The following is a 57,671-nucleotide window of genomic DNA, read 5'->3' as shown; positions in this document are numbered from 1 at the left end:
CTTTTGTAAATCAAGCATCGCCTCGACATGCTTTTTTATGGATTTCCGTGATAACGCTAAATAGTCATCAGGATTTGACTCTCTTAACTCCTCCCCTTCTTCTAAAGAGTAACCTGCCGGCAAGTAACCATTTAACGCATCATGTGCAGATGTTTGGTCCGTAACTAAATCTGGTGTCACTCCTCGTTTAACTAACTCGGGTAAAACATCAGCAGCATTGCCTAAAAGCCCAATTGAAAGAGGTTCACCTTTTGCCTGTGCATCCTTCGCCATCTCTAACGCTTCGTCTAACGAATCTGTCATCTTGTGTAAATAGCGATGATCAATCCGGCGCTTAATCCGCTTTTCATCAACTTCAATCGCAATCACAACACCGTCATTCATCGTGACAGCTAATGGTTGCGCACCACCCATACCACCTAAACCGGCTGTTACCGTTAACGTTCCTTTTAAAGTACTATCAAAATGTTGACGACCCGCTTCAGCAAATGTTTCATAAGTCCCTTGCAGGATGCCTTGCGTGCCAATATAAATCCAGCTACCTGCCGTCATTTGTCCATACATCATAAGACCTTTTCTCTCTAATTCGCGGAAATGTTCCCAATTAGCCCAAGCCGGAACTAAATTTGAATTCGCTAACAACACACGTGGTGCATCCTTGTGCGATTTGAAGACTGCAACTGGTTTTCCAGATTGAACGAGCAACGTTTCATCCTCATCTAACTCTTTCAACGTCTTGACAATCGCTTCATAACTCTCCCAATTACGTGCTGCCTTTCCAATACCGCCGTAGACGACTAGTTCATCTGGATTTTCCGCTACTTCAGGGTCCAAGTTATTCATTAACATCCTAAGTGCCGCTTCTTGTACCCACCCTTTCGTATTCAATTCACTTCCGCGTGGCGCGCGAATTTTTTTAACACCTTCTACCATAATTAGCTCCTCCTCTTATTCTATTTAAGCGAGTATAAATGCAATTGGTGTCGCAATAATAATCGTTAAAATGACTCTTTCAATATAGATGATTACTAATCTTGAAATTCTTACTGGAATCTCAGTCGATAAGATACAAGGGATCGATGCTGAGAAAAATAAAATCGAAGAAATTGACGTCACACCCACCACAAACTTTGTAACAAAAGAAGCTTCAGCGACTAATAATGCTGGTAAAAACATTTCTGCTATACCGATTGCTGCTGCCTTAGCTGCTAACAACGGTTCAGGAATTTGAAGTAAAGCTGTAAATGGATAGAAGATATACCCCAGTACATCAAACGTCGGCGTTAGTTCAGCCAATAGTAAACCAATTAAACCGACTGATAATATTGAAGGTAATATGCTCATCACCATAACAAGCCCATCTTTTAAATTCACCCATACATTTTTCCCTAATGATGGTGCTTGCTCGGCCACTTTAATCCCCTCAGCCCATGCTTCTTTAAAAATATTACCTTTTTTCTTCTCCTCTTGAACTGGTTCAGCACCTTGGTAATACGTGTCTTCCTCACTACGTAATGGCCAAATTCTGACTGAAATAGCTGTTACGATAAACGTTATGAGTAAAGACGTCCAAAAAAACGTATTCCATATATCCATAAACCCTAGAGTAGTCGCAACAACAATCATGAACGTTGCTGACACAGTCGAAAAGCCGGTTGCAATAATCATGGCTTCTTTTGCTGTATATTTACCTTCTTTATAGACACGATTTGTGATCAGTAATGCAATCGAGTAACTTCCTGCAAATGATGCAAAAGCGTCTATAGCTGATCGGCCTGGCGTCTTAAAGATCGGCCTCATAATAGGCCTTAATAAAACACCGATAAACTCTAGTAATCCATAGCCAACAATAAATGCTAGGAATATTGCACCAATCGGCACTAAAATACCAACAGGAATAACTAAACTTTCAAGTAAAAATGGCCCAATATTAGGGTCGAACAATACATTAGGGCCAATTTCGGCAATTAACATAATTGCTACAATCAAACCTAATACTTTTAACAGCGAAAATACTGTCGTTACAGTATCTTTGTTCCATTCTTTTTTATAAAATGGATAAATTGCACCAGCCAAAATGACAATAAGCGCATAATATGGCACTATATCTGGAAACGTTGTACGAATCCAAGTGACGATATGATCTAACGGTATCGTTGATTGATCACCAATCGTGATCGGAATAAAAAACATAAACAAACCAATACTGCTGAACAAAATTAACTTCACAAACGTCATAGCATTTACGTTTTGATTCATAAAGATCCCCTCCTAAATAAACATATGCTTATCCAAGGGACCTTCATGTTTGGTTAATCAATTTTGTGAAACAGGCTTTTCTGAACTATCTTGCAACCAATGCGTCAATGCTTCAATGTCATTTGAAAAGGCACGGTCTTGGGTAATACTTGGTACGACTTCACGTGCTTTTTCGTAAAGTTGTTGTGTTGCTAAGGCCATTTTATGAATGCCTCTTACTTCTACAGCTTCTGTAGCACAAATTAGTTCAATAGCTACAACGCGCCTTACATTTTGTACGATTTGATTCGCATGTCTTGCCCCAATTGTTCCCATGCTGACGTGATCTTCTTGATTAGCCGATGAGGGAATAGAGTCAACACTTGCTGGGTGGGCTAATGTTTTATTTTCAGAAACGAGAGAGGCTGCTGTGTATTGCATAATCATAGCGCCTGATTGTAAGCCAGGTTCTGGACTTAAGAATGGGGGTAAGTCATTAAGTTGTGGGTTCACCAACCTTTCAATTCGTCTTTCTGAAATATTGGCAACTTCCGCCATACCAATCTTCAATAAATCCATTGCAATTGCAATCGGTTGACCATGGAAATTCCCACCTGATAGCACTTCTCCTTCATCCGTAAAAATAAGCGGATTATCTGTTGCTGCATTGATCTCGATTTCTAGTTTTTCTTTAACGTAGTCTAACGTTTGCCAAGATGCACCGAGCACTTGCGGAATACAGCGAATCGAATAAGCATCTTGCACGCGCCTTTCTCCTTGTCTTGTTATTAGTTGACTCCCTTTCAAATAACCCTGCATCCTTAAAGCAACTTGTATTTGCTCTTGATGCCCACGTGCTTGATGAATTTTAGAATCAAAGGCCGAGATGATGCTTTCTAGTCCCTCCATTGTCATCGCAGCTATTTGTTCAGATTGTAAAAGGGTTTCTTCTGCCTCTAAATAAGTCAAAACGCCGACTGCTGTCATCGCCTGTGTACCATTAATTAAAGCTAGCCCTTCTTTTGCTTTTAGTGTTATAGGTTCAAAACCTTTTAAAGGCAAGACCTCACTTGCCTTCTTCCTTTCACCTGCTTCATTAAACACTTCTCCTCGACCAAGTAAGACGAGTGCTAAGTGTGCTAATGGTGCGAGGTCTCCACTTGCCCCTAGTGAGCCTTGAGAAGGAATTACAGGAGTAAGCCCTTTGTTTAAAAGCTCGACTAATTTCTCAATGACAACTAATCGAACACCTGAATAGCCCTTAAGTAAGGCATTAGCACGTAATAGCACCATCGCGCGGCTTACACTTTTAGAAAATGGCTCTCCTACACCACATGCATGCGAGTAAATTAGATTCATTTGTAATTGATCTAAATCTTCTTCATCAATCTCAACATCACTAAATTTACCAAAACCTGTATTAATCCCGTAAATGACATCATGCTTATCTACTGCTGTTTCAACCATCTCTCTACTTTCCATCACACTTTGAATCGCTTCATCTGAAATGGTAACGGTTTCAAAATGATGTACAACGCGCTTAATTTCTTCCAAAGTCAAATGATGTCCATTAAGCTCCAAACAACCACCTCCATTAGACATAAAAAAGGGACTTATCCTTGAAAAAGCATTCAAGAATAAGCCCCCTATTATCTCATCACTCATGGGCATAAATTATATATGATTAATACCTAACCCTGCTGTCTCATGTTCAAGGCCTCGAATAGGTGCGCCTATTGTGCCGTATAAAGCAACGGCAACCCATTCACCTTCATCCTCATTAGCATATGGCTTCCCTCGAACGACAGCAAATCGTAAACCAACTGTACGCATCACATCACCTAATTGAACTTGACCTCGCGTAACACCTTGCACCGCTTCTAAAATAGCATGATAAAGTGCATGCATTTCCCGGTAAAGCTTTTCCTTAATAATGTGATTGCGTTTAGCTGCTGTTTCAATGGCTGAAACAACCTTTTGTAAATCCATTGATCCTGTTTTACCTAAACAATACTGATAAGTTAACTGCTCCATATCGGATTTCAACTCTTCTAACTCATCGCTACTAGCTAAAACTAATTGAAGAGCTTGCTTTCCGATCCCTTTGTTCTGTTGTTCAACCATATTAACACCATCATTTCTCAATCACTTATCAAAATTGTAAAACAATTCTGGCAATGTGTCAATATAGCTCACTCTATAATATGCCTGTACTTAACTTTTATGCCTTAGGGTTATGAGTTGGGTCCCAAGGGAAATCAGCGCCGAACTTCTCTGCTAATGTTTTAGACTGTTCACGACGTTTCTTACGATATTGCGCACGTTCTTCAGCGCCTTCGTTCAACCATTTCTCCTCTTCTGACTCCGGATAGACTGATGGTACTTTAGTCGGCTTACCATCATCGCCAACCGCCACCATCGTTAAAAAGGCAGTCGTACAAACATGACGCTCTCCTGTTAATAAATTTTCCGTTATTGCTTTAACGAACACTTCCATCGATGTATTGCGCGTCCAAGTGACGAACGCTTCTAAACAAATCGTACTGCCTTCATGCACGGGTGCTAAGAAGTCTACTGAATCAGTAGATGCGGTAACGACTGGCATACGTGCATGACGTGTTGCCGCAATCGCTGCCACATCGTCCATATATGCCATCAATTTACCACCGAACAATGTTCCATGACTGTTCGTATCTGGAGGTAGTACATGTGAGTTTTTTACAGTCAATGAATGAATACATGGCTTTGCTTCCATTGTGTCACCTTACTTTCATAATTATTCTGGTTGTTTTAACCTTTGTTGAATTTGACAATAGTATACCATCTCGCGTGTCTCTTTTCACTTCTCATGCGTGTGGGGTGAAGGTACAGACGTCAAATGGAAAAAGAGTCACTGCAAAATAAAACCAGTCGAAATTGTTATCAAACTCCGACTGGCTTTAATCGTGATTTATTGAGCAACCCTTAATTAATCATCCTTCTTTTTGATCCCTTGTTCTTCTGCTAATTTTTTAGCGACTTTAACTGAATCCCAAACAGGTGGTAATAGTAGGATGGATACAGGTACTGCTGAGACCACAATAAAGTTCTGTAACATACCAATACTATCGCCACTACCATCTCCAATTGCGATTAGTGCGACTGCAATTGCACCAAACATAATTGCCCAGAATACACGGACATATTTGCTCGGTTCATCATTACCTGTTACTGAAACGGCTGATGCATAAGACATTGAGTCTGCAGTTGTAGCAACGAAGATAACAGTTACGATTAAGAAACCGAATGCAATTAATGTTCCAAGTGGTAGTTGGTTTAAAATCGCAGCCACAGCCGCTTCTTGCCCGACTTCAGCTAGCGGAACTGAAACGCTCTCAGGGTTTTGGATTTCAAACCATACACCCGAACCACCAATCGTTGCAAACCAGAAATTACTCACAATTGGTGCCATAAGCGCTACAGCTACTACGAGTTCACGAATCGTACGACCGCGTGAGATTCTGCTGATGAAGATCGCCATCATTGGGCCAAATCCGATAAACCAACCCCAGAAGAAGATGGTCCACCAGCTTAACCACTCTTCATCACCGCGCGTTAAGCTCATCATTAAGTAATTCTGTAATTGGAAAGCTTCTGCAGCAACGAAGGCATCTAGGATGAACATCGTCGGACCAACAATTAAAATAATAACCATTAATACTACTGCGAAACTTACGTTAAATCGGCTAAGTAATTGAATTCCTTTATCGACACCTGTAATCGCTGAAATCGTTGCGATCGTTACTAGAACGACGATAAATGAGATTTGTGTAAATAAGGTGCTAGGTATACCAAATAGGTCTTCAAATGCATAAGCAGCTTGTAACCCTAAGAAACCAATAGCTCCTATTGTACCTGCTGCGACTGCAATAATCGACGTAACATCTGCTAGAACTCCCCATATATTAAAGCGTTTGAACACTTTGTCACCCAATAATGGATAAAGCATTGTTCTTGGTTTTAAAGGCATTCCTTTATGATAGTGTGAATACATGATGACAATGGTTGCTACTGTACCTAAAATTGCCCAAGCAGAGAATCCCCAGTGAAAGAATGCTTGTGACATACCTGGTACAACACGATCCCATTCACTCATACCATCAGTTGCGAATAATGGCGGGGTATCGATATAGTGTGATATAGGTTCACTAGCCGCCCAAAACACACCACCAGAAGCTAGTAACGTTGTTAAGATCATCGCTACCCAACGGAAATTACCATACTGTGGTTCTTCTTTATTACCTAAACGAACACGTCCATAACGTGAAAACATCAAAATCAAGCTGACAATCAATGTGGCTAACATTAACAGTTGCCAAAATAAACCGAAATACTTAGCTGAAAAATCAAATGAAGCCTCTACCGTCTCGGATGCGAAATCTGGTGTAAAAAATGCTAATACTAAAAATAAAAGCAAGAATCCTCCACTAATTGCAAACGGACCCCATTGTGTTCCTGTTCCTAAGTACTCATCGGTATAATACTTTTTCTTCATTCTTTTCCTCCCATAAACTGTTATATAATTGTCCGAATGAGTTTTTAAACCTTATTAATCATCTATTATAAGGTTTACGCACAATTAGTTTTAAATTGTAGTTCAAACAGACATAATTCGTCAAAATTTTTCTATGGCCACAATCTGCTAAAATTAAACGAATTTTAAAGGCATTATACCCTCACATCATAATTCTAAACTTATTTAGCCCTTAATCATGTTATTTGCAACTTTTTAAAATTTATTATAATTGATATGAACCCATTCATTTGAAAGACATTTTGTTTCAGATTAGACTTAAAGTGGATATTGAGTAAAGGAGTTTTGACATTGGACCAACTACAAGAAGCAATCCGTTTAAAAAATGAAGGAAATTTGAAAGAAGCACAACCTCTCTTAGCTGAGTTAGCAAATGAACATAAAGAGGATCAGAAAGTTTTATTAGTAGCAGCAGAAGTACACGAAAAGCTTGAGCTCTTCCCACAAGCGATTACATTTTACCAACAAGCATTAGAATTTGATTTAAACGAAGAATATCGAAAGAAAGCACTTTTACACCTTGGCATTTCTTATCGTGCAGTTGGGCTTTATGAACAAGCACGTGAGACGTTAGAAGTTGGAATGAGTGAATTTCCAAGTTCAAATCCATTCTATATTTATTTTGCGATGACTTTATATAACTTAGGTGATTCTGATTTAGCAATGGAGATTATGGCACAAAAACTGATCGAGACAACGAAGGATAGTGAATTAATCAATCACCGAGGCTTAATTGAATTTTACGCAAGCTGCCTTGATGAGACTTTTAATTAAAAGCACTGTAAAAGTGGTGGGCGATTTCTGATGATTAGGGTCCGTCATCTTATTAATTTGGTTTTCGCTCTATTATCGGAGGGGTTCGCTCAAATATTAAGATTCCCGCTCATTTATCATGAATTTCACTCGATAAATAAATTAACGCCCGGCATAAAAATTTAAAAACCGGGCGTTTATTTTACACTTCTAATTTAGCTTTCAATTTATTTAACATATCTTCTGTCATTCGGTTGATATCGTAATCAACGTTAAAGCCCCACTCTTCTTTTGCTTTAGCTGCATCTATTGAGTTTGGCCAGCTATCAGCAATCGTCTGTCTAACTGGGTCTACTTCATAGTCTAAAGTAAATTCAGGAATATGCTTTTGAATAGCATCTTCAAAATGTTCAGGTGCTGCACTCATTGCTGTCACATTGTATGCATTTCGGTTCACAAGCTTAGATGGATCAGCTTCCATTAAGTCAATGATTGCTTTAACAGCATCTGGCATGTACATCATATCCATATGAGTCCCTTTAGAAATATAAGATGTATATTGCTTATTCTTAAGAGCTTCATAATAAACTTCAACAGCATAATCTGTTGTACCTCCACCAGGCTCTGTCACATAAGAGATTAAACCTGGGAAACGTACACCACGAGTATCAACACCGTAACGCTTAAAGTAATAATCACATAATAATTCACCAGCTACTTTGTTGACACCATACATCGTATTGGGACGTTGAATCGTCAGTTGTGGCGTTAAATCCTTTGGTGTTGTTGGCCCAAATGCACCAATTGAACTTGGTGTGAAGAGTTTTGCGTCTAATTCACGAGCAACTTCTAACGCATTCATTAAACCATTCATATTTAAATTCCAAGCTAATTGTGGATTACTCTCTGCTTTAGCTGATAATAATGCTGCTAAATGAATAACCGTATCGACTTGGTGTTTATTAGCGAGATCGTGAATTTCTTGAGCTTGCATGACATCTAGTGTCTCAAACGGACCTTCTGTTACAACTGGGCTATCTACCTCACGAATATCTGTTGCAATAATATTATCTGTACCATATTGTTCACGCAAAGCCATCGTAAGTTCTGAACCAATTTGGCCTAACGAACCTGTCACTAATACTTTTTTCATTGTAATAGTTCCTCCTGTTCCCCTCTTAAGCTCTTAGATAACGCCCATTTCTTTACCGACTTTTTCATAAATCTTAATCGCGTCATCTAACATTTCCTTTGTATGAGCTGCTGTTGGCATATTTCTTACGCGTCCTGTACCTCTTGGAACTGTTGGGAACACGATCGCTTTTGCATAAACACCTTCTTCATTTAGACGTTTACTAAATTGCTGTGACGTCTTCTCATCACCAATGATACATGGCGTTATTGGCGTTTCACTATCCCCAATATCAAAGCCTAAACCTTTTAAACCTTCTTTTAAGTAGTTGCCATTTTCCCACATCTTGTCATAAAGCTCTGTTGATTCCATGAGTAGATCAATAGCTTTAGTTGATGCTGTTACATCTGCAGGTGATAAAGATGTAGAGAACAAGAATGGTCTTGAGCGAACTTTAAGCCAGTCGACTAATTCTTGTTTACCAGCAACGTATCCACCTACAACACCAATTGCTTTAGATAGCGTACCCATTTGGAAATCAATTTGATCTTGAAGTCCGAAATGTTTAACCGTACCTGCACCTTTACCTAAAACACCTGAGCCGTGAGCATCATCTACATAAGTGATCAAGTCAAATTCTCGAGCAACCTCTACGATTTCAGGTAATTTAGCGATGTCGCCGTCCATTGAGAAGACACCATCGGTAATAACCATCACTTTATTGTATTGACCAGATTCTGTGGCTTCTTTCGCCTTTTGACGAAGGTCTTCCATATCATTGTGGCCATAAGGAATGATTTTTGCTTTTGATAAACGGCAACCATCAATGATTGAAGCATGGTTTAAAGCATCAGATAAAATCGCATCATTCTTGTCCATAACAGCGGAAATAGCTGCCATATTACAGTTGAACCCTGATTGATAAGCAATCGCGCTCTCTGTACCTTTGAATTCCGCAATTTTCTCTTCTAACTTAACGTGTAAGTCTAATGTACCGTTAATCGTACGAACAGCACCAGCACCTACTCCGTGAGAATCTACTGCTTTACTCGCCACTTCCTTAAGCCGTTCGTCAGTGGCTAAACCGAGATAGTTATTAGATGAAAGGTTAATTAGTTTTTGGCCATTGATTGTAATAACAGGGCCATTAGCACCTTCTACTGGGTCAATTTCATTATAAAGTCCTTGGTCTTTTAATTCTTGTAAATTTTCATTTAAAAAACGATCTAAAGTTTCGCTAGGCATAATATTACCTCCTAATATGATATAGTCATCTAGTTTTCCCCATTAGTATCATAACATGTTTTGACATAATTCGTAACGTTATATTCAAGGTGTCATGATTTTCTTAATTATTTTATAAAATTGATACATCTATGACTATTCACTGTCTAAAATGGTGAATTTAAAAGTGATGAGTTCTTCATTATTTTACAACTAAGAAAAGCAATAGGAGCGGTTCATGATGCGGCTTAATTTTCCCTACTTATTAAAATGGTTCACTTTAATAGCAGTGATCACATTTACACTTCATGCTTGTTCAGCTGAAAAGGACGAACAAATTAATAACTTAACATCTCAAGTTGAGGAGTTAGAGGAGCAATTAGAGATTGCTGAAGAAGAAAAAAGTGAATTAAAACAGCAGTTGAGCGAATATGATGTGAACATTGAAGAGATGAATGACGAATTAGAAGAAAAGGAAGAAGAATTAAAAGACCAAGAATCTAAAATAGACGAATTGACTAAACAGTTAGAAGAGGCTAAACAGAGTGCTTCACGCTCAGGATCAAAACAAGTGTTTTTAACATTTGATGATGGTCCCTCTAAAGTCACACCAAAAATATTAGATATTTTAAAAGAACATAATATACCCGCTACTTTCTTTGCAATCGGACAATCAGTAGAGGAATACCCGCATTACACCAGGCGTGCTCAAGAAGAAGGACATAAAGTATTGCCACACTCACATTCACACGATTATTCTATTTATTCAGATTTAGACTCCTTTTACGATGATTTTTATCAAGCTAAAAATCAGATTGAAGAAGTATTGGATCAAGAAATACCACCATACTTTCGGTTTCCAGGTGGTGCTACCAATCAAGTGTCTACTGATTACGGTGGAGATCAAATTATGGCTAAAATAACTGAAGATGTTAAGGAAAGAGGTTATTATTATTTTGATTGGAATGTTTCTTCTAATGATGCCAATCATGAAGAAGTAGATGCTTTAGACATTTATAATAATGTCGTAGCTACAACAGGTGAACAAGATTTCGCTGTTGTATTATTCCATGATTCTCCAACTAGCCATAGTACAGCAGAGGCCTTGCCTAGAATCATTGATTATTATGAAAGTGAAGGATATGAGTTTCGGACGTTTCAAGATCTAACAGAAAAAGATTTAAATAAGATGAAGGAACTAAATATAGCTAACAAAACTATATATTAAACCATATTAAACGTTGTACTTATGCCCTTTGGGTGCAAGCATCCACCGTAAGCGGATCACCTGACGCCAACGGCCGCTATCATAACCACATCCTAAATTGTGTCTCTACCCCAACAAATATTTTAGAGCCATAATATTAAACATAATAACCCCCAATTAGTGACGATTGATTTAGTCCACTAACTAGGGGTTATTAGAATTATTTATACGTTTCTTACTTTAGAAGTTTCTCTTGTCGGCTGATGTTCACCTGACTCAATTGCCTTAATGTAATGGCAAGCTGCTTGGTGTCCACCTGTCATATATTCTTCATTACGTAACTCCGGTATCTCCTCAGCACACTTTTCTGTCGCGAATGGACATCTTGTGTGGAAACGGCAACCACTTGGTGGGTCGATTGGTGAAGGTACATCACCTTGTAAGAAGATACGCTCTGTCTTCTTCTCCGGGTCCGGTACTGGAATTGCCGATAACAACGCCTTTGTATAAGGATGTTGTGGGTTTTCGAAGATTGATTTCGTATCACCCATTTCAACAATTTTACCAAGGTACATCACAATAATACGATCTGAGATGTGACGTACAACACCTAAGTCGTGCGCAATGAATAAATAAGTTAGGTTCCAATCCTTTTGGAATTTCTTTAATAAGTTTAACACCTGTGCTTGAATCGATACGTCTAAAGCTGATACTGCTTCGTCACATACGATTAGCTTCGGATCAACCGAAAGTGCACGGGCAATACCAACACGTTGACGTTGACCACCTGAGAATTCATGTGGATAACGATCAGCTTGGTGTGGTTGTAAACCAACTGTCTCCATTAATTCTGCAATACGATCATTACGTTCATTTTTAGGCACTACATTCTGGATTTCCATCGCTTCATTTAATGTCTGACGTACAGTCATACGCGGATTTAAAGATGCGTATGGGTCTTGGAAAATAATTTGTAAATCTTTTCGCATTTTACGCATATTTTTCTTACTTAATGACAGTAAATCCGTTCCATCAAACTCAATGGTACCATCAGTCGGGTCGTCTAAACGTAAAATCGCACGGCCTGTTGTTGACTTACCACAACCAGACTCACCAACAACACTCACCGTTTCACCTTCATAAATAGTAAATGAAACATCATCAACTGCTTTTACGTTATTCACTGTTCGACCGAAGACTCCACCTTTGATTGGGAAATACTGTTTTAGGTTATTAATCTTCAGAAGTTCTTTTTTCTGGCTCATGCACTTTCACCTCCGGATCGCCATCCCATTCATCTGTATAGATCCAACAACGAACTTGCTCACCCTTACCTAAATCATCAAGGTTTGGTAATTCGCTGTGGCATAAGTCTGTTGCAAATGGGCAACGTGGCGCAAATCGACAACCATCTGGCATTTCATGTGGTGCTGGAACTGTCCCTTTAATAGGAATTAATTCCTCTTGGTCGACGTCACTACGTGGTAATGAATTCAATAGACCTACCGTATATGGGTGTCTAGGGTTCTTGAATAAAGTGTTGACATCAGCATATTCAACAACCTTACCACAGTACATAACTGCAACATAATCACATGTTTCAGCCACAACACCTAAGTCGTGCGTAATCATAACCACTGACATATCCAACTCTTCTTGAAGTTCTTTAATAAGCTCTAAAATTTGTGCTTGGATCGTAACATCTAGAGCTGTTGTAGGCTCGTCTGCGATTAATAGCTCTGGATTACACGCTAGAGCCATTGCAATCATAACACGTTGACGCATTCCCCCTGAAAGTTCAAAAGGGTACTGTGTTACACGTTGTCTTGGAGACGGAATCCCTACAAGTTCTAATAATTCTACCGCTTTTTCAGTTCCGTCTTTCTTATCAAGACCACGGTGAATTTTCAGTGCTTCACGAATTTGTTGACCAATTGTATAAACTGGGTTCAATGAAGTCATTGGCTCCTGGAAAATCATTGAGATTTGGTTACCACGAATTTTACGCATATCAGCTGCGCTATAATCTAATAGGTTTTCACCTTTGAATTTAATTTCACCGTCGACGATTTCACCTGGTGAATCAATTAATTGAAGGATTGATAAAGCACTAATACTTTTACCTGAACCTGACTCACCAACAATGCCTAACGTTTTACCTTTAGGAACATCGAAAGTTACACCGTCAACTGCTTTTACTTCATTACCTCCTACGAAGAAGGATGTTCTTAAACCTTTTACTTGTAAAATTGATTCTTGACTCATTTCTCTACACCCCACTTTCTTCTATTAATCGTTAAGGTCTATTCTCTTGTTAAGGAATTTGTATGAAATATCGACTAATAAATTAACGACAACGAATACTACTGAAATAATTAAGATACAAGCCTGCACCACTGGGAAGTCACGGTTATTGATGGAGTCTACAAGTAAACGACCTAAACCGTTAATCGCGAATACTTCCTCTGTCAATACCGCACCTGCTAGTAATGCACCGAATTGTAAACCAATTACAGTTACTACTGGAATCAGTGCGTTTTTAAGTGCGTGCTTATATACGATAATTCTTTCTTTAACACCTTTTGCACGGGCTGTTCTAATATAGTCTTGAGAAATAACTTCAAGCATACTTGAGCGTGTCATACGTGCAATTATGGCTGCTCCGGCTGTACCTAGGGTAATTACTGGTAATATGACTTGCCCAGGTGAACCCCAACCTGTTGGTGGAAACCAACCTAAGTTTACTGCAAAATATTGCATTAACATTAATCCTAACCAAAAGTTAGGCATGGATAAACCAAATAATGCAATAATCATAATCGATACGTCTGCAACAGAGTATTGTCTAACAGCAGAAATAATACCTGCAATTAATCCAAGGAAAATACTTAAAATTGTCGCATAGACCGCTAATTCTATTGTTACCAAAAACCTTGGTGCTACTTCATCAATTACTGGCGTGTTATAACGCATAGAGGTGCCAAGGTCACCTTGGATGACACCTGTTACATAATCAAAATATTGTACAGGCAATGGATCATTAAGACCTAACCTTTCTTCAATAAGTTCAACTGTTTCAGGTGGTGCATTTTCACCGGCCATTAGTTGCGCGGGGTTTCCAGGTGTTGCGTGCATCATTAAGAATACTAAGATTGTAACACCTATTAACACCGGAATCAGTTGAAATAAACGACGGATAATAAAAACTGTCATCTCCTTTGCACCCCTTTTCTATTTTTTCATCTTTGGATCTAACGCATCGCGTAGTCCGTCACCAAAAATGTTAAATGCTAATACTACAATTACAATAAATAAACCTGGGAAGAATGTAATATGAACTGCATCATTCATATAACCTCTACCATCATTCAACATCGCTCCCCACTCAGGATCTGGCGGCTGTACACCCATTCCTAAGAAGGATAAACCAGCAGCTGTTAAGATAGCCGTTGCGATGTACAACGTCGCATTTACAATAACTGGTGATAATACATTTGGCATAATGTGCTTAAAGATAATTCGTCTATCACCAGCACCTAAGGCCCTAATCGCATCGACATACTCTAGTTTTTTAGCAGCTAAAGTTGATCCGCGTATAATACGTGCAAAACCAGGTACAGCATAAATTGCTACTGCAATCGTTACGTTAATTAAACTTCCACCTAAAATACTTACAATAGCTAAAGCTAGTAAAATACCTGGGAAAGCTAGTAAGATATCAATGAAACGCATAATAATACTATCAACACGTCCACCGTAATAACCTGACACAATTCCAATAGGTATACCTACTAATGCTCCTAATATAACAGAAGCAAAACCTACAAATAATGTCATTGACATACCATGAATAATCCTACTAAATATATCTCTACCCATATGGTCGGTCCCAAACCAATACTCTGCTGAAGGACCTTGGAATCGATCTGGTAGATTAGTAGAAGTTGGATCATATGGTGTGAAGTATGGCCCAATAATTGAGACGACAATCATTAAGATAATGGTGTAAAAACCAATTAGCGCTGCTTTATTCTTTTTAAGACGGCGGTAGAAATCTTTTATACTTTTAACTTTAGGGTTTTCTACCTTTTCCTCCGTTTGATTACTTTCTACTTGATTATTTGTCACTGTTATACCCCCTTTTTGAAAACATAGAAGTTTTTGAAAATTTAAGTTAACTCTGACTTTAGATATTTTACCACAAATGGAAGCGCTTTTTTATTGTTGTTTTTTGGCAAAAATCTAAATCGAGTCTACTTTCTCAACTATCATAAACGGATAAATTCAACATTACAACAATTTACTCCAAATTAAGTCTTTTCTGAATTGCTTAACAATATTGAATTCTAAAATTATAACAACTATTTCTACCATTATATATATTATTATTTATTAGAGGAGCTTATGATTTTTGACAAAATAAAACCTTGCTAATAGTTTGAAAATGATTTATATTATTTTTGAGGGCCTACCTAAAAAATCGGGTGCTCGAAACATAAATTACCAAGGGGGTAAAACAAGCATGAAATCAAATAAGACACTTTGGCTATTAGCCGTGTTGCTAGTTTTTTCATTGTTTTTAGCTGCTTGTGCTGGTGATGGTACTGGTGATGATGATACTGGTACTGATGAGGATCCAGATGCAGGTGAAGAAGCTGGTGATGGTGAAGGCGACGCAGATGAAGATTTAGATGCTGACGTTGATGCAGATGGAGACCATATTGTTCTTGCAGTCTCTTCAGACGCTGTTTCATTAGATCCACATGGCGATAACGATGTTCCTTCAAGTAACGTACGTAGTAACATTTTTGAAACTTTAGTTAAGCAAGATGATGATATGGAAATTGTTGAAGGTCTTGCAACCGATTGGGAGCAAATAGACGATACTACCTGGGCATTCACACTACAAGAAGGTGTAGAGTTCCACGATGGCAGTGAATTCACTGCATCTTCAGTTAAGGCGAACTTAGAACGTGTGAAGGACCCTGCACTAGCATCTCCTCGTGATTTCTTGTATGAGATGATCGAAGAAATTTCAGTTGAAGGTGATCATGAAGTTCATATTACAACTGAATACCCATTCGCACCTTTACTATCTCACTTAGCGCATGATGCAGGTGGTATGATTAGTGAAGAAGCGATTAACAGTGACTATGAGCAGGCTTTAGAAGAAGCTGATGTTGACTTATCAGTTGAAGAGTATTATGACTTACGCACTGAAGGCGGAGAAGAGTATGAAGAGGTTTATGGTGAAATCTCTGAGTATGTTGGTACTCATGTAGCAAGTAATCCATATGGTACTGGGTTCTTTGAATTAGAAGAACGTATCACTGGTGAAGAAACAACATTAGTACGCTTTGAAGACTACTGGGGTGAAAATGCACTTCCAGGAGCAGTAACTTTCAAAGAAGTTCCTGAAATTGGTGCACGTCTAGCAGAGCTAGAAACTGGATATGCTCATATCGCAGATCCAATTCAGCCCACTGACTATGAGCGTGTTGACGAAGATGAAGAAACATTCGTAAACGAACAAGAATCAGTTAGTTTATCTTACGTTTCATTCAACGTTGAAAGAGAACCATTTGATGATCCAAAAGTACGTGAAGCGATTAACTTAGCAATTGACCAAGAAGCGATTATCGAAGGTATCTATGAAGGCATTGGTACACCAGCCTTAGGACCACTAGCTCCAGACGTTTTTGGTTATGACGAGAACGTTAGTGGTCTAGGCTATGACCCTGAACGTGCTCAAGAATTACTTGATGAAGCTGGATATGGTGATGGTTTCGAAACAACTATATGGACAAATGACGATGAGCAACGTGTTGAAATTGCAACTTATGTTCAAGATGCTCTATCTGAATTTGACATTGACGTAGAAATTAATCAGCTAGAATGGGGTACTTACCTAGATCGTACAGCTGACGGTGAACACGATATGTTCATTCTAGGTTGGTCAACAGTAACAGCTGATGCTGACTATGGTCTATACGCTTTATTCCACTCTAGCGCACACGGCTCTACTGGTAACCGTTCATTCATTGCTGATGATGAGCTAGATGAGCTATTAGATCAAGGTCGTCGTGAAGCAGATCCAGATGCACGTCAAGAGATCTATACTGAAGCTCAAGAGCTATTAACTGATCTAGCTCCTATGCTTTACGTTCACCACCAAAACTATATCACTGGTGTAAGAAGCGAAGTAGAAGGATTCTCAGTTGACGCATTAGGTATCTATCAGCTTAAAGATATCACTCTTAACGAGTAATCTTTAACTATTAAAAAGGCTGGCATTGCGCCAGCCTTTTTTATGTTTGATTTGAGCCTCTCGCTTTGATTTTTGAGCCTCTCGCTTTGATTTTTGAGCCTCTCGCTTTGATTTTTGAGCCTCTCGCTTTGATTTTTGAGCCTCTCGCTTTGATTTTTGAGCCTCTCGCTTTGATCAAAAAAGAGCTATGAGGCTGATCAGCCTCATAGCTCTTTTTTGTATTATGAATACTTCGCTTTTTTCTGTTGGCGTTCGCGTTCACTCTTATTTAAGATCTTCTTACGTAAACGGATCGACTCAGGTGTTACTTCACAATACTCATCGTCATCTAAATACTCGATTGCCTCTTCTAGCGTTAATTTACGAGTACCTTTTAAAGTGACGGTATTATCTTTTGTCGCTGAACGAACGTTTGTTAAAGCTTTTTCTTTCGTAATGTTAACTGTTAGGTCATTCTCACGATTATGTTCACCAACAATCATACCTTCGTAAACCTCTGTTCCAGGTTCAATGAAGATCACGCCACGGTCTTCAAGGGCCATAATACTATATGGTGTTGCTTTTCCTTTTTCTTGAGCAACTAATACACCTTGACGACGCCCGCCAACTGAACCTTGTGCAACCGGCTCATAAGCATCAAATGAGTGGTTAATAATCCCATAACCACGTGTTTGTGACATGAATTCTGTCGCGTAACCGATTAAACCACGAGAAGGGACTTTGAACTCTAATCTTACTTGACCGTTTCCATGGTTAATCATATCAAGCATTTCACCTTTACGAGCTCCTAATGATTCCATAACTGGACCTGTATAATCTTCTGGAACATCGACTTGGACACGCTCATACGGCTCACACTTCACACCATCAATTTCTTGAATAATAACTTGCGGTTTAGATATTTGTAGCTCATAACCTTCACGACGCATGTTTTCAATTAAAATTGATAAATGAAGTTCACCGCGTCCTGATACAATCCACGCATCAGGTGTTTCTGTTTCTTCTACACGTAAACTAACGTCTGTTTCAAGCTGTGTTAATAGGCGTTCTTCTATTTTTCTTGCTGTTATATAGTCCCCTTCTTTACCAGCAAATGGACTGTTATTAACAACAAACCTCATTTGTAAAGTCGGTTCATCGATTCTTGGTATTGGAAGTGGGTCAGGATCATTCACATCACAAACTGTCTCCCCTACGTTTAAGTCCTCCATACCAGAAACCGCTACAATATCACCAGCTTCAGCTTCATTAATTTCAACACGTTTTAAGCCGATAAATCCAAACAGCTTCGTAATACGATGATTTTTAACTGAGCCGTCTTTTTTCATTAAAGCGACTTGGTCACCGACTTTCATCTTACCTCGGTATACACGACCAACACCAATACGCCCAACGTAATCATTATAGTCTAGTAGCGTGACTTGGAATTGCAGTGGTTCATCTTTAAGCTTATCTGGTTGCGGAATATGCTTTAAGATCGTTTCAAAAATCGGATCCATCGTTTCATTTTGCTCTTCTGCTTCATACCCTGAAGTTCCTTGTAATGCTGAAGCATAAGCAACTGGGAACTCTAACTGCTCATCATCAGCACCAAGCTCGATAAATAAATCTAACACTTCATCAACGACTTCCTCAGGACGGGCATTCGGACGGTCAATTTTATTCAAAACAACCATTGGCTTTAAGTTTTGCTCTAAAGCTTTCTTCAAAACAAAACGCGTCTGTGGCATACAACCTTCATACGCGTCTACGACTAATAAGACACCATCTACCATTTTCATAATACGCTCAACTTCACCACCAAAGTCGGCGTGTCCTGGAGTATCTAAAATGTTAATACGGGCATCTCCGTAATTTATAGCTGTATTTTTCGCGAGGATCGTAATCCCGCGTTCCTTCTCTAAATCATCCGTATCCATCACACGTTCATCAACGTTTTCATTATCGCGAAACGTACCAGAGTAGTGTAACATTTGGTCAACTAATGTCGTTTTACCGTGGTCAACGTGCGCAATAATGGCGATGTTACGAATATCTTTGTGCTCTTGCATAGAAACGCTCCATTCTCTAACTAAAATTTTCTGCCTTTGTTATTATATATTAGTTCAGCCTTAGTGTATAGTTTTAATCAAAAGTATCTTAATTAATCAATTTGTCTAATGGATTTTGTGAAAATGACCACAATTAAACCGACCATTAACAAACAGCATGAAGCAACAAATATTATTTCTTCAATCGCAAACCCTAGTGAAATAAACATTGAAGTTAATAAAAACGAAACAGGCAATAAGCCCATCGATGAAAACGAAATTAAGCTCATCATTCTCCCTAGATACTCCTCATCAGTATGGGCTTGAATAGCAGAAATTAATGGTACATCAATGATTGCCATAGTTAATCCAACTAAACCTATAAACAATAAGCTAAGCCAAAGTTCTCCAGTTAAGCTAAAGCTTACCATAAACACCCCTAATGCCATAATGCCCCCTAACGAGACAAGCCCTCTTCTTCTTTTTATATTTATTATTCCAACTATGATTGCCCCAATTAGCATACCTACTCCTAATAAACCACTCAATAAGCTATAAGTGAACTCATCTCCATCTAGAACATTACGAGCGAAAATCGGTAAACCCACTTGCATCGGTCCACTTAAAAATAAGTTTAGCGAAACAGATGTTAGCATTAACGTTAGGAGAAATGATGATTGTTTAACATACCGAATACCGTCTGTAATAGCACCCCATATAGACGCCTGCTCTAATTCGATATCTTTATTTACATTTCTTCTTAAAAACATGTCTATCACTGCAGCAATCAGTAACATTAGGCTAACTATTCCAAACATTAACTCATAACTTCCAAACCCAATAACTAAACCTGCTAATAATGGCCCTACGATAATAGAAGAACGTTGTGTTGTTTGGACAATTGCGTTTGCTCTTGTTAGTTGTTCTCTATCTACTATACTTGGGAATAATGATGAACTAGCAGGCCAAAAGAACGCATCCAGCAAACCAAACAAAAACGCTAAGCCGACTAATACCCATATCGATAGTAAATCAAAAACTAGCAGGCCGATTACAGCTAATAACAAAACTGCTTTCGTAAAATCAGATACCAACATGACAGTCGCTTTGTTGACACGATCAGCAATTGCACCACCAATTAACATAAACAATAGCCTAGGAATCGAAGTTGCGAAAAAAACAATTCCTAACATCACTTCTAACCTTAAATAATCGACAACATACCAATTTACTGTAAACAAAAAGAAAGCAACACTCAAACTTGATGCGAAAAAGGTTAAAAAGAATAAAATGAACGATCGATTTCGAAATAATGGTGCATGACTTTCCCCACTAACTTCTGCCAAATTCCCCATCCCCTCACATTAAGAATAAATTTTCTAACTCTCGAATCACAGATTTCACCTCGCCTTGATTAATCGAATAATAGACTTTGTTTTCATCCCTACTTGACTGAACAAATCCATGATTAAGCAAAATAGCTAAATGGTGAGATACAGTTGAGTTTGATATCCCTAATGATTGTGCAATCTCATATCCATAGTGCGCCCGCCTTTTTAGAAGTCTTAGCATATTAAAACGACGTTCATCAGTTAAAATCTTTAAAAGCTCTAGTACCTCTTTATCATCTCGCATTTTACGAATTACATTAAATCTTTTTAAACCAACAATTAATAAATTAAAATCCGCTTCGTCATGACTAATAAAACCAACATTAAGAGAATAAGAGGGTACAACAATTAACCGCTTTCTATCGTTCCAGGTAGTATGTTGTGACGCTAATTCATGTATAAACGATTGATATTCATTTTGTTTGAGTACGTCTATGCTTTGTTCTAATTCCTGTAATACTTGCTTTTCATCATTCATATAATTGCGCTCATACATTTGCTTTAATAATAGACTTAACCTCTGTTTAACTTCATTTGGGTGATGAGCAAAATAAATCATTTTCCACTTTTCTTCTTCTGGAATAGTTAAATGTTTTATTCTCTCCATAACAGGTAAACTTTTAATCGAATCGTCTTCATAGCTTGTTTTGATTATTTCTCTAACGAGTTGTTGTTCATCCATGCCTAGGATTGTTCCTTGTAATTTCTCAATTGATGTTAAAGCATCACGACTATACAAATAAGGCAGTAATGAAACCGCAATATGACTATCCTTTTGAAAGAAGACCTGTAGCTCCTTTTTCTCTTCATTTGATATTGAGTCATAAACGTTCTCGACCCAATTTTCAACATCACTTCCTTTAACTAAGGATTGGTATTTATCCTCTTCTTCACCCTTTCCGACATTCGCTACTCGGAATAAAAAGGCGAGAAAGTCTGCTAGCTTTTGTAGTTTGACCTCATATTTCATATTCATTGAATCAACCTTTCGATATATATTGTATGTACTTGTTAATCAAAGTTTACATCTTATTTTAATATAAGTCAAAATACATATTCGATCATAATGAAAAGATCAACCAAAATAAATAACACTCCCTACAAGGAAGTGCTACTCAACCATTTCATCTAATATTGGATATACCGCTTCAACTCCATCTTCTGCAATCATACATGCAATGCCAATAGGCGTTTGCCAAAAGTGATCGGGAATTGTTGGGTTTTTAATTCCTGCTGCTTTAAACAATGAGTTGTAAATGCGATCTAAATGGCTTCTGGTCGTTTGTCGATCGACTTCTTTTTCACCACGTGCTAGTAAGAACAAATAACGCATGGATTGAAAGATATTATCTCCAGGCATAAATGTAAAATCCTTAAACAATTTTAGCTGCTTTTCAACTTGATCAGACAAAGCGTTATTAATTGCTAAATCATCTAAACGTTCATATAATTGGCGGTTTAATTGCTTAAAGACACGGCGCTTTTCTTGTTGCATGACATCATCTGTATACACGGTTTTTAAGAAATCAAATGCTTCCTCTCGCGTCCATCCCATATCGACATCCCCTCTTTACTCTACTGGTTGATCTGAATATTCAACTTCTCCATCTTTAAGGCCAATATATAAGTCTTTCTCACCAAAAAACCAAACATCTTTCTCATCAACTTGAAAGGCAATTCCTTTTTTCTCTGTTTCAACTTCTGGCTCTTCAGTACTTCCAATCGCCATACCGATTGAGAATCCTTTTTGAAATGAACAAGTCCCACCATATTTAGGGAAAAATCGAACAGCATCTCCTTGTTCAAGGTCCATCTCATCCATAAACCAATCTACTGCTTGATCAGTTACATGTATATTCATAATGTCTCGGCCTCCTTATTTCTCTTAAATTTAGTGTATCGAAAGTGTTAATACACAACAACTAATAATACTTTTATAATAATATTGAAAAATTCCTTCCATTGTCGTAAAATTTTTAAAATACTATAAATTCTTTAGAAGAGTAAAGGGGGAAACTAGTTGAACAACGAAAGAATTGGAACGCTTTATGCGACTTTCGCCTATTTGCTTTGGGGATTTTTACCCCTTTACTGGAAGGTGTTAGAGTTCGTACCTTCATGGGAGATTTTAGCTCACCGGATTTTATGGTCCTTTGTATTTATGATGGCTTTTATATTAATTATTAGGCGCTGGCATTTGTTTATGGCAGAGTGCCGTATGATCTTCACAGATTGGAAAACTGCCTTAGGTATTTCTGCCGCCTCAATTGTCATTAGCATTAATTGGGTCACATACATATGGGCAGTTAACTCAGAGCGCGTGTTAGATGCTAGTTTAGGTTATTATATAAACCCGTTAATAAGTGTTTTATTTGGATTTATTTTTTTACAAGAAAGGTTCACAAAACTGCAATGGATTGCGATTACACTGGCATTGACGGGTGTCGGATACATGACATACAACTTTGGCGATGTTCCTTGGGCTGCATTACTTCTTGCTGTATCATTTGCGATCTACGGGTTATTGAAAAAAATAGTTAAACTGGATGCAATATTCGGCTTAGCAATCGAAACGCTAATTGTATTACCCGTTGCGTTCATCTACATTGCCCATCTTGAATGGGTTAATAATGGAGCAATGAGTGTCTCTTTAGTTGGCTTATTATTAATTGGTACTGGGTTGGCTACTGCCATTCCGCTTTTATTGTTCGCACAAGGCGTAAAGCGAATTCCATTGTCGCTGATTGGATTTTTACAATATATAGCACCAACCATCATGCTTTTACTTGGGGTTTTCCTATTCAACGAACCCTTTACATCAGTCCATGCTATTACCTTTACCCTTATTTGGGTGGGATTAATCTTATATACTTATGAACGCGTTAAGCAGTTAAAATCACACGTTCATTAGAATTAGTCTATAGCTAAAGTAGTAGAACATATCTACTTTAGCTATTTTTAAATTTTTTCTTCATTTTAGAAAGCGCTTTCATATATTATGTTACAATAAGGAAAAAGGGGTAAGAGGAGGGCATCTAATGTCAAAAAAATTTGAAACAGATGTAATTCATCATGGTTATGATTCAAAGGAGCACTTCGATAGTTTATCAACACCAATCTATCAAACTTCAACTTACACATTCGCAAACGCTGAACAAGGGGAAAAACGCTTTCTGGGTGAAGACAGTGGGTTTGTTTATTCTCGATTAGGAAACCCAACTGTTCGTCATTTAGAAGAGCGCATAGCTTCCTTAGAAAACGCTGAAGCTGGCCTCGCATTCTCATCTGGAATGGCAGCTGTATCTGCTACATTAATCGCTTTAACAAAAGCTAATGATCACATTTTATGTTCTCAAGGTCTATATGGCTGTACGTTTGGTTTACTAGAAATTATGAGGGATAAATATAATATTCAGTCTGACTTTAGCTTAATGGAGTCAGAAGATGCATTACGTGAGTCGATTCAAGATCATACAGCCCTTATTTATGTGGAAACACCGATTAATCCAACGATGAAAATTATTGATTTAGAAATGGTCGCTCGAGTGGCAAAAGAGTACAACATTCCAGTCGTTGTAGACAATACTTTTTCATCACCCTACTTACAACGCCCAATTGATTTAGGGTGTGATATTGTTCTTCATAGTGCAACTAAGTATATTAGTGGTCATGGAGATGTCGTAGCTGGGTTATTAGTAGGTAAAGAAGAGTTTATTTCCGAAGTTGCTATGACAACACAAAAAGATATCGGCGGGATTCTGTCACCTTTTGATGCTTGGCTATTATTAAGAGGTTTAAAAACATTACCTATTCGAATGGACCGCCACTCTTACAATGCAGAAAAAGTGGTAGAACAATTGAAAACGCATCCTAAAATCAAGAGCGTTCACTATCCATTTGACCAAAACAATCCAGACTATGAAATTGCTAAGAAACAGATGAAATTAGGTGCGGGTGTTATTGCTTTTGAAATTGAAGGTGGTAAGGAAGAAGCACAAGCCTTTTTAAACCGACTTTCATTTATTAAATTAGCCGTTAGTTTAGGTGATGCCGAATCGATCATTCAACACCCTCAGACAATGACACATGCTGTTGTCCCAGAAGAAAGCCGCCTTAAAATGGGTATTACTGATTCGTTAATTCGCATGTCTTGTGGATTAGAAGCATGGGAAGACATTTGGAACGATTTAAAACAAAGCTTAGATCATATGTAATATTGCTTGACTGGGCAAATTAAAAAGGGGCTATCCAATCATTCCTCATGAATTGGATAGCCCTTTTATCTATTATCCTAAAATCCGTCTTACATAATTTTGTGTTTCTTCAAATGGAGGAACGCCTCCGTAATAATCGACATTCCCAGGTCCAGCATTGTATGCAGCTAGGGCTTTTTCTAAATCACCGTCATAGCGGTTTAGCATATCACTTAAGTATCGTGCGCCACCTTCGATATTCTCTTCGGGGTCAAAGGCGTTTCTTACCCCTAGTGATTCAGCTGTAGCTGGCATCAATTGCATCAAACCTTGGGCGCCAGCATGACTTACAGCTTGTGGATTAAAGTTTGATTCGGTTTGAATCACTTCACGTATTAAGTCAGCATCAAGGTTATATTTTTCTGCTACCGTATCAATAATCTCATCATAATCTGACTTAGAAACAGTCGAATTAAAGTTGATCGGATTCATTTGTGTATTGGCAACAGGACCAAGCTGGGATTGATCAAGCATTAACGAATTTGATGGTGTTGTCGACTGTTGGTTAATGCCTAACTGGTTCATAAATAGATTTTGAAACGAAACCTCTTGTGTTCCTGATTGCTGCCTCTGTTTATTTAACAATGGGCTTTCACTTACTGATCTTTGATAATTCATCAAAACTTCAAACATACGTGAATCAAACATAAGTCTCCACTCCCAAGTTTCAAAAACTGACAAATCTTAAGTTCTATTATAGCATACTTTTAATAGATTTTAAGATTTCAATTGTTCTGTTAATATCTTGCTCATTGATATCAAAGTGCGTCACAAAACGAACGAGTGTTGGGCCAAACTGAACAGCTTTAACCCCAGACTCTCCTAATTTCTCAACCATTTGCGCCCCATCAAAGGGTGTGTTGGCAACATCCATAATGACAATATTCGTCTCAACTGGATACGCTAATTCAAATCCTGCTTCCTTTATACCTTGTTCTAACTTTTTCGCATTTCCATGATCTTCATGAAGGCGCTTAGACATTTCAGTTAAAGCAATCATAGCAGGAGCTGCAATTACTCCCACTTGCCTTAATCCCCCACCTAAACGTTTACGCCATTTCCTTGCCTGAGTAATAAATTCTTTAGAACCAGCAATAATCGAACCAATCGGTGCACCTAAACCTTTGGACAAACAAATTTGCACTGTATCGGTATAGCTTGCATACTCTTTTGCTGAAATCCCTGACGTTGAAACAGCGTTAAAGAGACGCGCACCATCTAAGTGAACTGGAATATGGTTACGTTGTGCTAAATCATAAGTTGCGCTCATTGTTTCTAAAGGAATTACTGCGCCACCAGCACGATTGTGAGTATTTTCTAATACTATTAACCCCGTTTCTGGTAAATGAACATCCTCAGGTCGAATAGCCGCTTCTACATCAGCTGGATGCATGGCACCGCGATTACCTTTAACTGTTCGCGGCTGAACACCAGCAAACGCTGAAATCGCAGCCCCTTCGTAGTAAAATAAATGTGATTCTTCTTCTAAAATAATTTCATTACCAGGACGCGTATGTGCTAATACCGCAATTTGATTGCCTTGAACACCACTTGTCACAAACAATGCCGCTTCTTTCCCTAACATCTCAGCCGCTTTCTCTTCTAGTAGTTGAACGGTCGGGTCTTCAACATACACATCATCGCCAACTTCAGCATGGAAACTTGCTTCTCGCATTTCTTGAGTCGGTTTAGTAACCGTATCACTTCGTAAATCAATCATAATAGCCACCCCCACCATTTTTAGGATTGCATCTAATTGGGTTGTACAGAAAAAACTAGATTACTTTTTTACCGAAACATCATTGAGCGTTTCTTTAAAACTTTCATAAACATATGTCCAAAGAGTCGAGTCCTCTGTGTATCTTCTCGTTAACGTCTTAATCATTTCTTTCTGTTTCTCTTTAAAGGCTGGGTCGTCCTTTGATGGAAGTGAATCATTAAACTCATCTACCATTTGTTGAACTTCAGGGGCGCGTGGTCCCCATTTCCCAACTAGCTTCCCTTCATCATTTAAAATTAATACAATTGGAATAGCTCGTCCACCATTAGTTAAATGACGATCGATCAATTCCGTATCCGCATCTCTAAGTACGACCCTAACTTCTACTCCAGCCGCTTCAGCTAAACGTCGGATCACGGGGTTAATCATCATCGCATCACCACACCAGTCTTCAGTGATGATTAAGAAATGAAGTGATTGTGTTTTTAACGTCTCAACAAGCCCGTCATTCGGTAATTGAAGATGGTGATACACGTTAAAACTCTCTTCTTTTAATTTACTCATACCATCCATATAATCTTGAATCGTTGTTCCTTCTGAAAAATACTGTTCTTCTGTTTTCACGCTTATCCCTCTTTTCTTACATCGTTAGTTTAATTATGTATAAGAACCCTCTATAGGGCAAATGTCTTGTTTATTGTCGTGTTGTTTATTAATTATATTTACTAAAAAACACCGTCAAAATAGAACTTTCAAGTACTATTTTGACGGTGCTTTTAGTCTGGTGTAACCATTGGACTTGGCACACATAATTTCGTACCAATTGCAATGTAATCCGGATTTTCAATATGATTATTTGCCGATACAAGCGAGTCTAATGGTATGTTAAACCGATCAGCTAATTCATACAACGATTCACCGGGCCTTACAATATGAAATCGTTCCATTGGACAATCTACATCTATACTTGGCGGTATACAAAGTACTTGCCCGAGTTGAAGTTGATACGGGTTAACACCTGGGTTCCTTGCTAAAAGATGCTCCACTGTGACATTGTACATTTGGGCAATTTGGAATAAAGTATCGTAGGGTTTAATCAAATATTGGAATCCGTTATCACATGGGGGCAACGGTAAGCATATCACCTGACCAACAAATAACCGCTCTGGGCCCACACCTGGATTTGCCTGTTCTATACTTAGTACAGCGATGTTATAACGTTCAGCTAGGTGATAAAACGTATCATTAGGCATCACAACATACTGCTGTTCATAAAGGCAATTTAACGGATGTCTAACATCGTACATCGTTCCACTCCTTTTGTATAATCTAACCTACAGTATGTTTATACCTAGTTAGTTGTGATATGGCTCAACATGTTCATCTATTAATCTCACTTATAAATAAAACTGATTTCAAATAGATTAGTCTATGACTCGATCAACAAAATCACCTACACGCTCATAAAATTCTTCAGTTACATTATCAAATGCCTTCGTATGACCGGCCTCAGGGACAATCCACAGCTCGTTTTCACCACCTGCTGCATCAATAATTTCATAAGCCATCTCTGTTGGGACTAAGTCATCATCCTCACCATGAATAATCAATAATGGAAGGTTATTGTCTTTCACTTGCTCTACAGCGGAAGCTTCACCTAATGTATAACCAGCTCGAATGTTCGTTATCACACTCGTTACTTCAAGTAGAGGGAATGATGGTAATCCATATATATGATCCAATTGGTGCGCGAGCTCATCTTTTACCGTGCTATAACCACTATCAGAAATAATACCCTGCACTTCTTCTGGTAGTTCCTCACCACTTGTCATAAGAACCGTTGCAGCTCCCATTGAATTCCCGTGTAAAATGATTTCCTCTGTCGTATAGTCTTCAATCAACAGATCAATCCAATCAAGATAGTCGAGTCGATCGTGCCAACCGTAACCAATGTAATCGCCCTCACTTTCACCGTGACCCCGAGCATCAGGTATCAAAATATCAAATCCTTGGTCATAGTAAAATTTTGCTAATTGACCCATATTGTCACTCGTATTTCTAAAACCATGAGCCAAGATGACAGATTTACTCTCACCAGAATCATTTTCAATAAACTGTGCCACTAAATTCAAGTCATCAAAAGCTGTTATTTCAACAATTTCTGTATCCTGCTCCCCAAACCACTCATTCGCCTCATCTACAAGCATTTGACTTTGTTCAGTTGCAGCTACATTAACTTCCTCATCCTCACGATGAAGCTCAACTTCAGTCCCTCTTTTAATTCCTTGATCATAAAAATAATTACCTGCGAACGTTAATCCAATCAGCACAACTACGAAAAAACTACCTACAATGATGAGTAATTTCTTTTTCAACTTAACATTCCCCTTTATTCAGTAATCAAGTGGACACGTTTCCACCCTCTAACACTATTAAAAAAGGCCAACTCCCAAACTGATGTAAGCTCATCTTTCGCTAGACTTCTTTCACTTATTTGTTTTTCACTTAATAATTTTTCGCGGAAAGTCCCGGGTAAAAGCCCATCTCTAACTGGAGGTGTATACCATTTACCTTCTAGTAAATAAGCAAAGTTTCCCGTTGTAAACTCTGTAATCATTCCTTCTTCATTCCAAAGTAACGTTTCATCTACATCATCTCGTACTCGCTTGTTGTAAACATCTCGATTCGTTGTTTTATGATACAAAAAGGCATTCTCTTTTTTAATTGGATCAAGTGCTAAAGCTATCTTCAATGATTCCGGCCTATTACTGATGTCTTGTAGCTCGTATTGTATGTCACCTTCTTCATCAACTAGTAAACGTACTTTATATTCACCTTGGTGGTAAGCCTTAATTGCTTTAAACGTTTCTTTTAATGGATGATCATTCAAGTTAATATTAAAATAATTCGCTGACTTAGTAAGCCTGTTCATATGCTCTTGTTCAAGGTCGATTACCCCGTCTTTTAACAGCATCGATTCCAACAGTTTAAATGATTTTGGCTTCCGGTATAAAACACGTGCTTTATCAACGGTCTCCTCATACTCCCCCTCTGCAGATGAATCCCACGTAATGCCACCACCAACACCGTACACAGCTTGATTAGTTTCTTTATTGTGGATAATGGTTCGAATTGGAACGTTAAAAACCGCTTCGCCTCTTGGTGTCAGAATACCAATTGCACCACAGTACACTTCACGGGGACTATTTTCTAAATGGTAGATTTGCTCCATCGTACTTTTTTTGGGTGCACCTGTAATCGAACCACATGGAAACAAAGCTTTAAATAAATCAACAAGGTCTGCTTCCTCTTTCAGCTCCGCCTGCACTGTTGAGGTCATTTGGTGAACAGTTGGATAACTCTCAATCGTAAACAATTGAGGCACATTGATCGTTCCTGCTTTTGCAACTTGTGAGACATCATTTCTTAGCAAGTCGACGATCATCACATTTTCAGCCCGATCTTTAACTGATTCAGATAGTTGAAGTTTCAACTTTTCATCTTCTTCAACCGTTAGCCCTCTTCTTATCGTCCCTTTCATTGGCCTTGTTTCAATTGTATGACCATTGGATGCGAAAAATAATTCCGGTGAGATGGATAATAGATCATGCGAACCTATTTGTAAGAGTGCTGTGTAATTGGCTTGTTGAGCTTGGGTGAGTTGTGTAAACCATGCCTCAGAATCAACATCACTTAACTCCGCTAATAACCTTAACGTATAATTAACTTGATATGTCATGCCCTTAGAAATTAAATGATGAATCGTTTCAATCGCCTTCTCATAAGCTTGTTTGTCTGTGTCTGGCTTCCATTCAGTATTAAAAAATGTTTCATCTACCGCCACCTCCCCCTTTTGGGCAGACTCTTCAAATACACCAAACCAAACGTAAGGTAGCTCCTCTACACTATGGAAAGGTAAATGAGGTATGAAGGCCTGCGCTGCTTCATAACTGACAAATCCACCAACATAATATCCCTTTTTTGAATAATCTTCAGCTTGTTTAATGATTGTTTTGACTTCACCAATCGTATCAGCTTGTAAAATCGTAATCGGATTTCGAAAATGCATCGCATGATTTTTAAGCCAAGGGTGTTTGAATTGAAACGTTAACTTAACATCACTCACCACGACTCACCTGCCTCGTTAAACCGTGTCCTGCTACAAAGTTTTCTATCATTTTTAAACCATACGTTGTTAAAATCGCCTCAGGATGAAATTGCACCGCTTCAATTGGTAAATATTTATGCCTGACACTCATAACTTCACCGCAGTCGGTTTGTCCTGTTATCTTTAGTACATCAGGCATATTTTCTTTACGAGCAATTAACGAATGATAACGCGTGACAGCTGTAGGCGAGTCAATATCTGTATAGATTTGATCCTCATCATGCACTACCCATTCGACTTTCCCGTGCATGGGAACGTTAGCTTCCTCAATCATTCCACCAAAGGCTTGGACAACAATTTGAAAGCCTAAACACACACCTAATACCGGTAATTTATTTTGAACAGCCTGTAAAATAGTAAGACTATTTAAGACATCATCCGGGTTACCTGGACCAGGTGAGAATATAACCGCTTCAGGGTTTAGCGCCATAAGCTCTGAAACCGATATTTGGTCGTGTTTAACGACTTTCACCTCCACTCCCATTTGTTCAAAATAGTCGACTAAATTATATGTAAAAGAATCATAATGGTCGATCATCACAATCATTTTGCATCCCTACCATAGCTCGTTATTCTTAGTCGATTCGAAACTGCTTTCTTTCTCCTAAAGACGTGTAAGTAGAACTCCCAAGGTACAAAGGAACCGAAAGCTTCTCATCATTAGGTAATCCATTATCTAAAAATAAATCATCATCACGATAAAACTGTGTCATATCCCCGACAAACCAGTCATGATCGCCGTACCTGTTGACATCAATCACTTGGCATTCATAGGCAACATAAGCATCTTTTAATATGGGAGCATCAATTGTGATACCACGATCATACTCCATTTCACCTAAAAAAAACTTATTCGTACTCGCCCCTGAGTACACGCCGGCTTGTTGGATAAACTGAGCTTTCTCCATCGGCAAAAAATGTACACCAAACTGCCCGGACTTTTTCATTAATTCATATGTATGGCGCTCATGCCCAATCGCAACACCATAGATCGGTGGTTGAAACGAAATATATGAATGCCAGCCTGCTGCCATAACGTTATCTTGTCCATTATAAGATGTTGTAACAATCGCAACCATACCCGGATAGCTGTGCATCACCGTTTGGTTCGTTGGCTTTCTCATCACGCTTTCCCTCCTGTTATTATCTATTTTTAGTTTAACAGAAATTAGACCACTATGACCGCAATTATGATATATTGAGTACGAGGAGGGATTGCTTTGTTTAAACCAACTGAACAATTCGCACATGAATTAGACCAACAAGACCAACTTAAACAATTTAAAAATGAATTTTATATAAAAGACGACCATATTTACCTAGATGGCAACTCACTCGGATTAATGTCAAAACGAGCTGAACAATCGTTACATCACGTGACAGAAGCGTGGAAAAATGATGCGATTGGCGGCTGGGTGAGTGGAGAATACCCTTGGTTTTATTTATCAGAAGACTTAGGGAAACAGGTTTCGTCATTAGTCGGTGGAAAACCTGAGGAAGTTGTCGTAACTGGTTCAACAACTTCCAATTTACATCAGCTAGTCAGTACGTTTTATCAACCAAAAGGCAATAAAACGAAGATCTTAGCTGATGAATTAAACTTCCCATCAGACATTTATGCTTTACAAAGTCAATTAAAACTACACGGTTATGACCCAGATGAACACTTGGTTCGCGTTAAAAGTCGAGACGGGCGAACGATTGATGAAGATGACTTAATCAATGCGATGACAGATGATGTAGCACTTATCATTCTGCCAACTGTTTTATACCGTAGTGGTCAACTATTAAATATTGAGAAGTTAACAAAGGCTGCTCACGAACGAAATATACTAATTGGCTTTGACGGCTGCCATTCTGTTGGTGTCATTCCACACCATTTCCATGAAGCAGGCGTTGATTTTGCTTATTGGTGTCACTATAAATATGTTAATAGTGGGCCAGGTGGTGTTGCGGGTTTATTTGTCCATGAAAACCATTTCGATAAAACACCAGGACTTACGGGTTGGTTCGGTTCAAACAAAGAAAAGCAATTCGATATGGAGCACACCTTCACACCTGCTTTAGATGCGGGTGCTTATCAAATTGGTACACCACATGTATTAAGTGTCGCACCTTTAATTGGCTCACTAGAACTATTTGAAGAAGCAGGGATTGAACAGATCCGAGCAAAGTCACTTCATGCAACAGCGTACTTAATGTATTTAGTTGAGAAATATTTATTAGAATACGGATTTACAATTGGTAATCCTAAAGAAGATGAGCGCCGTGGTGGTCATGTGTGCTTAGAGCATGATGAGGCTGCGAGTGTTTGTAAAGCACTAAAAGATTATAATGTTACACCTGATTTCCGTGCTCCGAATGTGATTCGCCTTGCACCGGTTGCATTTTACGTATCGTATCACGATGTATATCGAACAGTACAAATTTTAAAGGAAATTATGGAAAAGAAGGTCTATAAACAATATAAAAACGAACGCGACGTTATTGCTTAGGAGGATTAACATGATCATTGATATTTCACGTACTTTAAAACAGGAGACTCCCACTTGGCCAGGAGATACACCTTTTTCTTACGAGTTAACTTGGTCTAAAGAGGAGACGGGTTCTGTTAACGTTGGGCAATTCACAACGAGCTGTCATACCGCTACACACATTGATGCACCGTATCATTTCAATGACAGTGGCTTAACCGTTGAGCAATTACCGCTTGATTTGTATGTTGGTGACGTTCTTGTAGTGGATGTGTCAACAAAAGAACGTATTAGACCAGATGATTTAAAGTTAGTCGATCTATCGCATGTTAGACGCGTCATTTTAAAAACGTCTGCTTGGAAGGACCCTTCTTACTTTCCGACTGAGATCCCCATTATAGATCCAAGTTTAGGTGAGTTTTTTAGAAGGAATGGTGTGGAGTTAATTGGTGTTGACCTCCCTTCTGTCGATCCACTTGAAAGTAAGACATTAGATGCACACCACGCATTTGAAAAAAACAGCATTCACATTTTAGAGGGGCTTAATTTAGAAGGCGTTGAACCAGGCTTATACCACTTAACGGCTTTACCTTTAAAAATTGAAGGTGCTGACGGATCGCCTGTTCGTGCTATATTGAAGACGAAGAGTTAAAATAGGTGCCGTTCTGTTTTAGAAGGTTCCGTTCACAAAGAAATGAACTCAAAAAAGGCGTTTGGAGTATAATCCAAACGCCTTTAGTATTCTGAAATTTATATAACTAACACCCTCGTTTATTTTAAAAATGATGGAGAGCGATTTGCTAAGTTAAAAACTACCTAAATGCTTTAGAATTCTCCAAACCAGCATTTGAGAAGTATCTCTTTATATGCTCAGTGCACCCGAACTTCATTAATACGTGCACTTATAAGTGATGGTGTATGATTTAAACTGAGAACACATCACTATCTATACACCAAATGCCTTAACAATTTATCAACAGGACCTTGTATTTGCTCTTTTTCAAATAGGATCGCTATCATTAGAGCTCCCATCCAGATAAGGACAGCAATTCCCGCTCCTCCAGTAGCAGTCAATCTCATACCGAGGCCTATGAAAGCAGGAGATAGGAGAAATACGAGCATTGTTTCGTTGAAAATATAGAAGGTCAATGATCTTTTCCCTAAAGCTGCAAGTGCTTTAGATATAGCTCCTTGGTTTTTGATTGCAACTACGATTACACCGAATAATGCTGCATAACCGAATCCTCCTGCGAAGCCAGTTATCAAATGACATGCATAAAGTAACCCCGCGATAAGTGGGGATGGTTCCCACAGCTGTAAGCCATAGGTAGCTAATGGGAGAGCACCTACGATGGAAAGAAATATTCCTATGATTGATATCCAAACTAATTTTTTCAGATGCTGGTCTGGTTTAGTTAGTAACTCGTTTCGCGCTGCCCACATTCCTACAAGAACAGGAATTAGAATGGGATACATGAAATGAACGAAGACTATTATCACTGGAAAGTTCACAAAGTTTGCAACCATTATGCTTAAATAAGTGTAAGCAGAAGAAAACTCGTCTTCTAATGTCAATCCACCCAGATCGTGGGCAATTACCATCCACCCTAATGGCAACCAGAGGGAAAAAAATAAACTTATTCCTATTAACACCTTAATAAGTGCACGATACCCTCGTAAAAGCAACCACCCTAGGAGTAAACTAGCAACCCCGTATGGCGCAAGAATATCATCACCTCCTATAATGACTGCTAGTACAAAGCCAAATAACAGTAAAAAGAATGCTCGACGACGTAGTAAGCGTTTTGCTTCTTTAACTGTTGTCCCTTTATCCAGTTGTCGTTGAATAACTAACACCATACCGTAGCCGAATAGTAACGCAAACATAGGACGAGCGCGGTTTTCAATGAACAAATGGCTGACAAAGTTGATTACTTTATCACTTGTATTTGTGCTAAGAGGTTGCGACATGATGCCAGGTTCTGCGCCGAATAAGAGTAATGGTGCGTGAGCCAAGGCGATTAGAAGGAGCATAAATCCCCTAGCGATATCTAGTGCTTGAGCCCTTTCCTGCGTGATTAACGTTCTTATGGCTCGATTTTTTTGTTTTGTTTGAATATTTTCTTTGTGTTTCAATTAGAAAACTTCCCCCCATTAACAACCGGCCCTTCCTCAGCAAATTACAAGTACGGTATAGGTTATACTGATGTTAAGTAGAGATAGATTTTCTACTCCTCTTTATACATATCTTTTAACTCGTTTGATCCAATCGCCCCACCTATCATTAAAATAAGAGGGCCAAAGTTCCATAGGAAGGAACCACCCATAAGTGGAATATTTAGTGCAGTAAAATGATTTAAAACAAGAGATGCAATTTTGATAAGTAGGATTGCAGCCCCAAGCAACCAAACCATGTCAAATACAAATTTAATTTTTGGATAGGCTAGCTTTTTACTATCCTGAATGACTTTTTCTTTTAATTCTTCATCGTTTCTCAAGAGTTCATCTATAGTTACACCGAATAAATCACTCAAATTAATGATTATTTCAATGCTAGGATAATTCTGTCCATTTTCCCACTTTGAAACAGATTGGCGACTGACATATAGTTTTTCTGCCAAGCCTTCCTGTGACCATCCTTTTTTCTGTCTTTCATTTTTCAGTTTCTCGGCAAATATCATTTTATTTACCACCTTTTCTTCGCTACATTAGCATTAATTTTATTCAGGTTCGCCACTAATACTATTGAAATCACTAAAAAAAGTAAAGCTAACAATGGTTGCAACAGGCTGCAACCACCAGTTGCATCAACGTTTCTTCACTTAAAGTAATGCTTTTTATTGTTATCAAAAATGTCAACTGAGAGCTTAACAAAATTCCCCTCTCATATCTTGAGCAGAAGAACCTCTTCACTTCCCACATATGTATCCAGGTGTTACTTATATTAATGACACACACTTTAGTTTAAGTACGTTTTTCCACAAACATATTCATCTTAATTTAATTTTTTGCTTATTTTCTATTCAACCTTTAATTCAAAAAAAACACGTGAACTCATAGAAAATTCACGTGTGAAAAAGTATCCATTCCTATCTTAGTGCAATTTTAACCATAATCTGTCAGTTTGGTTCGGCCTCTATTTTAATGTGTAAATTACAACCTCGATCTCACATTCCATAGCTCAGGGAAGAAGTAGTGGTCTAGCACTTGCTTTAAGTAACCGACCCCTGATGAGCCACCTGTCCCTTTTTTATGTCCGATGATTCGTTCGACCGTTTTCATATGACGGAAGCGCCACTGTTGCATCCAATCTTCTAAGTCTACTAACTTCTCAGCTAACTGATATAAATTCCAATAACGCTCCGTATCTTTATAGACTTCAATCCAAGCACTCTCAACACTTTCATTCTCTTCATATGTCTTAGTCAGATCGCGGTTTAGCACTTCTTCATCAATTTCAAATCCTTCCTTAGCTAAGGCTCGTATGGCCACATCATATAATCCAGGTGCTTCATAAGCCTCTATTAATTTCTTCTGTAGTTCTGGTTCTTTTTCATAGATCTTGATAACCTGTGGTGTCTTGTATCCTAATGCAAATTCGACCATTCTATATTGATAAGATTGAAAGCCTGATGCATGACCTAGCTGGTCGCGGAAGCCTAAGTATTCACTTGGTGTCATTGTAGATAAAACATCCCAAGCTTTAATGATTTGATTTTGGATACTTGATACACGCGCGAGCATTTTAAACGCGGGCTGAAATGACTCTTCTTGTACCTTTTGTATAGCTGCCTGTAATTCGTGCAACGTTAACTTCATCCAGAGTTCACTAACTTGGTGGATTACTATAAACAACATCTCATCGTGGTGATCTGATAATCTATTTTGACTATTTAAAATCGAATCTAAATCTAAATAATCACCATAAGTCATTCGGTCTTTAAAATCTGTATGGATCCCCTTTTCATTTTCAAACGTCATGACGTAACGCTCCTTTTTTTCTTTTATCTTAACATAGCCACAATATATGGACAGAAATTATGATAAAATTTGCATAAGAGTATTAATGGGGGAATTGGATGTGAAGGAGCAACTACTAAAATGGACAGAAAAGTTAAAGCCTACTAACATACAATTGAATAAAGCGTCATATGAGAAATATCGATTAAAAATGGTACAAAAACTTAACTTAGACTTTCATAAACGTGAAAAAAGGTTTGATGACATTACAGAATTGGCCAAAGACATGTTCGATGTTGAAATCGCACTCATATCTATTATCGAAGAAGATTGGCAATGGTTTAAGTCTTCAACTGGATTACCAAAACACCTAGAAAAAGAAGGCGCACCACGTGATCTTACATTTTGTCAGTATTTAATTACAGAGGACAGACGTCTAATGGTAGAAGATGCAAGTCAAGACTCTAAATTTCAAGATCATCCATTCGTAAAAGATGGAACGATCAGCTTCTATGCTGGAGTACCTTTACGATTAAGTAATGGTCTTATAATCGGTTCACTTTGTATTTTAGATTCGAAGCCAAATAAAATTACAAAAAAACAATTTAACCAACTTGAAAAGCTGGCTAATTGGGCAATATCAGAAATAGAAATTAAACAAAAAGTTCAAAGTTTATCAGAGCAACAACATTCGATTAACAGCTTAGTTGAACGAAATGCTTATTTAACTGCAGGAATTGAACACTCTTCTTCATCTATTATTATTACTGATGCTAAAGAAGCGCATAACCCAATTATTTATGCTAATCAAGCTTTCTCTGAACTAACAGGCTACAGTAAAAATGAAGTGATCGGGAAAAGCTTTAACTTTTTACAAGGAACAGACACTGACAAAGACACCATTGACCTCATCCATTCGTCGATTAATACACATAATCCGCTTCAAACAGAAGTATTAAACTACAAGAAAAATGGTGATCCTTTCTGGAATGAACTGTTTATTAATCCTGTAGCGGATGACGATGGAGAGATCAATTATTTCATCGCCATACAACACGACATCACCAAACAAAAAAAGATTGAACAAGGGCTAGTGCAAGAATTATTTGAGAAAAATAGTTTATTCAATTCTTTGCCAGAGTTAATCATTATGCTCGATGAAAATGGAAACATTAGAAATGCTAACAACCGATTAGAGCAATATTCATCCTATAAATTACCTGAAGTAACTAATCATTCGTTACGTGATTATGTTCTTATAAAAGACTTCAACGAAAAGCTTCATCACATCTATGAAGAAGGAGAACTCACATTCGAAGCTACTCTTGTCACTAAAAAGAAAGAACACTTACCGTTTCAATGGAATTTATTAGCTTTAGAAGGGGCTAATAAAGAACGGTCAGGTATTGTCGCTATTGGTGAAGACATTCGTGACCGTTTGCAATTACAAAAGGATGTAGAGTACGCTGGTAAATTACAAAAAGAATTACTACAACCCAATCTTAAAACAGACAAGCTTACATTAAGAGCTCTTCACAAACCGAGCCAATATGTCAGTGGTGATAGCTATGGTTATGATTATGATGAACAGTCCAATCGACTATTTATCTACTTAGTTGATGTTATGGGTCATGGTGTCGCAACAGCACTGCAAACTAGTACGATCAATCTTTTATTTCATCAAGTTTCAAGGGAGGATATGCCGGTTAAAGAAAAGGTTGAATGGGTTAATAAAGCCTGCATCCCCATCTTTCCATCATCCTATTTCGCAACCGCCTTCTGTTGTGATATTGATTTAACTACAGGTGAGGTTCATTATGTCGCAGCAGGGATTAATTTTTTCGCATATGAACAAGATGGACAAACGACTGGTGCAAAAGTACACGGTCCAATCATCGGTTTACAAAGCGATATGGAATTTAAAGAGCATAAATTAAAACTAAGTTCCGGTGACGCGTTATACCTTATGACTGATGGGCTTTATGATGAACTTAACTTAGAGAGGTTACCTAACAACTTTGAACAATTTTATAGCTTACTAAGTACTATATCAGAAACACAACTCCGTAAAGATGATGCAACAGCTATTTGCTTGCAATTGCAATGACAAGAGGTTCTTGTTGAATTTAGCTAATTCCAATTGGTAAACTAGGGAATAGATTTAAGATTAATAAAGGATGTGAAGACATGCGTGTTGTAAATAATATAGCAGAATTAATCGGTGAAACCCCGCTAGTCAAGTTAAACAAACTTAACCCAGCTAACGGTGCTGATATTTATTTAAAGCTTGAATTTTTTAACCCAAGTGGAAGTGTTAAGGACAGAGCGGCTTACAATATGATTGTTGAGGCTGAAAGTGCTGGTCATTTAAAAGCCGGCTCAACAATTATTGAACCAACAAGTGGTAATACAGGCATTGGTCTTGCAATGAATGCTGCAGCGCGTGGTTATAAAGCGGTTTTAGTTATGCCTGATACGATGACTAAAGAAAGAATCAACCTACTTCAAGCATATGGGGCACAAGTTGAGTTAACACCGGGTGATGAGAAAATGCCAGGAGCAATCCGTCGTGCCAAAGAGCTTTTAGACGAAATTCCAAATAGCTTTATGCCCATGCAATTTGAAAATGAAGCGAACTCAGATGCCCACCGAAACACGACAGCGAACGAAATAATTAAAGCTATGGAGGAACTAGGAAAACCTTTATCAGCTTTCGTTGCAACATCTGGAACGGGTGGTACGATTACGGGTACTGGTGAAGAACTTAAAAAGGAATATAAGGACTTATCCGTACACGTAGTTGAACCTGCAGGAAGCCCTGTTTTATCAGGTGGAAAACCAGGTAAACACAAACTCGTTGGAACAAGTCCAGGATTTGTTCCAGATATTTTAAACCAAGAGATCTATGATGAGATATTCCGCATCGAAGACGATCAAGCCTATACTGTAGCACGCCGCTTAGCACGAGAAGAAGGAATATTAGTCGGTACTTCTGCTGGTGCTTCGTGTTATGCCGCCATCGAAGTAGCTAAACGTAAGCAACCAGGCGAAGTCGTTGTAGCCATTATCCCAGACTCAGGCGAACGATACTTATCCGGCGATCTATTTGACTTTGAAAAGTAGACGCTGATGAACTTGAGCGAGCGCTGATAAATTCGTGTGAGCGCTGATAAATCCTTCCCCTTCAACTACAACTAAAATTTTTTATTAATGTTCGAGCAGCTTGCCATACTATTAATGGCAAGCTGTTTTTCTTATTTCAGAAGGAACTTGGCTATCTAAGCTAACAAGTTCACTAAAATTTTATTTATTTTTTCTATAAAGTGATTGACTTGATAATGATTATCAGTAAAAATAGTAGTTGTGAGGTTGATAATCATTCTCAACTAATATAAATAAACTACATAGAAGGAGCGTTTTAGAACATGTTAAACAAAAAGTATCTGTTTATGATGATGGCACTAATTATGACGGCTGTCGTCTTAGCCGCTTGTGGCGGTGATGATGCATCTCAAGATAGTGAGCAACCAGAAGGTACTAGTGGTCAGGGTGATGAGGAAGCTGGTGAAGTTAATATTTACACGAGCCGTCACTATGATGTTGATGATGAGATCTATTCTGATTTCACCGCTGAGACTGGTATTGAAGTGAATATCATTAACGGTAGTGCGGATGAGTTAATCGAGCGCATGAACCGTGAAGGTGAAGCATCTGAAGCTGATTTATTCTTTACAGCTGATGCTGGTCGTCTACACCGTGCTAAAGACCAGGACCTACTTCAACCAATCGAAAGTGAAACTATTCAAGAAAATGTACCAGAAAACTTACGAGATCGTGATAATGAATGGGTTGGTTTAACTCAGCGTGCACGTATTATTGCATACCATAAAGATCGTGTTGACCCTGAAGAACTTTCAACTTATGAAGCTTTAACTGAACCAGAGTGGGAAGATCGCGTGTTAATCCGTTCATCTGAAAATGTTTATAATGAATCATTATTAGCTTCTTTCATTGAATTACATGGACGTGAAGAAGCCAAAGATTGGGCACAAGGCCTTAACGATAATCTAGCTCGCTCCCCTCAAGGCGGAGACCGTGACCAAGCACGTGCTATTGTTGCAGGTGAAGGTGATGTAGCTATTATGAACACGTATTACTTAGGTGGTATGCTGAATTCACCAGATGAAGAAGAAGTTAATGTTGCTGAACAATTAGGTGTCTTCTTCCCTAACCAAGAAACAACAGGCGCACACATTAATGTAAGTGGTATTGGATTCGTAGGAAATTCACCAAACCCTGAAAATGCTATCGAGTTACTTGAATATTTAACAACTGAAGACGTACAAGAGGTTTTCGCAGGTGCGAATTATGAGTATCCTGTTAACCCGAATGTTGAGGCAGCTGATGTATTAAATGAATGGGGAGAGTTTGAAGACCAAGAAATTAACCTTTCTATTTTAGGTGAAAACAGTGCTGAGGCTACTCGTGTTTTCAATGAAGTAGGGTTCCAATAAATTGAATGTGACGAAAAACTAAAAATTAATACCGCTCCAGTTATTAGAGCGGTATATCGTCTTTTGTTTTAGCGTTTTTTTTAGTATGATAGGAAAGGTTGCTTAAGTCTATAAAGGGCGTGTCTTTTTGAAATGGTTTAGATCATTAAAAACAACGATGAACATGTGGACGGTTCTTAGTATTATTTTTGTTTTACTTGTTTTGTTGCCTAACCTATCAATCATCGTTCAGTTTTTTGCAGAGCCAAATGAAAACTGGCTTCATATACGTGAATACATGTTACAACAGTATATCCAAAACACGTTAATCCTTGTACTTTTTGTAGGGGTTTTAACCTTGTTTATCGGAACTAGCTTAGCTTGGATTATCTCGGCTTATGATTTTCCGATGCGACGCTTTTTCCAGTGGGGAATGATTCTACCTTTAGCTATTCCCCCTTATATTGGTGCCTATACTTACCATGGCATATTAAATTATACCGGTGTTATTCAAACGTCACTTCGAAACAATTTTGATGTGACCGTTAACCAGCAGTATTTCAATATTATGAATATGCCTGGTGCAATCTTTATTTTAACAATATTCTTATTCCCTTATGTATATACTATTACTAAAGCGTTTTTAGCACGTCAGTCGACAGCATTAATTGAAAATGCTCGTATTTTAGGCAGTAGCTCATGGAGAATTTATTTTAGAGTGGTACTTCCGATATCACGAGCGGCCATTATTGCAGGTGTGAGCTTGGTCATTTTGGAAGTTTTAAATGATTACGGTGTTGTCAGTTACTATGGCATTCAGACGTTTACAACTGCCATTTTCCAAACATGGTTTGGTATGGGTGACTTACAATCAGCAGTAAAACTTTCCGGTACATTAATGGTCATTGTTCTTGGTATACTAGTGGTAGAAAGGATTGCCCGTGGACGTCGTCGTTATAGCTTTACAACAACAAAAGTTAAACTTCTACAACCTGTTAAATTAGATGGTAAACAAAAATGGCTCGCCTTTAGCTATTGTATGTTTATTTTCTCAATTGGGTTTATCATCCCAGTTATTCAACTAATTTACTGGGCGACGATGACCTATGATCAATTTTTATCGTTGGAGTTCTGGCATCTAATATGGAACTCTGTATCCGTTGCGTTTATTGCAGCAACAATCATTGTGATCATGGCTGTTGTGATTAGTAACTTCGCTCGATTAAACAAAGGAATGCTAGCTAAAACGTTTCCAAAAATCACGATTTTAGGTTACTCTATACCTGGAGCTGTGATCGCGGTTGGTGTCGTCACTCTATTTACAGCTTTAGACCGACAGTTATTCGGATTTTACGAGTGGATCGGCTTAGAACCTACACTCATTATAAGTACCAGTTTATTCATGCTCATATTCGCTTACGTTATCCGCTATTTAGCAGTCGGTTATAACTCGATCGAATCCGGTTTTGACCGGGTTGGTACAAACTTTACAGAAGCATCACGTATGCTTGGTATGAGTGTTACTAAGTCATTTTTCAAAATTGATATGAAACTAATACGAGGCGCGATCTTTGGTGGCTTTATATTAGCTTTTATCGATATTATGAAAGAATTGCCTCTAACGCTAATATTACGACCATTTAATTTTGATACGTTAGCGACAAGGGCTTATCAGTACGCTGTAGATGAAATGATTCAACAAGCCGCAATCCCATCGATTTTCATTATTTTAGTTAGTGGTATTGCAATTTATGTGTTTCATCACGTCTTAGAAAAGGAGTAATGATTTATGTTTGTTCATATTCGAAACTTAGCTTTTAAATACCCGAATTCAAAACCAAATACAATTCAAGATTTCAATTTAACAATCGATCAAGGTGAAATAATTTCAATACTAGGTGAATCAGGTAGTGGAAAAAGTACGATCTTACGCTTAATTGCTGGCTTAGAAATGCCTACTAACGGCAACATTATGGTAGGTGATGACTGCATGTGCAGTAATTCAAGCTTTACACAACCTGAAAAGCGTGGTGTGGGTATGGTGTTCCAAGACTATGCTCTTTTCCCTCACATGACGGTTGAAGATAACATTAAGTTTGGCCTTCAAAAATGGTCCCGTAAAGACAAGAAAAATCGCGTTAGTGAAGTGCTAGAGCTTGTTAATTTAGAGGATTACCGTAAACGTTACCCTTTTGAATTAAGTGGTGGTCAACAACAACGTGTTGCATTAGCAAGAGCTTTAGCCCCGAAGCCAAAGTTATTGTTATTTGATGAACCATTTAGTAACCTTGATGCTGATTTACAAATTCGAATTCGTGAAGAACTAAGACGTATTATTAAGTCAACAGGTGTTACGTCTATATTCGTAACCCATGACCAAGATGACTCACAAGCATTAGCAGACCGGATCGTCGTTTTACGTGAAGGTGAGATTGCTGAGTTGGGAACTCCACATGAGGTTCTCGGTACAGACTGTAACTTTGCTGATCGCTTACCAGTAAAACCACGCGTTCTTTCACGGGTCTAACTAACATAAACTATGAAATCCCAGCTCCATTGTGACATGGTGCTGGGATTTTTTACGTCTTTCTGAAAGAAGCCCCCAATTCAAGCGACCCGTAAGGATAATAACTGGTGGGAATAGTTCACTTCTTCTCCCCTACTCCTCTGTGGGTGATCACTTAACTCGACAATTTGGAAAATCTTTGTTATATTTAGACTATCGAAATAATCGTAATACGAAATATTAGAAAGAAGGGTAACGTTTTGGACCACGAAGGACTCGCAAAACGCAACTTGGCAATCATGTGGTTTGCCAACTTTTTTATTGCTGGCAGTATGACTATGGTCATGCCGTTTTTATCACTTTATATTGAAACTTTTGGTGACTTCTCAAATGAGTATGTAACCACATGGGCTGGTTGGACATTTGCTATTACATTTGTTACCGCCATTATCTTCTCCCCGATTTGGGGCCGCATTGGAGATAAATTTGGTAGAAAACCGATCCTAGTCGCTATGGCATTCGGACTTGCTATAAGTGTTTTTACTATGGGATTTGTCAACTCGGTTTTCCAACTGTTTATCTTAAGGCTCTTAATGGGGATATTTGCCGGATTTATATCTACTTCACAAGCTCTCATCTCGACACAAACACCAAAGAAAATTTCTGGGCGAATACTCGGGACATTACAGACAGGTACGGTAACAGGTACACTAATGGGGCCACTACTAGGTGGTGTGTTAGCTGATTGGATCGGTTTTGCTCAAGCTTTCCAGTTTACCGCTGTCGCTTTATTTATTGCCGCTATTCTTGTATTAATTGGAGTTAAAGAAGTCAGACTTCCTGCTGAAAAAGAAGAAAAAGAACATTATTCCAAAAAAGAAGTCATTCAGCACATTGTACGCCATCCAATGTTATTAATGGTATTAATCATTTCCATGTTTGTACAAATTGCTCACTTTTCGATTCAACCGATTCTAGCTTTGTATGTTGCAGAATTAAATGGCCCTGCCAATTTAGCCTTAATATCTGGTATTGCCTTTTCCATTACAGGGTTAGGTAATTTAATCATGACAAGGCGTTGGGGGATTATTGCTGATAAGGTCGGTTATGATAAGATTTTAATTTTACTAGTCATTTTAGCTGCAGTCGTCTACTTCCCTGGTGGTATGGTGACAGAGGTTTGGCAATTAGTCATTCTTCGTTTCTTGCTCGGTGTAACATTAGGTGGAATCATTCCTATTCGCATGGCTTATATACGTCAAGAAGCTCCTATTGCGATTCAAGGTGAAGTTTTAGGCTATAATACCAGTTTAAGGTTTTTAGGTAACGTGATTGGGCCTGTTATGGGTGGAATAGTCGCTGGTTTCTATGGTATTAGCTCTGTATTCTACATTACGAGCGCATTATTACTAGCTAGTGGAATTGCCTTATTCATTACTAAATGGAAAGAAACAACGACAACTCAAGCTGATCAAACTGTTATCTCCAAAGACCCGGCTAAATCATCGAACTAAATAAATTGGCAAACCTTTAAATTAACGGTAAAATGCAATTGGAAAGAATTACGAAAGCGAGGTCTCACCTATGAAGAAAGTTTTAGTCTTAGCCGGGTCAGATACAAGCGGTGGTGCTGGAATTCAAGCTGATCTAAAAACATATCAAGAAATTGGTGTTTATGGCATGACAGCCTTAACAACAATTGTTGCTCAAAACCCTAATAACCATTGGGCTCATGATGTTTACCCAATTGAAACTAACACTGTTAAAGCACAGATCGCAACGATTCTAGATGGTGTTGGCGTTGACATGATGAAAACAGGCATGCTTCCAACGACAGAAGTTATCCAACTAGCAGCAGACACGATTGAACGATATCACCTCAATGCGGTTGTTGACCCTGTATTAGCTTGTAAGGGACAAGATGAACCCCTTTACCCTGAAAATGCTAAAGCATTGCGCGAGTACCTTGTTCCTAAAGCCTTAATGACAACACCTAACTTATTTGAGGCTAGTCAATTAGCTGAAATGAATAACATATCAACAGTTGACGAGATGAAAGAGGCTGCCAAACGGATCTATAATATAGGTGCGAAAAATGTTATTGTTAAAGGTGGTTCTGAAGTAGAAGGTGATAAGGCAATTGACGTTTTCTATGCAGGTGATGATTTTATTTTACTTGAAAATGAAGTCATTGATACACCTTATAACCACGGAGCTGGATGCACGTTCGCATCAGCCATTACAGCAGCTATTGTAAAGGGAAGCACACCTGAGGATGCTGTTCGCTTTGCTAAATCGTTTATTACCAATGCAATTGGAGAGTCTTGGAAGCTGAATGAATATGTCGGGCCAGTAAATCAATTTGCTAATAGAGGTGTACAGCAATAAATCGATCTATGACAAGCTTTATTCTTTAAGTCAGCCTTATCCGATTTGACCTTGCTTACCGCTAAAGGTTTAACAAAAGTTTATAAAACTACTTCTTAGATAGAGTTTGGGACAAAGGGGATAAAGGTTTATTGAAATACGAAAATTTGGGCACCTTGTGTTAGAGGAGCATTTACCCGATCGGATACTTATCAGCGTTCAGACACTTTTATCAGCGCTCACATGATTTTATCGGCGCTCGGGATACTTTTATCAGCGTTCGCATCATTTTATCGGCGCTCGAGCTACTTTTATCAGCGATCAGACTTTTTTGATGTAGCGATATCGAAGCACAATATTCCGAACGAATTCATTTACTATTGAATCGTTCGGATTTTTTATGATAAAAACGCGAGCTAACGAAGAATTTAAACGTGAATATCATCATAAAAAAGTCCATTACAAATGGGCTTTCTTTTTTTGCCTTAATCACATATGCTATGGTATAATCTTTTTAATCCCTACTAAACAGGTAGGGTAAATAAAGTATATGAGGTGAGCGACATGGGTCGTGAGTTTATGCATATATTTGATGAGTGGGCAGAATCTTATAATGCCACTGTTCAAGGTCATGATGAGCAGTATCAGGCCGTTTTTGAAAGTTACGATCAAATATTAAGTAATGTAGCTGAAAGAGCTACTGGTGTTACAATTGAATTCGGCATTGGAACAGGGAATTTAACTGAGAAATTATTACAACAAGAGGTTGACTTAATTGCAATTGAACCAAATAAAAACATGCGTCAACTTGCTGCAAATCGTTTCCCAGCATTAACAATTCATGATGGCGATTTCATCAAGTTTCCTAAAGTAGCAAAGGTCGACACAGTTGTTAGCTCTTATGCATTTCATCACTTAACAGACGATGAAAAGCGCAGAGCTTTCGAACTATACACCCCTCTACTTTCCAGAAATGGCCAAATTGTCTTTGCTGATACGATGTTTGAAAATGAGAAAAAACATGAAGATATGATTCAACAAGCCAAAGCTAAAGGCCATCTTGCTCTAGCGGATGATTTATCAAGAGAATATTATACGACTGTCCCAACTATGAAGAGGCTTTTACATGAAACGGGTTATCAAGTTCAATTTGAGCAATTAAATGATTTTGTTTGGCTAACACATGCTAAAAAAATCTAAGTACGTTATCATTAAAATAGAAGGAATTTTCAGTATTTAATTAGGAGGAGATTTTATATGACTGAAAAAATGAACGTTGAAAGCTTTAACCTAGACCATACAAAAGTAAGAGCACCATACGTGCGTTTAGTTGGCATTACTAAAGGTCAAAAAGGCGATGAAATTCACAAATATGATATCCGCTTCAAACAACCTAACAAAGCGCATATGAAAATGGATGCCTTACACTCCATTGAACATTTAATGGCTGAGAAAATCCGTAACCATTTAGAAAACGTGGTCGACATTGGACCAATGGGGTGCCAAACAGGGTTTTATTTAGCTGTATTAAATCACGATGATTATGATGAAATTCTTGAAACGTTAGAAAAGACTTTCCAAGACGTATTAGCTGCTGAGGAAGTACCAGCATGCAATGAAGTACAATGTGGATGGGCTGCTAATCATAGCTTAGAAGGTGCTAAAGAGCTTGCTCAAGAAATGTTAGACCGTAAAGATGAATGGAAAGATGTGTTTGGAGAGGAAGCTTAGCATGAATTACGTCAGTCGCGTGCAAGACTTAGTCGGTAATACCCCTTTAATTGAGATTACTAATATAGATGTTCCAAACGGGTGCCGACTTTTTGCGAAATTAGAATTCATGAACCCTGGCGGTAGTGTTAAAGACCGTCTAGGGTTAGAGCTTTTAAATGATGCTTTAACAAGCGGTGCACTTAAACCAGGTGGCACGATCATTGAAGCAACAGCTGGAAACACTGGAATTGGTTTAGCGTTAGCTGCCATTAACCAAGGCTTTGACGTTATTTTCGTTGTCCCACAGAAATTTAGCTTTGAAAAGCAATCATTAATGCGTGCTTTAGGCGCAACTGTTTATAATACACCTACTGAACTTGGAATGAAAGGTGCTATTGAGAAGGCAGAACAACTTATAAATGAAACTGACAGCGCCTTTACCCCTGCCCAATTCAGTAACTTAGCAAATCCTAATACGTACTATAAAACATTAGGGCCTGAGCTTTATCGTGACTTAGAAGGTCAAATTGATGTTTTTGTCGCTGGTGCGGGAACTGGCGGGACTTTTCAAGGAACAGCCAAATACTTAAAAGAACAAGATGAATCGATTAAAACAGCGATCGTGGAACCTGAGGGATCAATCTTAAATGGTGGTATAGCCGGCCCTCATGCTACTGAGGGAATTGGTATGGAATTCTTACCTGATTATATGAACCCGCAACTGTTTGATTCGATTCATACGATACCCGATGAAGTCGCGTTTAAACAAATGAAAATGGTCGCTCAAAAAGAAGGCCTTTTAATCGCAAGTTCATCTGGCGCGGCTTTTCAGGCAGCCTTACAGGAAGCTGAAGTCGCGAAACCTAAAAGCCATATTGTTACGGTCTTTCCGGACAGTATTGAACGTTATTTAAGTCAAAATATTTAGTGAGGGATGGGAATAATCATGCGTAAAAAAACACAGCTCATTCATGGTGGAGTTTTCGGTGATCAAGAAACGGGTGCTGTTTCAACACCCATTTACCAAGTGAGCACCTATCAACAAGAAGCACCTGGCAAGCACACTGGCTATGAGTATTCTAGAACAGGCAACCCGACACGACATGCTTTAGAAGAGCTGATTAAAGATATTGAAGGCGGCTCACGCGGTTTTGCATTTGGTTCTGGTATGGCAGCAATCACTTCTACAATGATGCTTTTCAATAGTGGTGATCATGTCGTATTAACAGACGATGTTTACGGGGGCACTTACCGCGTTATGACAAATGTGATGAATCGCTTAGGTATTGATTCTACATTTGTTGATACAAGCGACTTAAGTGAAATTGAAGCAGCCGTTCAAGACAACACAAAAGCGATTTTCATCGAAACACCTACTAATCCGTTACTTAAAGTAACTGACTTAGAAGCTGTATCGGATTTCGCTAAGGCCAATAACTTATTAACAATCGTCGACAATACGTTTACAACCCCTTACTTCCAAAACCCAATCAAACATGGTGCTGATATTGTCCTTCACAGTGCCACTAAGTATTTAGGTGGTCACAGTGACGTTGTAGCAGGGCTAGTTGTAGTGAATGATGAACAGCTAGGTGAAGATTTACACTTTATTCTAAATTCATCTGGTGCGATTTTAGGACCGCACGATTCCTGGTTACTTATGCGAGGTATTAAAACATTAGGCATTCGCATGGAAGAACATGAAGTCAACACAAAAGCAGTCATAGATTTCCTAAAAGAGCATCCCACTGTTCAAAAAATATATTACCCAGGCTTAGAAGACCACCCGGGGTATGATACCGCGAAAAAGCAATGCACAGGCTTTGGAGCCATGCTTTCATTTGATGTAGGCTCAGAAGAAAAAGCCAATGAAGTGTTAAGTAAAATACGCTATTTCACACTCGCAGAAAGCCTTGGTGCTGTTGAAAGCTTAATCTCAGTACCAGCCAAAATGACACATGCTTCCATCCCACGTGAACGGCGTCAAGAACTTGGCATTACTGACGGATTAATTCGCGTTTCCGTTGGCATTGAAGACATTGAAGACTTGCTTGAAGACTTAAAGCATGCATTAGGTTAATTCATTGAAAATCCGAACGATTCATTAAAAGTGAATTCGTTCGGATTTTTACGTTTCGATCCTGCTGCACCAAATTGAACGCTGATAAATTTGTTCGAGCGCTGATAAATTCAGCCTGAGCGCCGATAAAAAGTCTGAGTGACTCGTGCTTTTCTTGCGATCGACAGGACGTACTTCCATATGACGTGTTGACTTCCGCGAAGCTAAACGATGGTTTTAGGTCTTAGCGGATTCACTGACCAGGAAGTCAACACATTTTGATTTCAGTTAGGGTAGTTGTTCATCTAACATAATCATCAAATGTTCGTATTTCTTCCTCCCCTTTATCAAATTTATCTGTAAGCAAAATCAAATGATCCAGCACTTGCTCTGACTGTAATATTATAAAGCCCTTCTCCGATTGTGCCTTTAATTTCACGATTAGAATTAACCTCATAGTTCATCGGAAAGCCAACCGAACCCTCTCCAGCAGTTGCTTGGAAATCTAAAGATATATTAGTCGGCTCGTTGTGAACATACAAGTTAATAGCTCCTGCTGTTGCATTAAAGCTTATATCCTGCTCTATTTGTTCAAGTGTTGTTACAATTTCACCTGCACTTGTTCTAATATCTAAATCACCAGTAAGATAATTTACCTCTACCATACCAGCCGAAGACCGTATATTAGTACGCTCTGACTCAATATCCTCTAATGTAATTTTTCCAGCGCTCGAAACGATCTCTACTTCACTTACTACAGCACTCTCCACATGGGTCTTTCCTGCAGAAGAGTCAATCGATAAAACATGGTAAGCTTTTTTAGGTAAATACAAGTCTAATTCAATGTGCTGGCCACCAAATGTAGGTAAGAACATTATTGGGTTATCAGTATTAACATTTAAATGCAACTCATTATTCTTCAATTCAATTCCAAGGTCTGTTTGCTGCATAAAAGCTTGGCTAAAGCGTCCATTATAATTGACTTTAACCTCATCCTCATCAGTTGGTAAAATGTTAACCTCAGCAACTGATACATCGATATAAATTTCATCAACTAATTCAGCATCATATTCTTTTTGATCCTGAACAGTTGAAATTTCGCCAACATAATTTTCAACTAAAGAAGACCCACTTACCAACACAGAAATTAACAGTCCAACAAAACCAACTATAAGCCCGATTAACGCAATCTTCGCAACGACTTTCATATTATCGTTCCCCTTTTACAACTTGAATGTTAAAGTTAACATATTTCTTAATCCCAACAACGATCCACTTGCCTACATAAATCAACCCAAGTACCATTAAAGTGGCTAAACTTAAAGAGAAGATTGATGAAAACAGCAGAACAAAGAAATTACCAACATCATATAACCCTAATTGAATGAAGCCTAATAATGGGGCTAAACCAATCGAAATAGCAGCTCCAAATAAGCTAAAATATACACCTATAATCGCTGCAACAGGTCCAACGACAAGTGTAAGGTTAATGAAAATCAAGACAATTGTTAACAGAACCATACGCACATAATTTGTACTTCTATTTTCGGTTTGTAGCTTAGGTTGTTCTAAAGTTGGAGGTTCTTCTTGTAATTCGCTCATAATTTCATTAGCCACCTTACTTGGCGACCCAAGCTCATTAATAATTTCTAATTCAGACTTTCCATCACCATTGCCGTTCTCAAAGTGCTCATCATAATCGTAAAGTATTTCTTCGCGTTCTTGAGGACTAAGTGATATTAGACGGCTTCTTAACTCTTCCAAATACTGCTGCTTATTCATCACTCGATACCTCCTTTACTAATTCACTGACATATCCTGAAAACCATTCCCACTCTTGGATTAGGTAATTCATATGTCCTTCTCCTTTAGGTGTTAATGTGTAATATTTTCTTGGTGGGCCTTCATTAGACTCGGCTAAGTAAGTCGAACAATATTCTTCTTTAGTCAACCGCCTTAACAGTGGATATAAAGACCCCTCTGCTATCGATATATTTTTGGAAATATTTTGAGCTAATTCATAACCATATTGATCTTTTTGATGTATTAACATTAGAACACATAGCTCTAATACACCTTTTTTAAACTGCGCATTCACTCAAGACACACCCCCGCTATAAGAATTAGTGGTAAATCTTCACTCTTTCATCATAACATTCAGTACTGAATAATAATAGGTACTAACGTTAAAAAAATAGCTTAAAACAGTATAATTATCTTCAATTAATCCAACCTAATAAATGTAGAACAGACTACAAGGAGGATTCTTATGCAACAGCAACAAAACCCAAACAGCCAATTAAAACAATCTGAATCATTACCAAAAGATAAAAGTCATGGTGCGCATGCAATTTTTGATGCAGACGAAGCAATTTCTACAGTTATTGGTACAATGGAGCACTATAAAATGTACGAACAAAATATTCAATGTCAACAACTACAAGGTATTTTAACGAATCAGTATAACTATTTAAGTCAAACTTACAACACAATGGTTGATGCTTTTCAGTCAGGTCAAAAGCCGACTCAACCAACTACTCTTTATAATATGGAAATTTCAAACGATGTCACTTATGGTATGCAACCAAGCCAGCCAAAACAACCTGAACAAAACCCTCAGCAATTAAATGACCAGTGTTATTCTAGCTTTATGCTTGGTCATTTAAAAGCATGTGCAACGGGTGCTACAACAGCTGCTTTAGAAGCAACGAACCCTGTCATGCGTCGTGTTCTACAAGATGGCGTTGCCAACTTTTGTGAGATGGCATATGAAGTATTCCTATACCAAAACGATAAGAACTATTATCAAGTACCACAGTTTGACGATCAAACAACAACTCAGTTACTAAATAGCTATGCACCAATGACCAACCAACAACAGCAACACTAATCACCTCTCTTCAAAATAGGCGAACGTCCAATTAAATGACGTTCGCCTAAATATTTCAATTAATTATAAAATCGCTCTTATATTAGGGTTTTAGCTCTAATAATTTGAAAGTCGCTCTTTTATTTTGAATTTCGCTCAAATAATTGTAAAACCTCTCTTTTATCGAGATTTCCGGTCTATTAGTAACAAAATCGCTCTTTTATAGGATTGCAACTCAACCCGGTGCGATCTTATTATTGATTTGGATTTTTCACTGCATCTTTTAGGTCTTTAATTTCTTGTCTTAATAAATAGACCTCTTCTTGAAGGTCATCTCCTTCAGGCAACTCATCATTTTCCATCTTCTCAATCTTTTCGAAGTTGTTCACAATAACACCGACGAATAAATTCAGGACGATAAACACACCTGATAGGATAAAGGCTACGAAGTAAATCCACGACCACCAGAATTCTTCCTGGATCGGACGCATAATATTGCTTGCCCATGATTCAAGAGTAATAATTTGGAACAGTGATAATAACGTATGCTGAAGCGTGCCAAAATACTCCGGTGCCACATCTCTAAATAAAAACGTACCCATCACACTGAAAACATAAAACATAATGCTTAGTAGAATTAAAATCGTACCAAGTGATGGAAGCGTCATAATCAATGCATTAACAATTTTCTTAAGTGATGGAATCATTGAAATCGTACGGAACACACGGATCACACGGAGAATACGCAACACAGTTACAAACGGTGACCCCATAAAAATAAAACTACTCGCTACAATTAAGAAGTCAAAGACATTCCATCCGTCTTTGAAGAAATTAGTTGTTGGTCTTGCTGCGATTAGCTTTAAAACTATTTCAAAGGCAAAAATAGTTAATATGATTGTATCTATTCGAATAAACCAGTTACCATAATCTTCATACAACCCTCGGTAACTTTCTAAACCTACTATAATCGCATTGATCACAATCAATGTTATAATCGTTGGTTGAAAAGCTCTATGCTCAACAATTTGAGAACTCCACTTGCGCAGATGATTCATGTTTGCTCCCCCATTTTCTCTAAATCTTACACGACTAAAATTTTACCATAAAATAATATAGAGTGGGGATTAGACACCTATATCTGCTTAATCATTTAATGATCCTTATATTGATAGTGAGTACTATTGTCCATAGTACCACCTTAATACCATTAATCGCCTCCACTTCTCCTAATTTCCATTCAGTTAATGGGTTTTCTTAATACTCAAGTCTTCACCTTCCAACGATGAATACACGTACGATCTTAGACGGTTCCCTTCTTCAGCCATTGGACGTGACACTGACACAAACCTGACTCACAATGAATGACTTGATTATTAAAGATGATTTAATGTAAAATTCAAAAATTTATAGTACAATTAGATTAAATAAATTTGAGCTTTAACATTGTTTCTTGTTTAACTAACGACACAGATGAGCTGAAGAAGGAATAAAGTTTTAATACGTCAGGGGAGTGGTCACTTGGAAGAGAAAAATCGGGATAAAATTCACATAAAAGAACAGAAGAATAACCCAATGGGGAATTTTGCAGATGGGGTAAACCGTTCTATGGTAGGGGAACCTGGTGCATTAGCCCAAGGTGGTTGTCTAACTATAATCATAACTATAGTAGTTGTAATTATAGTAGCTTTTCTTTTAATTAGATTTTTAAACTAAAGAATAGACTACGAATTTGAACTTCTAAATAATTGGAATTCTTACTTTTTCATTTTATATCAAAATTAACATTTAACAGAGCCTTCATGTCACATCACCCCTCCCTTCAAAATATTTGAAATGAATATTCATGGAAAATCCAATAAACTCATGTTAATATTTTAAGTGAAACAATATTTAATTAAAACCACACACACTTCATGTTTTCTAGGGTTCCGCGACAATTAGTTGGTCTGGTCCGAGAGAAAACACACAGTACTCAAATGCTGTGACACGGAGGGAGAAAAGCCCGGGAGATGTATAAAATCATCTTCTGGGCTTTTTTTATTGGTTAAATTTAAGGAGGTACACTCTATGAATAATCATTGGTTTAAAGTTTTTCTTGGAGCCTTTTTCGAAGTGTTTTGGGTCATTGGCCTAAGCCATGCTTATAATTGGATAACATGGGCAGGAACAGTAATCGCTATCTTCCTTAGCTTTTTCTTTTTAGTATTAGCAGCACAAAAGCTCCCTGTTGGAACGGTTTATGCCGTTTTTGCTGGGCTTGGAACTGCTGGTACGGTCGTTGTTGATATCATCTTTTTTAATGAGCCGTTTATGATACTAAAAGTGTTGTTAATCGGACTTCTCATTTCCGGGATTATTGGTTTGAAATATGTAACAGAAGAAGGAAGTGATGCTTGATGTACTGGACAGCTTTAATTATTGCAGGGTTCTTTGAAATGCTTGGTGTTCTAGGTATTAACTTTATTAATCGATATAAAAATTGGCAGTCTGTTGCATTTATGATCGTTACTTTTTCGATTAGTTTTGTTTTTCTATCTTTCTCTATGAACGAAATAACGATGAGTGTTGCTTACGCCATTTGGACTGGGATTGGTGCTGCAGGTAGTGCGATTATGGGAATGATCTTCTTTAACGAACCTGCAACAAGATTAAGAATTTTATTTATTTTCTTCATTATCTCGGCTACAATTGGATTGAAGTTAATTACGTAAGAAGGTGTCATCATGCCAAAACAAATTTGGTTACTCATTTTAGCCATGGCCATAAACGTTACAGCCGCTTCGTTTTTATGGCCATTAAATATGATTTATATGCACTATGAACTAGGGACAACTTTAGCTTTCGCCGGAACGGTTTTGTTTTTAAACCAAGGTGCTGCGATTATCGGGAATCTAGTTGGTGGTACTTTATTTGACCGCCTAGGTGGTTATCGGACGATTATTTTAGGTGGATCTGTAACTTTAGTCTCCGCAATTACGTTATCGATGTTTCACTCACTCGTTCCATATACTATTTTGTTAATCTGTATCGGATTTGGGACGGGTGTTGTTGTACCAGCTATGTATGCATTAGCTGCATCCGTTTGGCCAGAAGGTGGCAGACGCCCATTCAATGCGATCTATGTCGCGCAAAATATTGGAGTCGCTGCCGGTACAGCAACTGGTGGTCTTGTCGCTTCCTTTTCATTCTCATATGCATTCATGTCGAATGCCATTTTATTTACAGCTTTTTATTTAGTCGTATTCTTTACTTTTAAGCCATTAGGTAAGAAAACAGATACAGGCACTTACTCTACTGTAGCGAGTCAAGGTTTTAAAATTTATAACACTAAATCATTTGTTGCACTCATTGTATTAAGCATTGGCTTTTTTATCGCTTGGGTCGCTTATGTCCAGTGGCAATCAACTATCGCAACTTACACGATTGACCTCGGCATACCTGTTGAACAATACACGATTATTTGGGTGATTAATGGTTTGTTAATTATCTCCGGTCAACCATTAATTAAAATCGTAACGCGGTTTATTACATCACCTAAAGTCCAAATCTTAGCAGGTAATACGATTTTTATTCTGTCGTTTATATATTTGCTACAAGCAGATACCTTCTTAGATTTCGCTTTCGGTATGGTCATTTTAACACTTGGTGAAATGCTCGTCTGGCCTGCTGTTCCAACAATTGCCGCCAGCCTTGCACCTAAAGGTCGAGAAGGATTTTACCAAGGAATTATTAACAGTGTTGGTACTGGGGGACGAATGGTTGGGCCGTTGTTCGGTGGTTTAATTGCCGACCACTTCCCGATGGTGACACTATTTGGATTATTAATTATCTTATTACTCGTTCCTTATTTCTCAATCTTTGTATTAGGTCGGATCCAAAGAAGACTGCAAGAGGAAGAGTCAGATGAGAAGGATGAAGATGAAGATGAAGTTGAAGAAGAAGAAAAAGTCAATGTCTAGTGAAATTAACAAAGTCTTAACCAAATCTTCACAAGTCTTTCACAGACATTTTTAGGAAAAGCTAGTATTATATAATTATAGTTAAATATTTGTGAACCTTCCCTAAAAATAGATATTAACTTAAATAAAACCGCTCAACTTATACCCCCTAGTTGCGCGGTTTTTTCTGTTATTTAAAATGGTATATGTCATGTTGAAGCATATCTATTGATCAGGTTCGCTCTTTTATTAAGAAATTCGCTCTATTAATATTGATTTCACTCTATTTATTAAGAAATTCGCTCTAATAAAAACCCACCTAGCATGTTACT

General features: G+C 38.1%; 56 protein-coding genes and 1 riboswitch (2 of these 57 only partly in view). Of the genes, 23 read left to right on the top strand and 33 right to left on the bottom strand.

The window, feature by feature from the left end; translation table 11 throughout:
* From hutU to ABDZ63_RS11915, 6 genes are all read right to left on the bottom strand, one after another.
* A protein-coding gene (gene hutU / locus ABDZ63_RS11940; RefSeq protein WP_343783751.1) for a urocanate hydratase crosses the window boundary here: on the bottom strand, positions 1-933 show its 5' portion. Its footprint begins 726 nt before the window's first position; only the first 933 of its 1,659 coding nucleotides appear in the window; its start codon is at positions 931-933; its stop codon lies beyond the left edge, outside the window.
* Between the two features lie 24 nt (positions 934-957).
* Complete coding sequence (locus ABDZ63_RS11935; RefSeq protein WP_343783750.1) at positions 958-2,259, bottom strand: YjiH family protein; 1,302 nt, start codon at positions 2,257-2,259, stop codon at positions 958-960.
* A gap of 57 nt (positions 2,260-2,316) precedes the next feature.
* Complete coding sequence (gene hutH, locus ABDZ63_RS11930; protein ID WP_343783749.1) at positions 2,317-3,840, bottom strand: histidine ammonia-lyase; 1,524 nt, start codon at positions 3,838-3,840, stop codon at positions 2,317-2,319.
* 72 nt (positions 3,841-3,912) lie between these two features.
* Positions 3,913-4,362: a histidine utilization transcription antiterminator HutP gene (hutP, locus tag ABDZ63_RS11925; RefSeq protein WP_343783795.1), complete on the bottom strand. Its 450-nt coding sequence runs from the start codon at positions 4,360-4,362 to the stop codon at positions 3,913-3,915.
* 97 nt (positions 4,363-4,459) lie between these two features.
* On the bottom strand, positions 4,460-4,993 hold the full coding sequence (locus tag ABDZ63_RS11920; protein WP_343783748.1) for an acyl-CoA thioesterase: 534 nt from the start codon (positions 4,991-4,993) through the stop codon (positions 4,460-4,462).
* 213 nt (positions 4,994-5,206) lie between these two features.
* A complete protein-coding gene (locus ABDZ63_RS11915; protein WP_343783747.1) occupies positions 5,207-6,772 on the bottom strand; it encodes a BCCT family transporter in 1,566 nt (521 codons plus the stop codon).
* 330 nt (positions 6,773-7,102) lie between these two features.
* On the opposite strand from ABDZ63_RS11915, the gene ABDZ63_RS11910 reads away from it, so the two are divergent.
* Positions 7,103-7,585 (top strand): tetratricopeptide repeat protein, encoded by a 483-nt coding sequence (locus ABDZ63_RS11910; protein ID WP_343783746.1) that lies wholly within the window; start codon positions 7,103-7,105, stop codon positions 7,583-7,585.
* A gap of 181 nt (positions 7,586-7,766) precedes the next feature.
* Here the strand turns inward: ABDZ63_RS11910 and ABDZ63_RS11905 are convergent, their stop codons facing one another.
* Both ABDZ63_RS11905 and ABDZ63_RS11900 read right to left on the bottom strand, forming a co-directional pair.
* Positions 7,767-8,717 carry an L-threonine 3-dehydrogenase gene (locus tag ABDZ63_RS11905; protein WP_343783745.1) on the bottom strand — a complete coding sequence of 317 codons (951 nt, stop codon included), beginning with the start codon at positions 8,715-8,717 and terminating at the stop codon, positions 7,767-7,769.
* 33 nt (positions 8,718-8,750) lie between these two features.
* Positions 8,751-9,941, bottom strand: coding sequence for a glycine C-acetyltransferase (locus ABDZ63_RS11900; RefSeq protein WP_343783744.1), 1,191 nt, complete (start codon positions 9,939-9,941; stop codon positions 8,751-8,753).
* 220 nt (positions 9,942-10,161) lie between these two features.
* Here ABDZ63_RS11900 and ABDZ63_RS11895 point away from each other — a divergent pair, with 220 nt between their 5' ends.
* Complete coding sequence (locus ABDZ63_RS11895; protein ID WP_343783743.1) at positions 10,162-11,148, top strand: polysaccharide deacetylase family protein; 987 nt, start codon at positions 10,162-10,164, stop codon at positions 11,146-11,148.
* Positions 11,149-11,351: 203 nt separating this feature from the next.
* Here ABDZ63_RS11895 and ABDZ63_RS11890 read toward each other — a convergent pair whose 3' ends face one another.
* Genes ABDZ63_RS11890 through ABDZ63_RS11875 form a run of 4 tightly spaced genes read right to left on the bottom strand, consistent with a single transcriptional unit; the run spans position 11,352 to position 15,255 of the window.
* On the bottom strand, positions 11,352-12,392 hold the full coding sequence (locus tag ABDZ63_RS11890) for an ABC transporter ATP-binding protein (protein ID WP_343783742.1): 1,041 nt from the start codon (positions 12,390-12,392) through the stop codon (positions 11,352-11,354).
* Positions 12,361-13,392 (bottom strand): ABC transporter ATP-binding protein, encoded by a 1,032-nt coding sequence (locus ABDZ63_RS11885; protein ID WP_343783741.1) that lies wholly within the window; start codon positions 13,390-13,392, stop codon positions 12,361-12,363. The genes ABDZ63_RS11890 and ABDZ63_RS11885 overlap by 32 nt, the downstream gene beginning before the upstream one ends.
* Before the next feature lie 24 nt (positions 13,393-13,416).
* A complete protein-coding gene (locus ABDZ63_RS11880) occupies positions 13,417-14,340 on the bottom strand; it encodes an ABC transporter permease (RefSeq protein WP_343783740.1) in 924 nt (307 codons plus the stop codon).
* 18 nt (positions 14,341-14,358) lie between these two features.
* Positions 14,359-15,255: an ABC transporter permease gene (locus ABDZ63_RS11875; RefSeq protein WP_343783739.1), complete on the bottom strand. Its 897-nt coding sequence runs from the start codon at positions 15,253-15,255 to the stop codon at positions 14,359-14,361.
* Positions 15,256-15,649: 394 nt separating this feature from the next.
* Between ABDZ63_RS11875 and ABDZ63_RS11870 the strand changes: the two genes are divergently transcribed.
* A complete protein-coding gene (locus tag ABDZ63_RS11870) occupies positions 15,650-17,395 on the top strand; it encodes a glutathione ABC transporter substrate-binding protein (protein WP_343783738.1) in 1,746 nt (581 codons plus the stop codon).
* Positions 17,396-17,616: 221 nt separating this feature from the next.
* Here ABDZ63_RS11870 and typA read toward each other — a convergent pair whose 3' ends face one another.
* The 5 genes from typA to ABDZ63_RS11845 all read right to left on the bottom strand — a co-directional run bounded on the left by typA (position 17,617) and on the right by ABDZ63_RS11845 (position 22,677).
* Positions 17,617-19,446 (bottom strand): translational GTPase TypA, encoded by a 1,830-nt coding sequence (gene typA, locus ABDZ63_RS11865; RefSeq protein WP_343783737.1) that lies wholly within the window; start codon positions 19,444-19,446, stop codon positions 17,617-17,619.
* A 92-nt stretch (positions 19,447-19,538) separates the two neighbouring features.
* Positions 19,539-20,780, bottom strand: coding sequence for an MFS transporter (locus ABDZ63_RS11860; RefSeq protein WP_425541988.1), 1,242 nt, complete (start codon positions 20,778-20,780; stop codon positions 19,539-19,541).
* 4 nt (positions 20,781-20,784) lie between these two features.
* A complete protein-coding gene (locus ABDZ63_RS11855; RefSeq protein ID WP_343783735.1) occupies positions 20,785-21,792 on the bottom strand; it encodes an ArsR/SmtB family transcription factor in 1,008 nt (335 codons plus the stop codon).
* A 135-nt stretch (positions 21,793-21,927) separates the two neighbouring features.
* Positions 21,928-22,371: a hypothetical protein gene (locus tag ABDZ63_RS11850; RefSeq protein WP_343783734.1), complete on the bottom strand. Its 444-nt coding sequence runs from the start codon at positions 22,369-22,371 to the stop codon at positions 21,928-21,930.
* A 15-nt stretch (positions 22,372-22,386) separates the two neighbouring features.
* Positions 22,387-22,677: a HesB/YadR/YfhF family protein gene (locus ABDZ63_RS11845; protein ID WP_343783733.1), complete on the bottom strand. Its 291-nt coding sequence runs from the start codon at positions 22,675-22,677 to the stop codon at positions 22,387-22,389.
* 159 nt (positions 22,678-22,836) lie between these two features.
* Here ABDZ63_RS11845 and rarD point away from each other — a divergent pair, with 159 nt between their 5' ends.
* Together rarD and megL are read left to right on the top strand one after the other, a co-directional pair.
* Positions 22,837-23,727, top strand: coding sequence for an EamA family transporter RarD (rarD, locus tag ABDZ63_RS11840; RefSeq protein ID WP_343783732.1), 891 nt, complete (start codon positions 22,837-22,839; stop codon positions 23,725-23,727).
* Between the two features lie 127 nt (positions 23,728-23,854).
* The gene (megL, locus tag ABDZ63_RS11835; RefSeq protein ID WP_343783731.1) at positions 23,855-25,030 is read left to right on the top strand and encodes a methionine gamma-lyase; all 1,176 of its coding nucleotides are present in this window, start codon (positions 23,855-23,857) and stop codon (positions 25,028-25,030) included.
* 72 nt (positions 25,031-25,102) lie between these two features.
* Here megL and ABDZ63_RS11830 read toward each other — a convergent pair whose 3' ends face one another.
* The 8 genes from ABDZ63_RS11830 to ABDZ63_RS11795 all read right to left on the bottom strand — a co-directional run bounded on the left by ABDZ63_RS11830 (position 25,103) and on the right by ABDZ63_RS11795 (position 32,081).
* Positions 25,103-25,717: a lytic transglycosylase domain-containing protein gene (locus ABDZ63_RS11830; RefSeq protein ID WP_343783730.1), complete on the bottom strand. Its 615-nt coding sequence runs from the start codon at positions 25,715-25,717 to the stop codon at positions 25,103-25,105.
* Between the two features lie 46 nt (positions 25,718-25,763).
* A complete protein-coding gene (locus ABDZ63_RS11825) occupies positions 25,764-26,789 on the bottom strand; it encodes a threonine aldolase family protein (RefSeq protein WP_343783729.1) in 1,026 nt (341 codons plus the stop codon).
* Between the two features lie 60 nt (positions 26,790-26,849).
* Positions 26,850-27,413: a thioredoxin family protein gene (locus tag ABDZ63_RS11820; RefSeq protein ID WP_343783728.1), complete on the bottom strand. Its 564-nt coding sequence runs from the start codon at positions 27,411-27,413 to the stop codon at positions 26,850-26,852.
* 152 nt (positions 27,414-27,565) lie between these two features.
* A complete protein-coding gene (locus ABDZ63_RS11815) occupies positions 27,566-28,096 on the bottom strand; it encodes a LysM peptidoglycan-binding domain-containing protein (RefSeq protein ID WP_343783727.1) in 531 nt (176 codons plus the stop codon).
* 117 nt (positions 28,097-28,213) lie between these two features.
* Entirely contained in the window at positions 28,214-29,164 is a 951-nt protein-coding gene (locus ABDZ63_RS11810; protein WP_343783726.1) for an alpha/beta hydrolase, read from the bottom strand.
* A gap of 14 nt (positions 29,165-29,178) precedes the next feature.
* Positions 29,179-30,915: an aminodeoxychorismate synthase component I gene (gene pabB / locus ABDZ63_RS11805; RefSeq protein ID WP_343783725.1), complete on the bottom strand. Its 1,737-nt coding sequence runs from the start codon at positions 30,913-30,915 to the stop codon at positions 29,179-29,181.
* Positions 30,908-31,504 carry an anthranilate synthase component II gene (locus ABDZ63_RS11800; RefSeq protein WP_343783724.1) on the bottom strand — a complete coding sequence of 199 codons (597 nt, stop codon included), beginning with the start codon at positions 31,502-31,504 and terminating at the stop codon, positions 30,908-30,910. The genes pabB and ABDZ63_RS11800 overlap by 8 nt, the downstream gene beginning before the upstream one ends.
* A 28-nt stretch (positions 31,505-31,532) precedes the next feature.
* Positions 31,533-32,081: a flavin reductase family protein gene (locus tag ABDZ63_RS11795; RefSeq protein WP_343783723.1), complete on the bottom strand. Its 549-nt coding sequence runs from the start codon at positions 32,079-32,081 to the stop codon at positions 31,533-31,535.
* A gap of 96 nt (positions 32,082-32,177) precedes the next feature.
* On the opposite strand from ABDZ63_RS11795, the gene kynU reads away from it, so the two are divergent.
* Positions 32,178-33,452: a kynureninase gene (gene kynU, locus ABDZ63_RS11790; protein WP_343783722.1), complete on the top strand. Its 1,275-nt coding sequence runs from the start codon at positions 32,178-32,180 to the stop codon at positions 33,450-33,452.
* A 10-nt stretch (positions 33,453-33,462) separates the two neighbouring features.
* Positions 33,463-34,083: an arylformamidase gene (kynB, locus tag ABDZ63_RS11785; protein ID WP_343783721.1), complete on the top strand. Its 621-nt coding sequence runs from the start codon at positions 33,463-33,465 to the stop codon at positions 34,081-34,083.
* A 290-nt stretch (positions 34,084-34,373) separates the two neighbouring features.
* Here kynB and ABDZ63_RS11780 read toward each other — a convergent pair whose 3' ends face one another.
* The 3 genes from ABDZ63_RS11780 to kynA form a co-directional block, all read right to left on the bottom strand.
* A complete protein-coding gene (locus ABDZ63_RS11780) occupies positions 34,374-35,567 on the bottom strand; it encodes a DUF418 domain-containing protein (protein ID WP_343783720.1) in 1,194 nt (397 codons plus the stop codon).
* A gap of 92 nt (positions 35,568-35,659) precedes the next feature.
* Positions 35,660-36,112, bottom strand: a complete 453-nt coding sequence (locus ABDZ63_RS11775) for a helix-turn-helix domain-containing protein (protein ID WP_343783719.1) — start codon at positions 36,110-36,112, stop codon at positions 35,660-35,662.
* Between the two features lie 472 nt (positions 36,113-36,584).
* Positions 36,585-37,412 carry a tryptophan 2,3-dioxygenase gene (kynA, locus tag ABDZ63_RS11770; protein WP_343783718.1) on the bottom strand — a complete coding sequence of 276 codons (828 nt, stop codon included), beginning with the start codon at positions 37,410-37,412 and terminating at the stop codon, positions 36,585-36,587.
* A 100-nt stretch (positions 37,413-37,512) separates the two neighbouring features.
* Here kynA and ABDZ63_RS11765 point away from each other — a divergent pair, with 100 nt between their 5' ends.
* The 11 genes from ABDZ63_RS11765 to ABDZ63_RS11715 all read left to right on the top strand — a co-directional run bounded on the left by ABDZ63_RS11765 (position 37,513) and on the right by ABDZ63_RS11715 (position 50,550).
* Positions 37,513-39,498, top strand: a complete 1,986-nt coding sequence (locus tag ABDZ63_RS11765; RefSeq protein WP_343783717.1) for a PAS domain-containing protein — start codon at positions 37,513-37,515, stop codon at positions 39,496-39,498.
* A gap of 80 nt (positions 39,499-39,578) precedes the next feature.
* Positions 39,579-40,514, top strand: coding sequence for a cysteine synthase A (cysK, locus tag ABDZ63_RS11760; RefSeq protein ID WP_343783716.1), 936 nt, complete (start codon positions 39,579-39,581; stop codon positions 40,512-40,514).
* 302 nt (positions 40,515-40,816) lie between these two features.
* Positions 40,817-41,905 (top strand): Fe(3+) ABC transporter substrate-binding protein, encoded by a 1,089-nt coding sequence (locus tag ABDZ63_RS11755; RefSeq protein ID WP_343783715.1) that lies wholly within the window; start codon positions 40,817-40,819, stop codon positions 41,903-41,905.
* Positions 41,906-42,062: 157 nt separating this feature from the next.
* A complete protein-coding gene (locus tag ABDZ63_RS11750) occupies positions 42,063-43,667 on the top strand; it encodes an ABC transporter permease (RefSeq protein WP_343783714.1) in 1,605 nt (534 codons plus the stop codon).
* A 6-nt stretch (positions 43,668-43,673) separates the two neighbouring features.
* Positions 43,674-44,411, top strand: coding sequence for an ABC transporter ATP-binding protein (locus ABDZ63_RS11745; protein WP_343783713.1), 738 nt, complete (start codon positions 43,674-43,676; stop codon positions 44,409-44,411).
* 278 nt (positions 44,412-44,689) lie between these two features.
* Positions 44,690-45,904 (top strand): MFS transporter, encoded by a 1,215-nt coding sequence (locus tag ABDZ63_RS11740; RefSeq protein ID WP_343783793.1) that lies wholly within the window; start codon positions 44,690-44,692, stop codon positions 45,902-45,904.
* A gap of 70 nt (positions 45,905-45,974) precedes the next feature.
* The gene (pdxK, locus tag ABDZ63_RS11735) at positions 45,975-46,778 is read left to right on the top strand and encodes a pyridoxine/pyridoxal/pyridoxamine kinase (protein WP_343783712.1); all 804 of its coding nucleotides are present in this window, start codon (positions 45,975-45,977) and stop codon (positions 46,776-46,778) included.
* Positions 46,779-47,321: 543 nt separating this feature from the next.
* The gene (locus ABDZ63_RS11730; RefSeq protein WP_343783711.1) at positions 47,322-47,957 is read left to right on the top strand and encodes a class I SAM-dependent methyltransferase; all 636 of its coding nucleotides are present in this window, start codon (positions 47,322-47,324) and stop codon (positions 47,955-47,957) included.
* A gap of 57 nt (positions 47,958-48,014) precedes the next feature.
* Positions 48,015-48,488, top strand: coding sequence for an S-ribosylhomocysteine lyase (locus ABDZ63_RS11725; protein ID WP_343783710.1), 474 nt, complete (start codon positions 48,015-48,017; stop codon positions 48,486-48,488).
* A gap of 1 nt (position 48,489) precedes the next feature.
* Positions 48,490-49,398: a PLP-dependent cysteine synthase family protein gene (locus ABDZ63_RS11720; RefSeq protein ID WP_343783709.1), complete on the top strand. Its 909-nt coding sequence runs from the start codon at positions 48,490-48,492 to the stop codon at positions 49,396-49,398.
* 18 nt (positions 49,399-49,416) lie between these two features.
* Positions 49,417-50,550 (top strand): bifunctional cystathionine gamma-lyase/homocysteine desulfhydrase, encoded by a 1,134-nt coding sequence (locus tag ABDZ63_RS11715; RefSeq protein ID WP_343783708.1) that lies wholly within the window; start codon positions 49,417-49,419, stop codon positions 50,548-50,550.
* A gap of 332 nt (positions 50,551-50,882) precedes the next feature.
* On the opposite strand, the gene ABDZ63_RS11710 is transcribed toward ABDZ63_RS11715, so the two are convergent.
* From ABDZ63_RS11710 to ABDZ63_RS11700, 3 genes are read right to left on the bottom strand one after another with little or no spacing between them, the layout of a single operon-like run.
* Entirely contained in the window at positions 50,883-51,737 is an 855-nt protein-coding gene (locus ABDZ63_RS11710) for a DUF4097 family beta strand repeat-containing protein (RefSeq protein ID WP_343783707.1), read from the bottom strand.
* A gap of 1 nt (position 51,738) precedes the next feature.
* On the bottom strand, positions 51,739-52,311 hold the full coding sequence (locus ABDZ63_RS11705; protein WP_343783706.1) for a DUF1700 domain-containing protein: 573 nt from the start codon (positions 52,309-52,311) through the stop codon (positions 51,739-51,741).
* A complete protein-coding gene (locus ABDZ63_RS11700) occupies positions 52,304-52,627 on the bottom strand; it encodes a PadR family transcriptional regulator (RefSeq protein WP_343783705.1) in 324 nt (107 codons plus the stop codon). The genes ABDZ63_RS11705 and ABDZ63_RS11700 overlap by 8 nt, the downstream gene beginning before the upstream one ends.
* A gap of 171 nt (positions 52,628-52,798) precedes the next feature.
* Here ABDZ63_RS11700 and ABDZ63_RS11695 point away from each other — a divergent pair, with 171 nt between their 5' ends.
* Complete coding sequence (locus ABDZ63_RS11695; RefSeq protein WP_343783704.1) at positions 52,799-53,419, top strand: spore coat protein; 621 nt, start codon at positions 52,799-52,801, stop codon at positions 53,417-53,419.
* A 233-nt stretch (positions 53,420-53,652) separates the two neighbouring features.
* On the opposite strand, the gene ABDZ63_RS11690 is transcribed toward ABDZ63_RS11695, so the two are convergent.
* Complete coding sequence (locus ABDZ63_RS11690; RefSeq protein ID WP_343783703.1) at positions 53,653-54,456, bottom strand: ion transporter; 804 nt, start codon at positions 54,454-54,456, stop codon at positions 53,653-53,655.
* Between the two features lie 463 nt (positions 54,457-54,919).
* On the opposite strand from ABDZ63_RS11690, the gene ABDZ63_RS11685 reads away from it, so the two are divergent.
* From ABDZ63_RS11685 to ABDZ63_RS11670, 4 genes are all read left to right on the top strand, one after another.
* Positions 54,920-55,114 (top strand): DUF6366 family protein, encoded by a 195-nt coding sequence (locus ABDZ63_RS11685; RefSeq protein WP_343783702.1) that lies wholly within the window; start codon positions 54,920-54,922, stop codon positions 55,112-55,114.
* A gap of 196 nt (positions 55,115-55,310) precedes the next feature.
* Positions 55,311-55,412, top strand: a riboswitch (guanidine-I (ykkC/yxkD leader).
* A gap of 56 nt (positions 55,413-55,468) precedes the next feature.
* Positions 55,469-55,798: a DMT family transporter gene (locus ABDZ63_RS11680; RefSeq protein WP_343783701.1), complete on the top strand. Its 330-nt coding sequence runs from the start codon at positions 55,469-55,471 to the stop codon at positions 55,796-55,798.
* A complete protein-coding gene (locus ABDZ63_RS11675; RefSeq protein WP_343783791.1) occupies positions 55,798-56,112 on the top strand; it encodes a DMT family transporter in 315 nt (104 codons plus the stop codon). The genes ABDZ63_RS11680 and ABDZ63_RS11675 overlap by 1 nt, the downstream gene beginning before the upstream one ends.
* Positions 56,113-56,124: 12 nt before the next feature.
* Positions 56,125-57,360, top strand: a complete 1,236-nt coding sequence (locus ABDZ63_RS11670) for an MDR family MFS transporter (RefSeq protein ID WP_343783700.1) — start codon at positions 56,125-56,127, stop codon at positions 57,358-57,360.
* 309 nt (positions 57,361-57,669) lie between these two features.
* Here ABDZ63_RS11670 and ABDZ63_RS11665 read toward each other — a convergent pair whose 3' ends face one another.
* Positions 57,670-57,671, bottom strand: partial view of a queuosine precursor transporter gene (locus ABDZ63_RS11665; protein WP_343783699.1) — a 2-nt sliver only. The gene runs 649 nt beyond the window's last position; just 2 of its 651 coding nucleotides fall inside the window; the start codon falls outside the window, past its right edge — the gene reads right to left on this strand; only part of the stop codon is in view: it crosses the right edge, with 2 bases visible at positions 57,670-57,671.

It is taken from the genome of Alkalibacillus silvisoli, assembly GCF_039521975.1.
GTDB lineage: Bacteria > Bacillota > Bacilli > Bacillales > Alkalibacillaceae > Alkalibacillus > Alkalibacillus silvisoli.
The sequence above is the reverse complement of the archived record's forward strand: the minus strand, read 5'-3'. Positions and strand labels throughout refer to the sequence as shown.

Coding starts and splice junctions, on each gene's coding strand:
- ABDZ63_RS11935 (WP_343783750.1), bottom strand. CDS start 2,259: ATGAATCAAAACGTAAATGCTATGACGTTTGTGAAGTTAATTTTGTTC.
- hutH (WP_343783749.1), bottom strand. CDS start 3,840: ATGTCTAATGGAGGTGGTTGTTTGGAGCTTAATGGACATCATTTGACT.
- hutP (WP_343783795.1), bottom strand. CDS start 4,362: ATGGTTGAACAACAGAACAAAGGGATCGGAAAGCAAGCTCTTCAATTA.
- ABDZ63_RS11920 (WP_343783748.1), bottom strand. CDS start 4,993: ATGGAAGCAAAGCCATGTATTCATTCATTGACTGTAAAAAACTCACAT.
- ABDZ63_RS11915 (WP_343783747.1), bottom strand. CDS start 6,772: ATGAAGAAAAAGTATTATACCGATGAGTACTTAGGAACAGGAACACAA.
- ABDZ63_RS11905 (WP_343783745.1), bottom strand. CDS start 8,717: ATGAAAAAAGTATTAGTGACAGGTTCGTTAGGCCAAATTGGTTCAGAA.
- ABDZ63_RS11900 (WP_343783744.1), bottom strand. CDS start 9,941: ATGCCTAGCGAAACTTTAGATCGTTTTTTAAATGAAAATTTACAAGAA.
- ABDZ63_RS11895 (WP_343783743.1), top strand. CDS start 10,162: ATGCGGCTTAATTTTCCCTACTTATTAAAATGGTTCACTTTAATAGCA.
- ABDZ63_RS11890 (WP_343783742.1), bottom strand. CDS start 12,392: ATGAGCCAGAAAAAAGAACTTCTGAAGATTAATAACCTAAAACAGTAT.
- ABDZ63_RS11885 (WP_343783741.1), bottom strand. CDS start 13,392: ATGAGTCAAGAATCAATTTTACAAGTAAAAGGTTTAAGAACATCCTTC.
- ABDZ63_RS11880 (WP_343783740.1), bottom strand. CDS start 14,340: ATGACAGTTTTTATTATCCGTCGTTTATTTCAACTGATTCCGGTGTTA.
- ABDZ63_RS11870 (WP_343783738.1), top strand. CDS start 15,650: ATGAAATCAAATAAGACACTTTGGCTATTAGCCGTGTTGCTAGTTTTT.
- typA (WP_343783737.1), bottom strand. CDS start 19,446: ATGCAAGAGCACAAAGATATTCGTAACATCGCCATTATTGCGCACGTT.
- ABDZ63_RS11860 (WP_425541988.1), bottom strand. CDS start 20,780: ATGGGGAATTTGGCAGAAGTTAGTGGGGAAAGTCATGCACCATTATTT.
- ABDZ63_RS11855 (WP_343783735.1), bottom strand. CDS start 21,792: ATGAATATGAAATATGAGGTCAAACTACAAAAGCTAGCAGACTTTCTC.
- ABDZ63_RS11850 (WP_343783734.1), bottom strand. CDS start 22,371: ATGGGATGGACGCGAGAGGAAGCATTTGATTTCTTAAAAACCGTGTAT.
- ABDZ63_RS11845 (WP_343783733.1), bottom strand. CDS start 22,677: ATGAATATACATGTAACTGATCAAGCAGTAGATTGGTTTATGGATGAG.
- megL (WP_343783731.1), top strand. CDS start 23,855: ATGTCAAAAAAATTTGAAACAGATGTAATTCATCATGGTTATGATTCA.
- ABDZ63_RS11830 (WP_343783730.1), bottom strand. CDS start 25,717: ATGTTTGATTCACGTATGTTTGAAGTTTTGATGAATTATCAAAGATCA.
- ABDZ63_RS11825 (WP_343783729.1), bottom strand. CDS start 26,789: ATGATTGATTTACGAAGTGATACGGTTACTAAACCGACTCAAGAAATG.
- ABDZ63_RS11815 (WP_343783727.1), bottom strand. CDS start 28,096: ATGTACGATGTTAGACATCCGTTAAATTGCCTTTATGAACAGCAGTAT.
- ABDZ63_RS11800 (WP_343783724.1), bottom strand. CDS start 31,504: ATGATTGTGATGATCGACCATTATGATTCTTTTACATATAATTTAGTC.
- ABDZ63_RS11795 (WP_343783723.1), bottom strand. CDS start 32,081: ATGAGAAAGCCAACGAACCAAACGGTGATGCACAGCTATCCGGGTATG.
- kynB (WP_343783721.1), top strand. CDS start 33,463: ATGATCATTGATATTTCACGTACTTTAAAACAGGAGACTCCCACTTGG.
- ABDZ63_RS11775 (WP_343783719.1), bottom strand. CDS start 36,112: ATGATATTTGCCGAGAAACTGAAAAATGAAAGACAGAAAAAAGGATGG.
- kynA (WP_343783718.1), bottom strand. CDS start 37,412: ATGACGTTTGAAAATGAAAAGGGGATCCATACAGATTTTAAAGACCGA.
- cysK (WP_343783716.1), top strand. CDS start 39,579: ATGCGTGTTGTAAATAATATAGCAGAATTAATCGGTGAAACCCCGCTA.
- ABDZ63_RS11755 (WP_343783715.1), top strand. CDS start 40,817: ATGTTAAACAAAAAGTATCTGTTTATGATGATGGCACTAATTATGACG.
- ABDZ63_RS11750 (WP_343783714.1), top strand. CDS start 42,063: ATGAACATGTGGACGGTTCTTAGTATTATTTTTGTTTTACTTGTTTTG.
- ABDZ63_RS11745 (WP_343783713.1), top strand. CDS start 43,674: ATGTTTGTTCATATTCGAAACTTAGCTTTTAAATACCCGAATTCAAAA.
- ABDZ63_RS11740 (WP_343783793.1), top strand. CDS start 44,690: ATGTGGTTTGCCAACTTTTTTATTGCTGGCAGTATGACTATGGTCATG.
- pdxK (WP_343783712.1), top strand. CDS start 45,975: ATGAAGAAAGTTTTAGTCTTAGCCGGGTCAGATACAAGCGGTGGTGCT.
- ABDZ63_RS11730 (WP_343783711.1), top strand. CDS start 47,322: ATGGGTCGTGAGTTTATGCATATATTTGATGAGTGGGCAGAATCTTAT.
- ABDZ63_RS11725 (WP_343783710.1), top strand. CDS start 48,015: ATGACTGAAAAAATGAACGTTGAAAGCTTTAACCTAGACCATACAAAA.
- ABDZ63_RS11720 (WP_343783709.1), top strand. CDS start 48,490: ATGAATTACGTCAGTCGCGTGCAAGACTTAGTCGGTAATACCCCTTTA.
- ABDZ63_RS11715 (WP_343783708.1), top strand. CDS start 49,417: ATGCGTAAAAAAACACAGCTCATTCATGGTGGAGTTTTCGGTGATCAA.
- ABDZ63_RS11710 (WP_343783707.1), bottom strand. CDS start 51,737: ATGAAAGTCGTTGCGAAGATTGCGTTAATCGGGCTTATAGTTGGTTTT.
- ABDZ63_RS11705 (WP_343783706.1), bottom strand. CDS start 52,311: ATGAATAAGCAGCAGTATTTGGAAGAGTTAAGAAGCCGTCTAATATCA.
- ABDZ63_RS11695 (WP_343783704.1), top strand. CDS start 52,799: ATGCAACAGCAACAAAACCCAAACAGCCAATTAAAACAATCTGAATCA.
- ABDZ63_RS11690 (WP_343783703.1), bottom strand. CDS start 54,456: ATGAATCATCTGCGCAAGTGGAGTTCTCAAATTGTTGAGCATAGAGCT.
- ABDZ63_RS11680 (WP_343783701.1), top strand. CDS start 55,469: ATGAATAATCATTGGTTTAAAGTTTTTCTTGGAGCCTTTTTCGAAGTG.
- ABDZ63_RS11675 (WP_343783791.1), top strand. CDS start 55,798: ATGTACTGGACAGCTTTAATTATTGCAGGGTTCTTTGAAATGCTTGGT.
- ABDZ63_RS11670 (WP_343783700.1), top strand. CDS start 56,125: ATGCCAAAACAAATTTGGTTACTCATTTTAGCCATGGCCATAAACGTT.